The organism is Streptomyces sp. DH37 (assembly GCF_029813835.1).
Lineage (GTDB): Bacteria > Actinomycetota > Actinomycetes > Streptomycetales > Streptomycetaceae > Streptomyces.
Genome location: NZ_JARVKV010000012.1, coordinates 57,147 through 114,493, shown reverse-complemented (window position 1 = coordinate 114,493; position 57,347 = coordinate 57,147). Strand labels below are relative to the sequence as shown.

49 protein-coding genes, 1 tRNA gene and 1 pseudogene (2 of these 51 cut by a window edge) are annotated in these 57,347 nt (G+C 72.7%); 34 read left to right on the top strand and 17 right to left on the bottom strand.

Translation table 11 applies throughout. The annotated features are described in order from the left end of the window. Positions 1-200 carry the 5' portion of a diaminobutyrate--2-oxoglutarate transaminase family protein gene (locus QC029_RS09625; protein ID WP_279555089.1) on the bottom strand. It extends 1,222 nt beyond the left edge of the window, so the window shows 200 of its 1,422 coding nt (coding positions 1-200); its start codon is at positions 198-200; its stop codon lies off the left edge, out of view. Beyond that, positions 197-1,576 (bottom strand): type III PLP-dependent enzyme, encoded by a 1,380-nt coding sequence (locus QC029_RS09620; RefSeq protein WP_279555088.1) that lies wholly within the window; start codon positions 1,574-1,576, stop codon positions 197-199. Before QC029_RS09620 ends, QC029_RS09625 begins: the two co-directional genes overlap by 4 nt. 656 nt (positions 1,577-2,232) lie before the next feature. Here QC029_RS09620 and QC029_RS09615 point away from each other — a divergent pair. The 3 genes from QC029_RS09615 (at position 2,233) to QC029_RS09605 (ending at position 7,193) form a co-directional block, all read left to right on the top strand. Next, positions 2,233-3,144, top strand: a complete 912-nt coding sequence (locus tag QC029_RS09615; RefSeq protein ID WP_279555087.1) for a DMT family transporter — start codon at positions 2,233-2,235, stop codon at positions 3,142-3,144. 358 nt (positions 3,145-3,502) lie between these two features. Next, complete coding sequence (gene gdhA, locus QC029_RS09610) at positions 3,503-4,828, top strand: NADP-specific glutamate dehydrogenase (RefSeq protein ID WP_279555086.1); 1,326 nt, start codon at positions 3,503-3,505, stop codon at positions 4,826-4,828. Positions 4,829-5,039: 211 nt separating this feature from the next. Beyond that, positions 5,040-7,193, top strand: a complete 2,154-nt coding sequence (locus QC029_RS09605) for a TerD family protein (protein WP_279555085.1) — start codon at positions 5,040-5,042, stop codon at positions 7,191-7,193. A gap of 32 nt (positions 7,194-7,225) precedes the next feature. Here QC029_RS09605 and QC029_RS09600 read toward each other — a convergent pair whose 3' ends face one another. Further along, positions 7,226-7,978 carry a sulfite exporter TauE/SafE family protein gene (locus QC029_RS09600; RefSeq protein ID WP_279555084.1) on the bottom strand — a complete coding sequence of 251 codons (753 nt, stop codon included), beginning with the start codon at positions 7,976-7,978 and terminating at the stop codon, positions 7,226-7,228. After that, positions 7,975-8,475 carry an FBP domain-containing protein gene (locus QC029_RS09595; protein ID WP_279555083.1) on the bottom strand — a complete coding sequence of 167 codons (501 nt, stop codon included), beginning with the start codon at positions 8,473-8,475 and terminating at the stop codon, positions 7,975-7,977. Before QC029_RS09595 ends, QC029_RS09600 begins: the two co-directional genes overlap by 4 nt. 77 nt (positions 8,476-8,552) lie before the next feature. On the opposite strand from QC029_RS09595, the gene QC029_RS09590 reads away from it, so the two are divergent. Together QC029_RS09590 and QC029_RS09585 are read left to right on the top strand one after the other, a co-directional pair. Then, entirely contained in the window at positions 8,553-9,197 is a 645-nt protein-coding gene (locus QC029_RS09590; protein WP_279555082.1) for a TetR/AcrR family transcriptional regulator, read from the top strand. 165 nt (positions 9,198-9,362) lie between these two features. Then, positions 9,363-10,688 carry a hypothetical protein gene (locus QC029_RS09585; RefSeq protein ID WP_279555081.1) on the top strand — a complete coding sequence of 442 codons (1,326 nt, stop codon included), beginning with the start codon at positions 9,363-9,365 and terminating at the stop codon, positions 10,686-10,688. 11 nt (positions 10,689-10,699) lie between these two features. Here the strand turns inward: QC029_RS09585 and QC029_RS09580 are convergent, their stop codons facing one another. After that, entirely contained in the window at positions 10,700-12,799 is a 2,100-nt protein-coding gene (locus QC029_RS09580; RefSeq protein ID WP_279555080.1) for a SpoIIE family protein phosphatase, read from the bottom strand. A 13-nt stretch (positions 12,800-12,812) separates the two neighbouring features. Further along, positions 12,813-13,970, bottom strand: coding sequence for an acyl-CoA dehydrogenase family protein (locus QC029_RS09575; RefSeq protein ID WP_279555079.1), 1,158 nt, complete (start codon positions 13,968-13,970; stop codon positions 12,813-12,815). A gap of 528 nt (positions 13,971-14,498) precedes the next feature. On the opposite strand from QC029_RS09575, the gene QC029_RS09570 reads away from it, so the two are divergent. Further along, positions 14,499-16,022, top strand: coding sequence for a hypothetical protein (locus tag QC029_RS09570; protein WP_279555078.1), 1,524 nt, complete (start codon positions 14,499-14,501; stop codon positions 16,020-16,022). A gap of 13 nt (positions 16,023-16,035) precedes the next feature. Here QC029_RS09570 and QC029_RS09565 read toward each other — a convergent pair whose 3' ends face one another. Next, on the bottom strand, positions 16,036-16,977 hold the full coding sequence (locus QC029_RS09565; protein WP_279555077.1) for a CBS domain-containing protein: 942 nt from the start codon (positions 16,975-16,977) through the stop codon (positions 16,036-16,038). Between the two features lie 201 nt (positions 16,978-17,178). On the opposite strand from QC029_RS09565, the gene QC029_RS09560 reads away from it, so the two are divergent. From QC029_RS09560 to QC029_RS09540, 5 genes are all read left to right on the top strand, one after another. After that, positions 17,179-17,784, top strand: coding sequence for a potassium channel family protein (locus QC029_RS09560; RefSeq protein ID WP_279555076.1), 606 nt, complete (start codon positions 17,179-17,181; stop codon positions 17,782-17,784). Positions 17,785-17,919: 135 nt separating this feature from the next. Beyond that, positions 17,920-19,002 carry a hypothetical protein gene (locus QC029_RS09555; RefSeq protein WP_279555075.1) on the top strand — a complete coding sequence of 361 codons (1,083 nt, stop codon included), beginning with the start codon at positions 17,920-17,922 and terminating at the stop codon, positions 19,000-19,002. Between the two features lie 81 nt (positions 19,003-19,083). Then, a complete protein-coding gene (locus tag QC029_RS09550) occupies positions 19,084-19,623 on the top strand; it encodes a GNAT family N-acetyltransferase (protein WP_279555074.1) in 540 nt (179 codons plus the stop codon). 144 nt (positions 19,624-19,767) lie between these two features. Then, the gene (locus QC029_RS09545; RefSeq protein WP_279555073.1) at positions 19,768-20,793 is read left to right on the top strand and encodes a right-handed parallel beta-helix repeat-containing protein; all 1,026 of its coding nucleotides are present in this window, start codon (positions 19,768-19,770) and stop codon (positions 20,791-20,793) included. A 124-nt stretch (positions 20,794-20,917) separates the two neighbouring features. Further along, complete coding sequence (locus tag QC029_RS09540) at positions 20,918-21,298, top strand: VOC family protein (RefSeq protein ID WP_279555072.1); 381 nt, start codon at positions 20,918-20,920, stop codon at positions 21,296-21,298. Positions 21,299-21,590: 292 nt separating this feature from the next. On the opposite strand, the gene QC029_RS09535 is transcribed toward QC029_RS09540, so the two are convergent. Further along, positions 21,591-21,977: a hypothetical protein gene (locus QC029_RS09535; protein ID WP_279555071.1), complete on the bottom strand. Its 387-nt coding sequence runs from the start codon at positions 21,975-21,977 to the stop codon at positions 21,591-21,593. A 229-nt stretch (positions 21,978-22,206) separates the two neighbouring features. Then, the gene (locus tag QC029_RS09530) at positions 22,207-24,825 is read right to left on the bottom strand and encodes a ParA family protein (protein WP_279555070.1); all 2,619 of its coding nucleotides are present in this window, start codon (positions 24,823-24,825) and stop codon (positions 22,207-22,209) included. Positions 24,826-25,656: 831 nt separating this feature from the next. Between QC029_RS09530 and QC029_RS09525 the strand changes: the two genes are divergently transcribed. Continuing rightward, positions 25,657-26,394 (top strand): GntR family transcriptional regulator, encoded by a 738-nt coding sequence (locus QC029_RS09525; RefSeq protein WP_279555069.1) that lies wholly within the window; start codon positions 25,657-25,659, stop codon positions 26,392-26,394. 354 nt (positions 26,395-26,748) lie between these two features. On the opposite strand, the gene QC029_RS09520 is transcribed toward QC029_RS09525, so the two are convergent. Next, positions 26,749-27,189 carry a hypothetical protein gene (locus tag QC029_RS09520; protein WP_279555068.1) on the bottom strand — a complete coding sequence of 147 codons (441 nt, stop codon included), beginning with the start codon at positions 27,187-27,189 and terminating at the stop codon, positions 26,749-26,751. Here QC029_RS09520 and QC029_RS09515 point away from each other — a divergent pair. Further along, positions 27,163-27,330 carry a hypothetical protein gene (locus tag QC029_RS09515; protein WP_279555067.1) on the top strand — a complete coding sequence of 56 codons (168 nt, stop codon included), beginning with the start codon at positions 27,163-27,165 and terminating at the stop codon, positions 27,328-27,330. The two genes, QC029_RS09520 and QC029_RS09515, sit on opposite strands and share 27 nt — an antisense overlap. A 304-nt stretch (positions 27,331-27,634) precedes the next feature. Continuing rightward, positions 27,635-28,401, top strand: a pseudogene (locus tag QC029_RS09510) (IS5 family transposase). Positions 28,402-28,443: 42 nt separating this feature from the next. On the opposite strand, the gene QC029_RS09505 reads toward QC029_RS09510, so the two are convergent. Continuing rightward, positions 28,444-29,430 carry an alpha/beta fold hydrolase gene (locus QC029_RS09505; protein ID WP_279555066.1) on the bottom strand — a complete coding sequence of 329 codons (987 nt, stop codon included), beginning with the start codon at positions 29,428-29,430 and terminating at the stop codon, positions 28,444-28,446. A 143-nt stretch (positions 29,431-29,573) separates the two neighbouring features. On the opposite strand from QC029_RS09505, the gene QC029_RS09500 reads away from it, so the two are divergent. Then, positions 29,574-30,269 carry a helix-turn-helix domain-containing protein gene (locus tag QC029_RS09500; RefSeq protein WP_279555065.1) on the top strand — a complete coding sequence of 232 codons (696 nt, stop codon included), beginning with the start codon at positions 29,574-29,576 and terminating at the stop codon, positions 30,267-30,269. 44 nt (positions 30,270-30,313) lie between these two features. Then, complete coding sequence (locus QC029_RS09495; protein WP_279555064.1) at positions 30,314-31,078, top strand: transposase family protein; 765 nt, start codon at positions 30,314-30,316, stop codon at positions 31,076-31,078. A 186-nt stretch (positions 31,079-31,264) separates the two neighbouring features. Here the strand turns inward: QC029_RS09495 and QC029_RS09490 are convergent. Then, a tRNA-Gly gene (locus QC029_RS09490) sits at positions 31,265-31,338 on the bottom strand. 231 nt (positions 31,339-31,569) lie between these two features. On the opposite strand from QC029_RS09490, the gene QC029_RS09485 reads away from it, so the two are divergent. From QC029_RS09485 to QC029_RS09475, 3 genes are all read left to right on the top strand, one after another. Next, positions 31,570-31,755, top strand: a complete 186-nt coding sequence (locus QC029_RS09485; protein WP_279555063.1) for a hypothetical protein — start codon at positions 31,570-31,572, stop codon at positions 31,753-31,755. 79 nt (positions 31,756-31,834) lie between these two features. Then, positions 31,835-32,410, top strand: a complete 576-nt coding sequence (dcd, locus tag QC029_RS09480) for a dCTP deaminase (RefSeq protein WP_279555062.1) — start codon at positions 31,835-31,837, stop codon at positions 32,408-32,410. A 21-nt stretch (positions 32,411-32,431) separates the two neighbouring features. Then, positions 32,432-32,929, top strand: coding sequence for a phosphoribosyltransferase (locus tag QC029_RS09475; protein ID WP_279555061.1), 498 nt, complete (start codon positions 32,432-32,434; stop codon positions 32,927-32,929). Positions 32,930-33,019: 90 nt separating this feature from the next. Here QC029_RS09475 and QC029_RS09470 read toward each other — a convergent pair whose 3' ends face one another. Both QC029_RS09470 and QC029_RS09465 read right to left on the bottom strand, forming a co-directional pair. Beyond that, positions 33,020-33,994, bottom strand: a complete 975-nt coding sequence (locus QC029_RS09470) for a Yip1 family protein (RefSeq protein WP_279555108.1) — start codon at positions 33,992-33,994, stop codon at positions 33,020-33,022. 238 nt (positions 33,995-34,232) lie between these two features. Beyond that, positions 34,233-35,708, bottom strand: coding sequence for an FG-GAP-like repeat-containing protein (locus QC029_RS09465; protein WP_279555060.1), 1,476 nt, complete (start codon positions 35,706-35,708; stop codon positions 34,233-34,235). Between the two features lie 222 nt (positions 35,709-35,930). On the opposite strand from QC029_RS09465, the gene QC029_RS09460 reads away from it, so the two are divergent. After that, the gene (locus QC029_RS09460) at positions 35,931-36,467 is read left to right on the top strand and encodes a hypothetical protein (protein ID WP_279555059.1); all 537 of its coding nucleotides are present in this window, start codon (positions 35,931-35,933) and stop codon (positions 36,465-36,467) included. A gap of 130 nt (positions 36,468-36,597) precedes the next feature. On the opposite strand, the gene QC029_RS09455 is transcribed toward QC029_RS09460, so the two are convergent. Continuing rightward, the gene (locus QC029_RS09455) at positions 36,598-38,862 is read right to left on the bottom strand and encodes a (Fe-S)-binding protein (RefSeq protein ID WP_279555058.1); all 2,265 of its coding nucleotides are present in this window, start codon (positions 38,860-38,862) and stop codon (positions 36,598-36,600) included. A 314-nt stretch (positions 38,863-39,176) separates the two neighbouring features. On the opposite strand from QC029_RS09455, the gene QC029_RS09450 reads away from it, so the two are divergent. The 6 genes from QC029_RS09450 to QC029_RS09425 all read left to right on the top strand — a co-directional run bounded on the left by QC029_RS09450 (position 39,177) and on the right by QC029_RS09425 (position 46,116). Beyond that, positions 39,177-40,556: a PP2C family protein-serine/threonine phosphatase gene (locus tag QC029_RS09450; RefSeq protein ID WP_279555057.1), complete on the top strand. Its 1,380-nt coding sequence runs from the start codon at positions 39,177-39,179 to the stop codon at positions 40,554-40,556. 215 nt (positions 40,557-40,771) lie between these two features. Beyond that, complete coding sequence (gene dnaK / locus QC029_RS09445) at positions 40,772-42,625, top strand: molecular chaperone DnaK (RefSeq protein ID WP_279555056.1); 1,854 nt, start codon at positions 40,772-40,774, stop codon at positions 42,623-42,625. Beyond that, positions 42,622-43,311, top strand: a complete 690-nt coding sequence (gene grpE, locus QC029_RS09440) for a nucleotide exchange factor GrpE (protein ID WP_279555055.1) — start codon at positions 42,622-42,624, stop codon at positions 43,309-43,311. Before dnaK ends, grpE begins: the two co-directional genes overlap by 4 nt. Before the next feature lie 33 nt (positions 43,312-43,344). Further along, complete coding sequence (gene dnaJ, locus QC029_RS09435; RefSeq protein WP_279555054.1) at positions 43,345-44,529, top strand: molecular chaperone DnaJ; 1,185 nt, start codon at positions 43,345-43,347, stop codon at positions 44,527-44,529. A 5-nt stretch (positions 44,530-44,534) separates the two neighbouring features. Further along, positions 44,535-45,011, top strand: a complete 477-nt coding sequence (locus tag QC029_RS09430; protein ID WP_279555053.1) for a heat shock protein transcriptional repressor HspR — start codon at positions 44,535-44,537, stop codon at positions 45,009-45,011. A gap of 247 nt (positions 45,012-45,258) precedes the next feature. Then, on the top strand, positions 45,259-46,116 hold the full coding sequence (locus QC029_RS09425) for a serine protease (RefSeq protein WP_279555052.1): 858 nt from the start codon (positions 45,259-45,261) through the stop codon (positions 46,114-46,116). Between the two features lie 164 nt (positions 46,117-46,280). On the opposite strand, the gene QC029_RS09420 is transcribed toward QC029_RS09425, so the two are convergent. Beyond that, entirely contained in the window at positions 46,281-46,703 is a 423-nt protein-coding gene (locus QC029_RS09420) for a pyridoxamine 5'-phosphate oxidase family protein (RefSeq protein WP_279555051.1), read from the bottom strand. A 111-nt stretch (positions 46,704-46,814) separates the two neighbouring features. On the opposite strand from QC029_RS09420, the gene clpB reads away from it, so the two are divergent. Continuing rightward, positions 46,815-49,421: an ATP-dependent chaperone ClpB gene (clpB, locus tag QC029_RS09415; RefSeq protein ID WP_279555107.1), complete on the top strand. Its 2,607-nt coding sequence runs from the start codon at positions 46,815-46,817 to the stop codon at positions 49,419-49,421. Positions 49,422-49,725: 304 nt separating this feature from the next. After that, the gene (locus QC029_RS09410; protein ID WP_279555050.1) at positions 49,726-50,250 is read left to right on the top strand and encodes a YbjN domain-containing protein; all 525 of its coding nucleotides are present in this window, start codon (positions 49,726-49,728) and stop codon (positions 50,248-50,250) included. A 469-nt stretch (positions 50,251-50,719) separates the two neighbouring features. On the opposite strand, the gene QC029_RS09405 is transcribed toward QC029_RS09410, so the two are convergent. Then, complete coding sequence (locus QC029_RS09405) at positions 50,720-51,910, bottom strand: pyridoxal phosphate-dependent aminotransferase (RefSeq protein ID WP_279555049.1); 1,191 nt, start codon at positions 51,908-51,910, stop codon at positions 50,720-50,722. Positions 51,911-52,027: 117 nt separating this feature from the next. Here QC029_RS09405 and QC029_RS09400 point away from each other — a divergent pair, with 117 nt between their 5' ends. The 6 genes from QC029_RS09400 to pyrE all read left to right on the top strand — a co-directional run. Continuing rightward, positions 52,028-52,270: a hypothetical protein gene (locus QC029_RS09400; protein ID WP_279555048.1), complete on the top strand. Its 243-nt coding sequence runs from the start codon at positions 52,028-52,030 to the stop codon at positions 52,268-52,270. A 249-nt stretch (positions 52,271-52,519) separates the two neighbouring features. Then, complete coding sequence (locus QC029_RS09395; protein WP_279555047.1) at positions 52,520-53,050, top strand: DUF2617 family protein; 531 nt, start codon at positions 52,520-52,522, stop codon at positions 53,048-53,050. A 178-nt stretch (positions 53,051-53,228) separates the two neighbouring features. Further along, entirely contained in the window at positions 53,229-54,896 is a 1,668-nt protein-coding gene (locus QC029_RS09390) for a polyamine aminopropyltransferase (RefSeq protein WP_279555046.1), read from the top strand. Between the two features lie 110 nt (positions 54,897-55,006). Then, positions 55,007-56,218 (top strand): SRPBCC domain-containing protein, encoded by a 1,212-nt coding sequence (locus QC029_RS09385; protein WP_279555045.1) that lies wholly within the window; start codon positions 55,007-55,009, stop codon positions 56,216-56,218. A 36-nt stretch (positions 56,219-56,254) separates the two neighbouring features. Beyond that, the gene (locus QC029_RS09380; RefSeq protein WP_279555044.1) at positions 56,255-57,085 is read left to right on the top strand and encodes an aldose 1-epimerase; all 831 of its coding nucleotides are present in this window, start codon (positions 56,255-56,257) and stop codon (positions 57,083-57,085) included. A gap of 21 nt (positions 57,086-57,106) precedes the next feature. Further along, a protein-coding gene (gene pyrE, locus QC029_RS09375; RefSeq protein WP_279555043.1) for an orotate phosphoribosyltransferase crosses the window boundary here: on the top strand, positions 57,107-57,347 show its 5' portion. Its footprint extends 299 nt past the window's final position; the window shows 241 of its 540 coding nt (coding positions 1-241); it begins with the start codon at positions 57,107-57,109; the stop codon falls past the right edge of the window.

The following is a 57,347-nucleotide window of genomic DNA, read 5'->3' as shown; positions in this document are numbered from 1 at the left end:
TAGCGGCGGCCGTCGGCGCCCTCGACCGTCATGCCGTACGCGCGGACCGGGACGACGGGGAAGGAGCGGGCGTAGGTGCGGGCCGAGGACTCCCGCGCGCGCTGGCGCCGCAGGATGGCGTCCGCGGCGGTGGCGTCCGTGGCGGTGACGTCTGCGTCCGCGGCGGTGGCCGGTGTCGGGGGCGAGGTGGACACGGTCATGGCGTCGTTGCTCCGTCAGGAGGAAGGGGTGGCGGGACGGCCCGCTGGCCGTCCCCCGGGGTGGTCGGCCGGAGGAGGTGGCGTTCCGCGACGGGATGGCCGAGGAAGCCGTGCATCGCGAACTCCCAGCCGTAGGAGCCCGCGTAGGGGAAAACGACCAGATCGCCCGCTCGGACGCGGTCCACCCGCACATCGCGCAGCAGGGTGTCCTCGGGGGTGCACAGTTCGCCGACGACCGTGACGCGCGCGCCGGCCGCCTCGGGACGCGGCAGGCCCTCCGGCCAGCGCTCGACGGGCAGGACGGCGATGTTGTGCACCAGGTCCCAGGAGGTGGGGAGCTGGAAGTGGTTGATGCCGCCGCGCAGCACGGCGAAGGCGGTGCCGTAGCTGTGCTTGACGTCGGTGACCTCGGCCGCGTACCAGCCGCAGTCGGCGACCAGGAAGCGGCCCGGCTCCAGGACGACCTTCACCCCGTCCGGCGGTTCGATCCGTCCGGCCAGCTCGCCGAAGCGGGCCACGTCGAAGGGCCGCTCGCCCGCGAGTTCCTCGAAGGCCACGCCTATGCCGCCGCCGACGTCGACCAGGCGCAGGTCGACGCCGTGCTTCCGGGCGGTCGCCGCGCTCCACTCCACGCACCAGCGCAGATAGGCGGCCTGGGCGTCGGCGTCGAGGTTGTTGGAGGCGGCGTGGATGTGGAAGCCGGTGACGTCCAGGCCCGGCAGCCGCAGCGCCTGCTCCAGCACCCCGGGCACGTCGGGCTCGGGCACCCCGAACTGCGATGCGGCTCCGCCCATGTGCAGCGAACCGGTGACGGGGATGGCGGCCGGGTTGACGCGCAGCGCCACGCGGGCGGTGGTGCCCTCGGCGACGGCGATGCGGCTGACGCGGTGGAGCTCCAGCAGGCTCTCGGCGTTGATCGCCTCGACCCCGGCGCGCACCAGGGCGGTCAGCACGGGCACGGACTTGGCGGGCCCGGCGGCGACGACGGGCACGGAGGCGGCGGGGGGCGCGGCGGAGGCGGCGGGGGCGGCGGGGGCGGAGGCGCCGGCGGGCCCGCCCCGCTCGCGGAGGGCCGCGAGCGACAGCTCCAGCTCGGTCCGCGACGCGACCTCGAAGCCGTCCACGTACGGGGCCAGCGCCCGTACCACGCCGGGGAAGGAGTTGGCCTTCACCGCGTAGTGGACGGCCGCCCACCCGGGCAGTGCCGCGCGCAGCTCGCGCGCGCGCCGGGCGGCGACCTCCCCGTCGTAGAGGTAGGCGGAGACGGGCGCCTCGCCCTCCGCCAGCTCCAGCAGACATCGGCGGACGGCCTCGGGCAGCACGTCGGCGGGGTAGGCGGAGCGCGGGGCGGCGGAGGGCGGGAGAACGATGGACACGGTTCTACCTCGGTGGGGTGCGGCACGGGTGGGCGGCGGAGGCGGTGCGGTCGTCCGGTGCGGTCGTCCAGTGCGGTCGTCCGGTGTGCTGCGTCAGGCACCTGCGGAAGCGCTCACGTCCCCTCCCTCCGGGTGCGCGTCACCCGGGCCGCCTGAGCGGCCGTCAAATTAGGTGAGCCTAACCTAATGACTTCTCGTGCTCTTTCCAAGTACGCCACGCGGCGTACGGACGCTCGTACCCCGTTCCCTCCCGGTACGCGGCTGACGCCGGGAAAAGCGGCGGGAAACGCGGAGAACGCCGAGAACGCCGAGAACGCCGAGAACACGGCAAGCGCCGTGCCGACGCCCCCGCGGCCCCTCGCCCCCGGCTCGCGCGGAGCCCGCGGACCGCCGTGCGCAGGTGGTGGAGACCCCAGATCCCTTACCAGCCGTGGAGGTTGTAGTCACCGGATCCGTCCCTCACACGGGATCCCGCGGCGGACGGCGTCCGTCGGCGCGGTGCGCGGGGCCGCGCGTACGAGGGCGGGACGACCGGGCCGGCCGTCCGCGGTCCGGTGGCCCCCGGGCCGGCCGTCTCCCGCCCCACCGGTGTCCCGCCGTCCCGGGGAGCCGGAAAACCACGTGACGCGCGGCGCCCGATCGCCGAGAATCCACGCGTGGCCACCACGGACGCCGACAGGACCGAACGCGGCCCGTCCCCCCGGTCCCCCCTGACCGCGCTGGCCGGACGCACCTTCGATGCGGTCCCGCCGCCGGCACTGGTGCTGCTCGGCATCGTCAGCGTTCAGGTGGGCGCGGCACTGGCCAAGCACCTGTTCGGCGCGGTGGGCAGCTTCGGGACGGTCGCGCTGCGACTGTTCTTCGCGGCGGCGGTGCTGATGCTGCTGTGGCGGCCGTCGCTGCGCATGAGCCGCCGCGCGTGGACGGTGGTGCTCGGCTACGGCGTGGTCCTCGGCCTGATGAACCTGTGCTTCTACCTGGCGCTGGCCCGGATCCCGCTGGGGATCGCGGTGACCATCGAGTTCCTCGGGCCCCTGGCGGTGGCCCTGGCCGGGTCGAGGCGGTGGTCGGACGCCCTCTGGGCCGTGCTCGCGGCGGGCGGTGTGGTCCTGCTGATGGAGGGGCGCGGCGACCTCGACCTCGTCGGTTCCCTGTTCGCCCTCGCCGCGGGCGTGTGCTGGGGCCTGTACATCCTGGTCGGCGCCGCGCTGGGCCGCCACACCACGGAGGGCGACGGCCTGGCGCTGGGCATGGCCGTCGCGGCACTGGTGGCCGTGCCGTTCGGCGTGGCCGACAGCGGAACGGCGCTGATCCAGCCGTGGGTCCTGGTCGCGGGGCTCGGCGTGGCACTGCTGTCGTCGGTGATCCCGTACTCGCTGGACCTGGAGGCGCTGCGCAGGATGCCACCGCGGGTGTTCGGCGTCCTGATGAGCCTCGAACCGGCGGTGGCGGCCCTCATCGGCCTCATCGTGCTCCAGGAGTCGCTGCACTGGTCGCAGTGGATCGCGGTGCTGTGCGTGGTGGCCGCGTCGGCGGGCGCCACGCGCGGCGCCCGCCCGGACGCCTAGCGCCGGGCCCGCCCGCCCCCTGGTCGTCCACCTGGTCGTCCACCGTGTGTCACGGTGTGCCGCCGTGCGCCACGGTGCGTCGGGGGCCCTCGCGGAGCGCGACCGCCGGCGGGGGCGCGGCCGGCCGGAGCGCTGCCCGTACGACCGCGTCAGCCCGCGCGCCCGGTGGCGGGATGCCGGGGGTGGGGGCCACCCCGGGGAGAATTCGCGGCCGGAGCGTGTCACGCTGGAGGTCCGCACGTCGACGCCGACGCCGAGCACCCGCCCACGGGGGTGCTCGGCGTCATGCGTTTCACGGGTTCCGCAGGGGTCAGCGGAACAGGCGGGACAACAGGAGCCGCACCTTCTAGGAGAACGCGTGATCGAGAAGATCTACGATCGGATACTGCACCGCAATCCCGGCGAGAAGGAGTTCCACCAGGCCGTATGGGAGGTCCTGGAGTCGCTCGAGCCGGTCTTCGTCCGGCGCCCCGAGCTGCTGGACGAGTCCCTGATCGAGCGGCTGTGCGAGCCTGAGCGGCAGATCATCTTCCGTGTCCCCTGGAGCGACGACTCCGGGAAGATCCACGTCAACCGCGGCTTCCGGGTGGAGTTCAACAGCGCCCTCGGCCCGTACAAGGGCGGCCTGCGCTTCCACCCGTCGGTCAACCTGGGGATCATCAAGTTCCTGGGCTTCGAGCAGACCTTCAAGAACGCCCTGACCGGCATGCCGATCGGCGGCGGCAAGGGCGGCAGCGACTTCGACCCCAAGGGGAGGTCGGACGCCGAGGTCATGCGCTTCTGCCAGTCCTTCATGACCGAGCTGTACCGCCACCTGGGCGAGTACACCGACATCCCCGCGGGCGACATCGGCGTGGGCGAGCGCGAGATCGGCTACCTCTTCGGCCAGTACCGCCGGATCACCAACCGCTGGGAGGCCGGCGTCCTGACCGGCAAGGGCGTCCTGTGGGGCGGCTCGCAGGCCCGCGCCGAGGCCACCGGTTACGGCCTGGTCGTCTTCACCGGGGAGATGCTCAGGACGCGCGGCGAGGACCTGGAGGGCAAGAGGGTGGTGGTCTCCGGCTCCGGCAACGTGGCGATCCACGCCATGGAGAAGGCGCGGCAGCTCGGCGCCGTGCCGATCGCCTGCTCCGACTCCGGCGGTTACGTGGTGGATGAGAAGGGCATCGACCTGGAACTCCTCAAGGAGGTCAAGCTCGCCGAGCGCGGGCGGCTCTCGGAGTACGCCGAGCGGAGCGGGGCGCGCTTCGTGTCCGGCGGCCGGGTCTGGGAGGTGCCGTGCGAGGTGGCCCTGCCGTCGGCCACCCAGAACGAGCTGGACCACGGCGACGCGGCGACGCTGGTCCGCAACGGCGTGCTGGCCGTCGGCGAGGGCGCGAACATGCCGACCACGCCGGAGGGCGTGCGCGTGCTGCGCGAGGCCGGCGTCCTGTTCGGTCCGGGCAAGGCCGCCAACGCCGGCGGCGTGGCCACCAGCGCGCTGGAGATGCAGCAGAACGCCTCGCGCGACTCCTGGTCCTTCGAGCACACCGAGGCCCGGCTGACCGAGATCATGAAGCACATCCACGACCTGTGCCACACCACCGCCGAGCGCTACGGCCGCCCCGGCGACTACGTGGCCGGCGCCAACATCGCCGGCTTCGAGCTGGTGGAGGAGGGCATGGCGGCGCAGGGCCTGATCTGAGGCCGTACCGCCGGCGGGCGACCGGACGGCCCGGGACGGGATTCGGGTCCCGTCCCGGGCCGTCGTCCGTACCACTTGCCCGTTCCACCCGCGCGACGTGACGTCCGGGGTTAGGGTTCACCCTGCGCACAGGGGGAGTGTGCGCCACGTCACAGAAGAGCGAGCGGTCGGTCGCCGGTGCCCCGGCGCGGCCGTGTACCTGGGGGGGCACATGCACGAGATGGTCAAGGGCGCCAACGTCGATCTGGCGGCTCTGAGCGGGGACACGGGATCCGTGGTGCTGAGCCTGAGCTGGAGCAGCGCCACGGGGGACGGGGACGCGGACGTCTCCGTCCTGCTCGTGGGCGCCGACGGCAGGGTGCGCGGGGACGCGGACTTCTTCTTCTACAACAATCCGGCCGCCGCCGACGGCAGCGTGCAGCTCCTGGGGAAGACCCCCACGGCGAACGGCAGCGAGGACCGCATCAGCCTCGATCTGACCGCGATGCCCCCGGACGTCGAACGCGTCGTCGTCGGGGCGAGCCGCTACGGCGGCGCCCGGTTCGGCGATCTCGAGGGCCTCGGGGTGACGCTCGCCGACAGCGCGGGTGAGGTCCTGCTCGGGTTCTCGATCGACGACGCCGGTGTGGAGAGCGCGTTCATCTTCGGTGAGCTCTACCGGCGGGGGGAGGGCTGGAAGTTCCGGGCCGTCGGACAGGGCTACGAGACCGGTCTGGCGGGCCTGGCGACCGACTTCGGGATCGACGTCGAGGACGACGCGGCCGAGGAGCGGGCGGCGGAGGCGGCGCCGGAGCCGCGGTCGCGGCCGGAGGAGCCGCAACCGCAGCCGCAGTCGGAGGGGTCGCAGCCGGAGGGGTCGCAGCCGCAGGCGGACGCCGAGGCGGGCGCGGGGGCCTCCACCGGGCCGCTGCCGGGCGTCCCCCGGCAACCGGTTCGCCGCGAGCCGGCGCCGGACCCGGGCGAGGCGCCGGACCCGGGGAAGACGGCGGACCCGGGCGGGGCGCCGACCCAGGGGAGGGCGCCGGCTCCGGCCCGGCGCCCCCGCACGGCCCGGAAGAAGGTCACCCTGCCCAGGACCGCCGGGAAGTCCCTGGCCGAGAACGAGTCCTGGCGGCAGGCCCGCCTCTTCCCCGTCTCCTCGCTGAAGAGCGACCGGGAGCGTGAGACGCGGGCGACCTCGATCCTGCTGTCGGTGATGGCCCAGGTGCCGGAGTTCGGCCGGCGCATCACCGCCGCCTTCGGCGCTCCGGCGGGCCGGATGGAGACGTTCACGGAGGTCTCGCTGCCGCACGGGGACTCCCCGAAGCGCCCGGACGGCGTGATCCGGGTCGAGCGCGCGGGCAAGCTCTGGACGGCCCTGGTGGAGACGAAGACCAACGGCAACCCGCTCAGGGCCGAGCAGGTCCAGGACTACATGGACATCGCCGCGCGGCGCGGCTACGAGGCCGTGATCACGCTGTCCAACGACGTGGCCCTGGAGGGCAGTCCCCTGGTCGACGTCAGGATCGACCGGCGCCGCAGGCACAAGGTCGCCCTGCGGCACCTGTCCTGGGCCGAGGTGGCGCACCAGGCCCAGATGCTGATCCGCCACGAGGGCGTCGGAAACGCCGCCCACGCATGGCTCCTCCAGGAACTCCTGCACTACCTCCAGCACGAGAACTCCGGCTGCCACGGCTTCCAGAACATGGGCCCGGCCTGGGTGCCGGTGCGCAACGCCATCGACACCGAGACCCTCTGCCAGGGCGACCGGCGCGCCCTGGAGGTCATCGAGAGCTGGGAGCGGCTCGTCCGCCAGGTCTGCCTGCGGCTCGGCGGCGAACTCGGCCAGAAGGTCCTGCCCGTTCAGCGCGCCCGGCGCGGCACCGAACCGCACTCCCGCCGCGCCGCCCTCGCCGACCGGTTCTGCGAGGACGGCCGTCTGCACGCGGAACTGCGCGTCGAGGGGACGCCGGGCATCCTCGCGATCACCGCCGACCTGCGCACCGGCAAACTGCGTACGTCCGTCGAGATCCCCGCCCCCGAACAGGGCTACCCCCTCAGCTGGGCCAAGCGGCTGGTGCGGCAGCTGGCCGGGGCCCCGGCCGACCTCCATGTGGAGACCCTCGTCGAGGGCCAGGGCCGGGGCCCGCGCGGCACCCTGGAACGGCTTCGTCCGGAGCCGGGCGACATGCTCCCGAAGGACGGTGCGCGGATCACCGGCTTCCGGCTGTCCCTCTTCAAGGGCATGGGCGTCACACGGGGCAACGCCGAGACGGGGTTCATCCGCAGCGTCGACGACGCCGTGCACCGGTTCCACTCCGGTGTCGTCGCCCGCCTGGAACAGCGCCCGTCCCGCCGGCAGGGGTCCGAGGCCCCCGCGGGATGACCCCGGCGCCCGCCCGGCCGTGAAGGAGGCGGCTACAGCACGGCGTTGAGGGCGGCGAGCAGGACGGAGGCGGCGACGACCGCGCTGTTGACCGCCGCCAGGCGGGCCGGGGAGGTGCGGCGGGAGAGCCGGGCGCCCGCCAGGAGCCCGGCCAGCTGCGGCGGCAGGCACACCAGCGCCAGCAGCAGCGCGTCCGAGACCTGTCCGTCGTCCCCGACGGCGAGGAACGTGGCGACCCGCACCACGGCCGACACCAGCAGGGCGCGCGTCACGACGGTCCTGAGGTCGTGCGGGGTCAGGACGCGCTGGAGGTGGACGACGAGCGGCGGGCCGCCGATCCCGGTGAGCCCGCCGACGAACCCGGCCAGCAGGCCGACGCCTCCGTCGCGGGCGCCGAGCGGACGGGAGACCTCGACCGGGCCCCGCCGCCCGGCGTCGACCACCGACGCCAGGCCGGCGAGGACCGCCAGCACCAAGGCGGCGGCGGCGACCGCGTCGGGGACGCGGGTCAGGGCCACGACCCCGGCGGCCGTCCCCGCCGCCATGAAGGCGCCGGTCGACAGGCCCTCCCGGCCCCGGCGGACGCGCGGGTCCGCGGCGGTGAGCGCCGCGCCGGAGGTCGCGTCCAGGACCCCGGAGGCGGCGACGGCGGTCGGCTGGCCGAACAGCAGCGACGCCACCGGTACGAACAGGGTCGCGGGCCCGAAGCCGGTCAGCCCCTTGAGGCCGTGGGCGAGGAGGGCCAGGAGGCAGACCGCGGCCACCTGCTCCGGGCCGAGGCTCACGCGTGGAGCCTGTCGAGGAAGGCGAGCAGGTTGTCCCTGGTCCGCCGCGCCTGCTCCGCCACCGTCAGCGACTCCTCGAAGCGCCCGCCGCCGTCGGGGACCTTCCTGCCGCGCACGTAGAGGGAGCAGGCGAGGTCGCCGCACATGTAGAGCCCGACCGAGTCGCCCTCGCGCCCGGCCCGGCCCGCCTTGGGCGCGGTCATCAGGGCGACGCCGTCGGCCGGGTGCGTGGTCAGGCACAGGGAGCACATGCCGCCGCCGCGGCGGACGCGGCCCGGCTGCCGGGCGGGGGAGCGGAGCGCCACGCCGGTGAGCCCGCCGCCGCGCTCGGCGACGAGGTAGCCGCGGTCGGGGGCCGCGGGGTCGCGCCAGCCGAGGAAGTCCAGGTCCTCCCACGGTCGTTCGGCCAGGTCGCGCGGCAGCGCCATGCGGTTGGCCTCCCCCTTCGAGCAGTTGACGAACGACGCGCGGATGTCCTTCTCGGTCAGTGGCCTCATGGCGGGCAGCCAACCATTCCTAGGTACATTAGGCAAAACATTAATACCCCTAGGAATGCTGCGCGGAGGTGGCGCTCATGGCCCGTGCGGGGCTGACGGCGGACCGGGTGACGGAGGCGGCCGCCGACCTGGCCGACGAGGTGGGCTTCGAGAACGTCACGCTGTCGGCGCTGGCGCGGCGCTTCGGGGTCCGGGACGCGAGCCTGTACGCGCACGTGAAGAGCCTGCGGGACCTGCGGGAGCGGGTGGCGGTGCTGGCCACGGGCGAGTTCGCCGACCGGCTCGGGGCGGCGGTGGCGGGCCGCTCGGGCCGGGACGCCCTGGTCGCCTTCGCCGGCGCCTACCGCGAGTTCGCGCTGGAGCGCCCCGGTCGCTACGCGGCGACCCAGGTGCGGCTGGACCCGGCCGTCACCGCCGCCTCGCCCGCGTACGCCCGTGCCGTCGGGGTCGTCTACGCGATGCTGCGCGCGTACGGGCTGGAGGAGCCGGATCTGACCGACGCGGTACGGCTGTTGCGCAGCGCCTTCCACGGCTACGCCGCCCTGGAGGCGATCGGCGGCTTCGGGCACCCGCGCGAGGTGCGGGCGTCGTGGGAGCGGGGTCTGGACGCCCTCCACACGCTGCTGGAGAACTGGCCGTCCCAGTCCCAGTCCCAGTCCCCGTCCCCCTCTCCTTCCCCGCCCCCTTCCTCACTTCCGTCCGCCGGCGCCGGGCGGGGGTGAACGGGGGCGGGCGGCGCCGGTGTTGTGTGACGAGCCGTCATACCGGTCGGCGGGGCGGGGCGATGGCCGGTGCGCGTGTCTGAACGGCTGGGAGTCCGAAATGCCTCAGAATGGTAGAAACTGCTCCATGATGACCCTGGTTGTCCCGTTGCCGAGGAGCGTGTCATGCATGTTCGCGAAGGGCTCCCCGACCAGCCCACCCGCGTCGGCCGCATCGACTGGCCGAAGGAGGGCGACAACGGTACGCACCTGCGCCTGAGGAGCGGACACGTCGTCGTCTTCGACCGGCAGCCCTGGCGGATCCTGGAGATCGACGAGTACCGCGACCACCCCTGGCCCCTCTCCTACGAGCAGGCCTGGCGCGAACACGTCGAGCTGTGGCGGCACTCGGAGGACCTGCGCCGGATGAACGGGCGGCTGGACACCCAACCTCCCGAGCGGGCCGACTTCTACAAGCGCCCCGTGGTCCTGGTCCTGCGCAACGAGAACTTCCCGCGCTCCGCGCCCAAGCACTGGTGCGCGCCCATCAGCCACGGCTGGCAGGTGCTGCCGGAGCACTACGCGGTCTGCCGCACCTGCGGCGAACTGCCGCCCTGCAGCAACGGGGAGTACCGCGGGGAGATCGGCCCCCGCGCCGCCGCGCAGAAGGAGGGCGCGGGCCTGTGCGTGCCGGCCGGCTGCTGCATCGGCTGCGCGGAGCCCATCAAGCCCCGGATGCGGACGGTGCGTTTCCCCGGCCCGAACCTCTGGTACCCCGAGCTCGGCGAGGGCAGCGCGGTCTTCCACGCCCGCGCCGCCTGCGCCGACCAGGTCGAGTGCTACCGGTTGCAGTGGAAGGCCGAGCACGTGCCCACCGCGCCGCAGCCGTCGGCGCCGCTGTGGTCCCCGGGCACGTCCGAGAACGTCCTGCTGCCGCAGACCAGGCTCTCGCCGGACGCGGTGGAGCCCGGCAGGGGATGGAACGTTCCGGCGGTGAACGGCGCGGGGGAGGCGGCGGCCCGTCCGGCCCCCGCCGCTCCGGCCGGCCCGGGCGCCCCGGCCGGCGGGCCGCCCCGGCCGTCCGGCCCCGGTGCGGCCGGTCACGCGCCCGGTCACGCGCCGGAACAGCCGGCCGAGGCCGAACCCCCGGCCGCTCCGGCGCCCGCCCCCGTTCCCGCACCCGCACCCGCGGTGAGCGCGGCGGCCCCGCCCGCCCCGGCCCCGCCCGCCCCGGTGGAGAACGCCGAACCCGCGCCCGCCCCGGACCCGGTACCCCTCGTCCCCGCCACCCCGGCGGTTCCCGCGGCCCCCGTCCCGGCCGCGCCGCCCGCCGAGGACATCGACGCGGTGCGCCGGCTCACGGAGGACCTCAACACCTCCCTGTCCGCGTCCGCCGACCGTCCCGCCTTCCACGACGCCGAGCAGGCCGCCCGCGTGATCGAGGAGCTCACCGCCGCGGTCCGCAACATCGCGCTCTGCCTGAACGGCACCAACCTCCGCGCCCGCCCCTGAGGGGGCCGCGCTCAGCGGGCGGCGGCCGCCCCGTCGAGGACGGTGAGGGCGAGGACGGCCAGGTCGTCGCGGAGCCGCTCCCCCCACCAGGCGTGGGCGTCCTCCAGCAGGGCCGCCACGACGCCGTCGGCGGGACGTTCGGCGCCGGCCGGCACCGGATGCCCGGCGACGAGGGCGGCGAGGTCCTCGGGCTCGCGGCGGTCCGCCGCCCCGGCGCCCTCGGTGAAGCCGTCGGTGTAGAGCACCAGGGTCTCGCCGGGCCGCATGTCGACCTCGGTCACCGGGTGGTGCATCTCCTCCAGGACCCCCAGCAGCGGGCCGCGCACGTCCAGCGGCACGGCGGTGCCGTCGGCGCGGCGCAGCAGGGGGGCGGGGTGCCCGGCGGAGGCCAGCCGGACGCGGGCGGTGCCCTCCGAGGAGCCGCCGGGAGGGTCGATGACGGCGTAGACGAGGGTGCAGAAGGGGGTGTTCTGGCGCCGTAGGGCGTTGTTGACCAGGCCCAGGACGTGTTCGGGGTCGGTGGTGTGCTGGGCCGCGGCCCACAGGGTGTGGCGCACCAGGCCGGTGATGGCGGCGGCGCCGGGTCCCTTGCCGCAGACGTCGCCCAGGGCCAGGACGTGCCGGCCGTCGGGGGTGGTGAAGGCGTCGTAGAAGTCCCCGCCGATGTGCAGGCCGCTGCCGAAGGGGTGGTAGCGGGCGGCGAGGTCGAAGCCGGGCAGCTCGGGCAGGCGGGGCGGGAGCAGCGGGTGCTCCAGGGCCTGGGTGGTGGCGCGCAGCCGGCGCAGCAGGCGGTCCTGCCGGATGCCGACGGCCACCTGGTCGGCGACGCTCTCCAGGATGGAGAGCGTGGAGCCGGGCAGGGCCAGACGGGTGTTCAGGGTCAGCACGCCGATCAGCTCCCCGCCGGAGACCAGCGGATAGCCGGCGAAGGACCCCCGGGACCGCACGGCCCCGGCTCCGGCCCCGGCCCCGGCCCGCGGGGAGCCGGGAGGGGTGATGTCCAGGTGCGGGCGCCGCTCGGCGGCGATCCGCTCGACCAGGGACGTGTCGACGTGCTCGGGGTGGAGGTCCCCGGCGCCGGTCGTGCGGTCGGCGTCGGCGCAGGCGGCGGGCTCCGGCTCGCCGGAGGGCTTCAGGGTCCAGATGCAGGCGCGGTCGGCGCCCAGCCGGTCCGCGGTGGCCCGCACACAGCGGTGCAGGCGCTCGGCCAGCGGCCCCGGGGCCGTCATCGCGGCGGCGACCTCCGCGCTGAGCAGGGCGTGGCCGGTGCGCTCGGCGAGCTTGCGCTGCGCGTACAGGCGGTCGGTGACGTCCTCGGCGAGCACCAGCACGCGCTCGCGGCCCTCGGAGTCCGTCACCTTCTGGGGGGCTATGCGCAGGGCCTGCCCGGTGCCGTCGGGCCTGGTGCGCTCGAAGACCACGTCGGGCCCGGGGGAGGACTCCCCCCGGGCCGCGGCCAGGTGCTGCCGCAGCGCGGCACGGGTGTCCGGCGGGAAGAGCCCGGCCAGCGGACGGCGGAGCGAGTTGTGGTCGTCCAGCTCCAGGATCTCCGCGGCCCGGTGGTTCCAGGCGAGCACCGCGCCGTCGTCGTCCAGCATGAGCGCGCCTATCGGGGCCTGGGTGAGGAACTCGCCCAGCAGGCGCTCCCCCAGCTGCCGGCTCATCACCGTGCCGGCGACGAGCTGCCGCTGGGCGGCGGCCCGCACCACGGCCTCGGCGCGCCGCCGGGAGATGCCGTCCATCAGCTCGCGGGCCGTCTCCGGCAGCCGGTCGGCCCGCACGTCCTGGACCCGGCGGACGAGGTCGGCGGAGAAGAGTATCGGCAGCGTGGTGAGCCGGGAGTCGGTGACGGAGGTGGCGACCACCACCGCCGCCAGGTCCGCCGGGTGGGGGCGCAGGGCGTGGACGAGGCCGACCGGCGCCGTCACCCGGCGGCCGACCACCACCACCGCGGGCGGGCGCTCGCCCGGCGTGCCGCCGGTGTGCTCCAGGACGCTCGTGGCCGTGACGGGCACCAGCTCGGCCTCCTTCGTGTCGAAGGCGACCTCGAAGTCCTCCGCGGTCTCGGGGAGGACGTCCACCAGCAGGATGCGGGTTCTCTCACCGGACATCGTCACTGCGCCGTCAGCCTTCCAGCAGCGGTTCGTCCAGCAGGGCCTTGCCGGTCCACACCCGCAGCACGTCGGTGACCGGTGACATCACGTGGGCGGCGCGGGCGTCGCGCAGCAGCCGGTGCAGCGGGGAGTCTGCCCCGTAGCCGATCCCGCCGACCAGGGTCAGGGCGTCGTTGACGGTCGCCTCGGCCGCGTCGGCGACCTCGGCCTTGGCCGAGGCCAGCGCCGGCAGGGCCTCGGGGCCGCCCAGCTCCGCCTCGGAGGCGGCGTGGTAGATCAGCCGCCGGGTGCGCTCCACCCGGGCCCACATCGTGCCCAGCCGGTGCTGCACGACCGGGTTGCCGGACAGCGGGCGTCCGGCGCGCGCCCGCCGCCGCAGCAGGTGGGAGCGGGCCTCCTCCAGGGCGGCGGCCGCGACGCCCAGGTAGGTGCCGGCCATGGCCGTCAGGAAGTAGGGGGCGACGACGTTGAAGACGTACCAGATCTCGTCGCCCTCCTCCCCCAGCAGGCACCAGTCGGGGATCTCCACACCGGGCAGCTCCAGGCCGCGCGAGGCGTTGCCGCGCATCCCGAACCCCTGCCACTCGGGGCCCCACTCCAGGCCCGGCGTGGCGGCGTCCAGGACCGTGCAGGAGAACTGCCCGGGCGGCGTCCCCGGGCCGGTGGCGACGGTGGAGACGACGTAGGAGTCCGCGTGGCCGGCGTTGGTGACGAAGCTCTTGGCGCCGGTCAGCCGCAGCCGGTCCGCGCCGGAACGCTCCATGCGGGTCTGCGGCAGCCAGAACTCGCCGCCCGTCCCCGGCTCCGACAGGGCCAGGGTCGTCAGGTGCTCACCGGCCGCGATCGGCTCCAGGTACCGCTCCCGCTGCCGCGCGCCGGCCTTCGCGGAGATCACGGCCGAAGCGACCAGGTGCATCCCGAAGCAGATCGACGTCGACGCGCACGCCCGGCCCGTCGCCTCGCCCACCTGCGCCACGGCCAGCAGCCCGTGCCCCATGCCGCCGGAGTGCTCGGGCACGACCAGCCCGCCCAGCCGGGACCGCAGGGCCGTCACGCCCTTCTCGGGCCACCGCTGCTCCGCGTCGACCGCGGCCGCCTCGGGGGCCAGGACGTCCTCGGCGATCTCCCGGGCCATGGAGACCGCGGTCCCCGGTTCGATCCGCACCACCGTTGTACTCCGCTCCTCACGTGCTGACCCGGTCGAGAGCATCGGCGGGCGTCACGGTCTCCGGCACCATTGCCGGACGGCAACGGTGCCGTAGCCTACTTCAGACCGCGCGTATCGGGCAGTCCGGACGTCACCGGCCTCCGGGACGGCCCGGGACCCGCCGCCCGGTCCGGGCGCCCGCGGGCGGAGCCCCCGTGCGCCGTCCCGCGCCGTACCCATGATCCTCACGGAGAGGGTACGGGGCCGCCTCCGCCTCCGTGCGCGGGGCCGCCGCCCGGCCGCCCCGCCGCGCCCGGCTGCATCCGATGGCATCCGGTGGCGCCCGGCGGCATCCGTTGGCATCCGTTGGCATCCGTTGGCACAGCCGGGGAACCGGCGGGAGCGCGGCCGTAGGCCGGCTGCCGTACGACGATCGTCCGATCGGTGCGCCCCGCGGTGCGGGCGCGCGCCCACCCGGCCGGCGCGCTGGTACAACGGCGGGCGGGGGAGCAGACCGCAGGCCGCGCACGAGGACCGGCTGGAGGACGCGTGGACGCCGCGACGGGCAGGGCGCTGACGTTCGGCCGCACGGTACTGGTCCCCGGCGGCCTCGCCGGCCGGGACGGGCCCGGCGGCATCGGCGGTACGGCCGCGGCGCCGGGCTCGCCGAGCGCCCTGCGCCGCGAGGCCCGCAGGCTGGCGGCCGTCTGCGTGCTCCTGTCCCTGGCGGCCGCGGCCCTGGTGCCGCTCACCCTGCCGCTCGGCTGGGACGAGACCGTCTACGCCAGCCGCTTCTCCCCCCACGGACCCCCGACCCCGTTCAGCGCCCCGCGCACCCGCGGCGTCCCCCTGCTGCTGCTCCCGGTCGCCTCCTGGAGCGGCTCGGAGGTGCTGCTGAGGGTCTGGCTGCTGGCGCTGTCGGGCGCCGCGCTGTACCTGGGCTTCCGCCCCTGGCTGCGGGTGGTGTCCCGGCCGTCGGCGGTGTGGGTGGCGGCGGCACTGTACGGCTCCCTGTGGACGGCCCTGTTCTACGCGAACGCCGCCATGCCCAACCACTACACGGCGATGGGCGCGCTCGCGGCGGTGGGCTGCTTCGCGGGACGGGGGCGGCCCGGCCCCGCCCGGTGCGCCGGGCTGGCCGCGGGACTGGCCGTGGCGACCCTGATGCGGCCCAACGAGGGCGTGGCCGCCGCCGTCCCCCTGCTCCTCGCCGCCGTCGCGGTGCCCGCCTGGCGCGGCCGGGCCCGGCTCCTGGCCGTGGCGGGGGGCGTCGCGGCGGGCGCGCTGCCGTGGGTGGTGGAGGCGCGGCTGCGGTTCGGCGGGGTGGCGGAGCGGCTGGCCGAGGCGAGCGAGGTCCAGGGCGGCATGCGGCCGGTGCTGTCCGTGGCCGCCCACCTCACCTCGCTGGACGGCCCGCTGCTGTGCCGCCCCTGCACGGACGACGGCGTGTGGTGGGCCGCGGTGGAGTGGTGGCCGCTGCTCGGGCTGCTCGCCGCGCTGGGGCTGCGGGCGGCGCACCGCGCCCGTACGCCGTGGGTCATGGCGGGCACGGGGGAGGCGGCGCCGCTGTGGCTGGCCGTGGTCACGGCCGCGTCGCTCCTGGGGCAGTACTTCTTCCTGCTGCCCTACGCCGCGCCGCGCTTCCTGGCCCCCGGCTACGCCCTGCTCGCCGTGCCCGCCGCCCTCGGGCTGCTCCGCGTCGCGGACCGGGCCCGCCGCTCGGTGCCGGTGGCGGTCGTCCTCGTCGCGGTGCTGGCGGGCCACCTGGCCGTCCAGACCGTCCTGGTGCGCACGCACGCGGGCATCCAGGAGCGGGCGCGCGGCGACTGGGAGCGCGTCGCGGCGGTGCTGCACGCGCACGGCGTACGCGCCCCGTGCGCGGTCACGGGCAACAACTCGGCCATCCCCATCGCCCACGCCGCGGGCTGCCTCAGGACGGACCCGCGGGCCCCGGAGCGGTCCGACGCCGTGGTCATGCGCCGGGCGGACCCGCCGTCCTGGGCGCGCGACTGGCCGCGCCACCCCGTGCCCGGCACCTACCACCACGGCTGGACGGTCGCGGTCCGCCCGTGACGGGCGGACGCCCTCACCACCGCTCCTGCGCACCCCCTCCGGCGCCTCCGCCGGGGCGGGCCCCGCCCGCGGGCCGTACGCCGTCGAGCCGGTCGACGGCGTCCACCACGCCCTCCACGTCCCGCACCGAGGCGAGCACCTCGGGGACGTACTCCGCCAGCGGCCAGTGCGTCACCGCCACGACGCCGCCCTCGACCGCCAGCCGGTAGGCGCCGGGGTCGAGGCCGAACTCCCGCCGGATCAGCACCTCGACCTCCTCGCGGACCTCCTCGTCGTCGCGGACCAGCGCCCGCAGCAGATCGCAGCGGCTGACGACCCCGACGAGCCTGTCGTGGTGGTCGGTCACCGGCAGCCGCTTGACGCGCGAGCGCGCCGCCGTCCACGCCGCGTCGCCCACCGGCTGCCAGGGACGGGCGGTGACGGGCGGGAAGGTCATCAGGGTGGCGGCGGTCTCGCCGCGGCCCCTCCCGTACAGCCGGTGCTCCCGCGTCCTCCCGGCCGAGCCGTGCCGGTGCGGTTCGGTCATGACGGCGGCCTTGGCCAGCAGGTCCGACTCCGACACCACGCCGATCACGTGGTCCTCGGCGTCGACCACGGGCACGGCGCTCAGGTGCTCCCGCGAGAGGGTCCGGGCGACGTCCGGGAACGGCATGTCGCCGGGTACGGCCACGGCCGGGGCGCTCATGACGTCACGGACCCGCGGTCGCGCCGGCGTTCGGCGCCGCTCCCCGGCCGAGCGGGGGGCGGCGGCCTCCTCCGGGCTCGGCGTCCGCTCGCTCGCCCTGGCCGCCGCGGCCGCGACGGCCCCGAGGTGGCGCTGGAGGACGTCCAGGCGCTGCCGCTCCCCGGGCGGCCGGGAACGGGCCGGCAGGGTGCGGCGGACCCCTCTCCCGGCGGGTTTCCCGACCGGCTCTCCGGCGGGTTTCCCGGCGGAACGGCGTTCGAAGTCGCTCACGGCAACCTCCCGGAGGCGCGACCGGCCACCTGCGCAGTCAGTCTCGCACCGTTCCCCCGGACGCGCCTCCGGGCCGGTCGCACCGCGCCGATCGGGTGACCGTCCGCGCCGCCTCGCGCGGGAGGCCCCCGCCGCGAACCTATGCTGCCGCCTGTCCGCCGAAGCCCTCGCGGGCCGCGACCGAGACACCGGGAGACGCACGTGCCGCCACCGGGCCCGCCTCGCCGGCAGCCGCCCCCGGACAGCCGGGAGGGCATCCGTGCCGCCCGCGCCGCCCGTGACGCCCGCGGCACCCGCGGCGTCCCCGCGGTGGTCGCGGCGGCGCGGCCGGCCGTCATCACGGCGGCGTTCCTCGCCGCGTACTACCTGCTGCCCGTGGACGAGGAGTTCACCGGCGGCACGGCCGTCATCCTCGTCCTGGGACTGCTCGCCGTCCTCGCCCTGTTCCTCTGGGAGATCCGCGAGATCGAGCGGTCCACCCGCCCGATCCTGCGGGCCGTCGAGGCGCTGGTGAGCGTCCTGATGCTGTTCCTGCTGCTCTTCGCGACCGCCTACCACCTCCTGGAGAGGGCCGAGCCGAACAGCTTCACCGAGCCCCTCTCCCGCACCGACTCCCTGTACTTCACGCTCACGACGTTCGCCACCGTCGGCTACGGCGACATCACGGCCCTCTCCCAGGCGGCCCGGATCATCGTGATGGTGCAGATGGCCGGCGGGCTCCTCCTCGTGGGCGTCGCGGCCCGGCTCGTGGTCGACACGGTCAAGTCGGCGCTCCGCCGCCAGGCGTCCCCCGGACCGGAGGCCTGAGCCGGCGTGCGAACGCCCCCGCGCGCATCCGGACCACCGCTTACCCGCCGCCTCGCGCGGGAAGCCTCGATGCCGCGCCGCGGGCGGCACGGCGGACGGCGCGGTGGACGGCGCGGCGGACGGGAGGGGGAGGCCATGGCCCGACGGATGACCGAGGACGAGGCCCTGAGAGCGGTCGAGCGGGAGATCGCGGAACGCGGCGGCTCGGTGGACCTGCGCGCCGAGGGCACCTACCGGCTCACCTGGCACTCGCTCCTCCACTGCCTCGTCGTCCGCTCCGTCGAGACGCGCAGGGAGGTGGAGCGGGAGGAGAAGGGCGGGAAGGACCTCTCGGACCGGCCCCGCTACGAGGAGCTGTACGACCACCCGGTCCCCCCGCCCGCCGACCCGAGGCGGTCGCAGCGCCTGGAACTGGTGCGGGAGGGCTCGGTCCGGGAGGAGGAGTGCGCCTGCGACGGCGGCAGGGAGCCCTGCCGCCGGTGCGACGGGCGCGAGCGGATCCCCTGCGAGGAGTCGGTGGCGTGCCCGGACTGCCGCCACACCCTCTGCTGCCTGGTGTGCGAGGGCACCGGGAGGCGGCGGCGCGCGAGGGTCCCGGAGGACCGGGAGGCCGACGGGGACAGACCCGTGAAGCGGGTCGCGTGCGAGAAGTGCCGCGCCCCGCGGGCCGCCTGCCCCCACTGCCGGGGCGGCGGCCGTACGACGTGCGCCCTGTGCGGGGGGAAGGGCTCCGTCCCCTGCCCGAAGTGCGGCGGGGAGGGAACGGCCGAGCACGGCGACTGCGGCGGCGCGGGGGTGCGGACGTTCTGGACCGAGGGCATCGTCGAGCGACGCCCCCACAGGGACCCGGTGAGACTGCCCGAGAGGCGCCCGCCGCTCCCCGTACGGCGGCGGGCGGCGGCCCGGGGAGACTGGCTGGACGCCGTCCTCGGCCCCGGCGACCGCCTGCCCGGCGGACTCGACCCCGTACACCGCGCGGCCGTCGAGCCGCGTCTGGCCGTGCGGAAGGGCGAGGTGGCGCGGAGGGTGGAGATCCGGTCGCTGCCCCTGGCGCGGATCGCCGTCGACAACGTCCCCGACCGGGTCTTCTACGCCTTCCCCGGCCGCTCCGGAACCGAGGCCGTGGCCGTCCCCTCGCGGCGGCGGATGGCGGGGATCGCCGCCGCGGCCGTCTGCGCCACGACCCTGTGCGCGGTCCTCCTGGTGCTGCTGCGCTGACACCCGCGGGCACTGACACCCGCGGGCGCCGGCGCGTCGGCGCGGCGGCGCCGGGACGGCCGCGGTCCTACAGTGGTACCGGTGATCCTGGAACTCGCTCCCGTCGCCGGCCCCCTCACGCCGGGGCTGCTCGCCGAGCTGACGGAGGTCTACGCCTCCAACGCCGCCTACCACCGGATCAGCGGCGACTTCCCCGATCCGGAGCGCATCGCCCCGAAGCAGGTGGCGTCGGCGCTCGGCCCGGAGCTGGAGCACTCCGCCGCCGAGGTCCTGCTCCTGCGCGAGGTGCCGGAGCCGCCGGGCCGGCCGGAGCGGCTGGTGGGGGTGGCCTGCGTGCTCCACGAGCACCCCGATCCGCTCGACCCCTACCCGTGGATCGGCCTGCTGCTGATCCGCGGCGACGCGCAGGGCCGCGGCTACGGGCGCGCGGCCGCCGGTCTGCTGGAGGACCGCTTCCGGGCCATGGGGCGCGACGGCGCGCGCCTGGCCGTCCTGGACGGCAACCCGGCGGCCCTGCGGTTCTGGACCGGGCTCGGCTACCGGGTGGTCGACCAGCGGGGGGACCTCCACCAGGGCCGGCCCTGCTCGGTGCTGCAGAAGGACTTCGAGGCGGCGGACTGACCGGGGAACCGGCCGCGCTGGTCTATACCTCGCCGCGCTCATGCGGCACGCTGGTCCCCGCGCGCACCGGCCGAGCACCGAGCGCCGCGCGCCGCACCGGAGTTCCTCCGGGCCGTCACCCCCCACACCCGACGGAAGGCCCCCATGCGCACCCGCAGCACGCTCCTCGCCACCGCGTTCACCACGGTGTTCACCACCGCGTTCACCGCTGTGTTCACCACCGCGCTCGCCTGCGCACCGGCCGCCGCCGCCCCCACTGCCACCGCCGGTCCCGCCGGTCCCGCCGCGCGGACCGTCCCCGTCTCGACGGCGTCCCAGCTCAAGGCCGCCCTGGCCGCGGCGGCCCCCGGCGACACCATCCGGCTCGCCGACGGCACCTACACCGGCAACTTCAAGGCCACCACGGCCGCGCGCCCCGACGCCCGGATCACCCTCACCGGCTCCCCGGCGGCGGTCCTGCGCACGGGTACCGGCGGCGGCAACGCGCTCCACCTCGACGGCGCCGCCCACTGGACGGTCCACGGCATCACCCTCACCCACGCCCAGAAGGGCATCATGATCGACGCGGCGCCGGGCGTGGTCGTGGACTCCGTCACCGTCCACGGCCTCACGATGGAGGGCGTCCACTTCCGCCGGTCCAGCAGCGACGGCCTGATCCGCGGCTCCCGCATCTACGACACCGGCCGGGACGGCCGCGGCATGGGCGAGGGCGTGTACGTCGGCACGGCCAACACGCTCACCGACCGCAGCGACCGGGTGCGGATCCTGGACAACACCATCGGCCCCTGGGTGCGCGGCGAGGCCGTGGACCTCAAGGAGGGCACCACGGGCGGCCGGGTGGCGGGCAACACCTTCGACGGCACGGGCCTGACCGGCGCGAACTACGACGACTCGTGGATCGACGTGAAGGGCAACGGCTACGTCATCGAGGGCAACCGGGGCGTGAACACCACCAACAACGGCTTCGAGGTGCACACCCAGGACCCCGGCTGGGGCTGCGGCAACGTCTTCCGCGCCAACCACGCCGACCTCACCGGCGCCACCGGCCCGAACCGCTACGCCATCCACGCCCCCCACCACAGCGCCGCCTGCCCGACGACCGTCACCGCCGACAACACCCGCACCGGCGGCGCCGCACTGGTCACCCCGGGCGTACCCGTGGTCGGCTGACGGCTCCTCCCCCGGACGGGGGACCAACGGCCGATCCCACCCGCGCCCGCGACGGGTAGCGTCACGACCGGCTCGAGCCCCTTTTCAACCCCGTCCCTCCCCAACCCCCGCCGAGGAGAACGCCGTGCGCGTCATCGCCTTCGACCACCTGGTACTGAATGTCGAGGACGTCGAACGGTCCCTCGACTTCTACTGCGGCCCGCTGGGCCTGGAGCCGGTCCGCGTGGAGGAGTGGCGCGCGGGGAAGGCGCCGTTCCCGTCGGTGCGGGTGAGCGACACGACCATCATCGACCTGGTCGCCGGCCCCCGCAGCGGCTCCAACGTGGACCACATCTGCCTGGTCGTCGAACCGCTGGACTGGCAGGAGGTGGTGGACTCCGGCCTCCTCACCGTCGTGGACGGCCCGGGCCCGCGCTTCGGCGCCCGCGGCACGGCCCAGTCCGTCTACGTCCTCGACCCGGACGGCAACACCGTCGAACTGCGCTGGTACCCCCAGGACGCCTGACGCGTCCGTACGCCCTCACGCCCCACAACGCACAAGGCTCAGGTCTGCGACCTGGGCCTTCGCCACGGAGCGGCTGACGGGAACCGAACCCGCGCCCCGAGCTTGGGAATCACCGCGCGATCACCCTCGCATCGCACCCCTGACCCGCACGGACGCTCCCACAGTCCCCATCATGATGGGGACTGAAGTGACCGCTGCTGACCGCTCCTCCCCGCCCGCTCTGGCACGACCACGATGGGGCTACCCTTCGCCCACGTTCCGGGCTGAGCGTGGAGCTCGTCGCCTTGCTGCTTCAGTCCTCTCCGGGAGGAATCAGGCGGTCGGCGTCCTCGGCGTCGTCCACGTGGCCGGTGGCGTCGACGGTGATGGGGGTGGCCCGTCCCTTCGCTGTGATCAGCCACGCGAGTACCTGCTCGGTCAGCGGTGTCTTGTCGGGCCCCTCGTCCTTCCAGTAGGCGCGCCACCCGCCACCGGGTACGGCGGCTACGACTTGATCGGCTCGCTCCAGGTGGGAGAAGTCCGGGTAGTCCGTGACCAGGCGCAGCGCACCGCGCTGGGGGTCGACGACCAGGGCCGTGCCGGTGGCCTCGTCCCACGCCTCCACAGCCACGGTGCGTCCGATCACCGACTCCGTACCGTTGAAGATGGCAAGCCAACCCGTCTGGTTGAAGTAGCGCATGGGTTCATCGTCTCCAACTCCCGGTGCTGTCTCCCCATGTAGGGCGACTTGTGTCAGAGTTCCTGAGGCATCCGATTTGCAAGTTTAATTACCGAGTTGTGGGGCCCGTCTAACTCTTGCGGAGCAAGTGGCTCATTTTTCTTCCATGGTGGCCTCAATCCGTATTCCGAGGTTGATGTCATCTGGCGGTTTCACCATGTCTCACCAACTGGCACATGGAAACAAGGAGCTATGCCTGTCCTCGCCGCGTCAACCCGAGCGCAAGCCTGTATAGGTCGGGTACTCTGTACCGGCGTACATCGTCTTGTGTGCCTTCATAGATTTCCAACAGACCTACCTCGAGAGCAAGGTCAACACGCTCGGCAGCAGTTGGATCAACTGCTTCAATTTCCCCTGGCTCGATCGGAGTTCTCCGCAAATTTCTTAGAGCCTCCACAACTCCATCAAGCTCTGGGAACTCTTCTTGCAGAGCGCCAAGCGCTTCGACGCTAACCTTATCAAGGCTGGGAACAAGAGCTCGCGGCCTCATGATGCTGCGGTCGTAACTGCTCCGTGCTTCTTCACGCTTCTCCCATTGAACGGCCGCATGGAATAGTTGGGAGAGGGAACGTGGTCCGTGATCCCCTTGGCCGTCGGCTAGGCGGTTCCACACCCAGTTGCGCGTGAAGGTTGTTTTGCCTCCCTTCATTCGCTCCCCGACGAGGAGATTCCAAGCGCGGCGCACTTCATCGTCACGCCAGTCATCGACAGCGGGGCCGACTCTCAGTTCTGCGAGCATCTCTCGGTAGGCTTCGCTGCGAATAGCTTGCTTCAGCACAGTCTTGAAATAGTCGTTCTGATCCCGCCACATAAGCTGAACAGAGCGCCCGTAGAGATGGCTCTTATTCTCAAAGCGAAGCTGTTGCCAGATGTCCACCCGGAGCATCACTTTGAAAGACAATGAAGAAAGATGAGCTTCTGATTCTGTCAGAAAGGTCATCAAGCCCGTGACGGCGCGAGTCCTTCTCTTTCGGCTCTCGGCGTTGTTTCCAAACCCAGTGTCGAGGCCATCGAATAGCAGAATATGCCGGTTTTTTGCACTGCTGTTGATGTCTCTCAGCCAGCGGGAACCAAGAAGCCCGGCCATAGGGCGGCTCATCATATGCCTGACTACGTCGAGCGTGGATAGCTCATCGTAGACGGAATTAAGAGTCTCTGCGCTGAGTTCGAATCTGGCGGGCGGTCCTGCGCGCTCCTCCTGCGGCAGAGTGAAGTATGCCGCTAGTGCCGTGTAACAAGGCCAGAAGGTCGTCCAGACTGACTCCCCCGGGAATTCCAGTTCAATAATTTCTAGGGCCTGGGAGCCGAGGGTCCATCTGTAGGAATGCCTGAATGCATGAGGGGAAAAAACGATAACTGGATTCTCGTTGTCTGGATACCTCTCCATGAGCCAGCGGAAGACGGCTGTTTTCCCTGTGCCCTTACGCCCGATCACCAGCGGGGATCGGGGATCAAGTGCTTGTTGTGCTACACGAGTGTGCACGAAGTCGTCAAGAAGGCTGGCTTGCTGCTCTGCTGTGCCAGTAGAGAAGTCAAGCTGCTCCAGTACATCAGACTTTCGATTTCTGCTTGAAGCTGAAAGCGCGTACGTCTGAGGTAGCAACTGCTCCAGCCAATCTGCCACCGCTCCATAGGCTTCGCGAGTTGCGACACCATTGCTGACCTTGTCTCGAAAGGCGGTATCTGGCGAGTAACTTACGGCGTGGGTGATTTCGTCTGCTCGAAGCTGGCCGTATTCTTCACTACGGCGGCTCTGGGCATCCCCGATCCACTGGTCGATCCACGTGACTGCGCGCGTGAGAACACTCTCCGCAGACGGTCCTGGTGGCAGTGGGGAAACGATGAACCGTGGTTCGGGTGTGAGCGGAATGCCGGATGTGGTCCTACGGCTTTTGGCGGACATGAGAGCCTTGACGAGAAGCTCAGTGCCCCGTTCTGCTTGAGGATGGGGATAGAAGCAAATGACGGCTAGGTCTGATACGTCAAACAGGAGTGGTGCGGCAACTGGAGAAATTCCAGTGCGGGAGTCGAGGAGCACCAGGTCCGGTTCAAGTGCTGAATCTTTTGCCAACCGTAGAAGTTTGTGAAGCGGATTATCGGCCTCTCTGTACCAGACTTCAGGGTCCAGCAAGCGAAGGCGATCAGCGTAGTCGCTGCTGAGTTGCCCTGCCGGCAGGCAATAGAGTTCCTCGCCCTCAATGACTCGCAGTACGTGATCTCTGATGTCTACTTCATCGCCTCGCTCTAGAGCCAAAAGAAGCGGAAGTACTCCTTGGTTTTCCCTAGGTTCGGGGCAACCCAAGACGGTAGCGAGCCCCGGTGCTTCGAGATCCATGTCAATACAAAGCAGTCGACGGCCGCGCTCAGACAAAATGCGCGCAGCCGCTGCAAGAGCAGTTGTGCGCCCCACTCCGCCCCGCAGGGAGTAGAAAGTGACGATAGCTGGGAGCTCAATGTCCTGGTCTAGATCAGTGGCGAATGTCAGCTCATCATCTGAGACTGGGCGGCTTAGGACTTCATGCCATAGAGGCATCTGACCGGTGGCTTCGCTGAACGGCGGGCCGTACCACTCTTCTTCGCTGGGAGTGATTAGCTCGGCAGTTGATACAAAATTAGTCACTCCCTTGAGGAGCATTTTACGCCGCTCTGAGTCGCTTACCTCATCTAGCAATTCGTGGACCACTCGGACCAAAAAGGACCCAAAGCCGTCTTCGGCAACATAGATTTGAGCATCGGCCAAACCGGCGGAACGGGCGTTACTCTCGATCTGCTGCCGGATAGATCGGCTAGTCGTGACCTCGCCGGTCATTGACTTCCTCCTCTATTGTATGGGCGGGCGTAACGAATTCGAGAGGTTACATACGAGGATAGTTCTTGTGCTCCGCGGAGGAGTTCTTCCGCCGAAGTCCCTTCGGGTAATTTGGCGCTATATCTGAGACTCGTAGTCCACGTATCCATAAAGGCCTTTTTGTGGCCGCTTAGATCTTGACTTCTGAGGCCAGCCGCATCCCAGAGCCCTCGCAGGTCATGTCCAGCAGATCCTGACCGAGGGAAACGCTTGCCCATCTTATGCAGGAGGGTTTTAAGCTTGCATTCGATGACGTACCCAACCAGGTAGACAGCGCCACACATCTGGCCGTGCTCTTGTAGCAGCTTGGATTCCCGCTGGCGCGCTCGTGCTGCATCCTCTAGCAAGATACCGTCCCCCTGCCATGATCCCCGGCAGTCTAGCGGCGATCGCCGATCGTGGTGTTCGGTGGCTGCTGGAGTCGGTCGATGTGAAGATCGAAAGAGGACGTGCAGAGGTCTACCTCGGGGATCGGCGTAACAGCTTCGGTGCGAGGCTCGCCCCAAGGTGGCTGTGTAAGTCGCGACGCCGACCGTCCCAGCCACCGACCCGCTCGACAGCAACCCAGGTGCTTGCTGCTAGCGCGCGGTCGGCGGGTGCCGGGGCGGAGACAGGAACGGCGGCCCGGTAGTGAGCCGCCTTGAACCTGTGGAGAAGGTTGTTACTCACTCCAACTGTGGCGAGCCGGGGCCGGTCGCACGGTCGACGGGTGGCGGATGCACTCGCGGAATCGGTTCTGGAACTTCTGTGCCAAGGTGGAAGGGAAGCACCCTAGGGAAGTGAGGGCCATCGATGGCGGAGAGTGCCAGGCAGATCGCCGACGCGCTGCGGGAGCGTATCCAGTCGGGCGAGCTGGCTCGCGGAGCCCGGCTTCCTGGTGAGCCGGCCCTGGTGCGCGAGTACGGCGTGGCCAAGGAGACCGCCCGCCGGGCGCTGACGCTGCTGGTCACGGAAGGACTGGCGGTCCGCAGGCGAGGCAGCGGGACCTATGTGCGGGAGTTCCGGCCGATCCGGCGGGTGGCCAACCGCCGCTTGGCCCAGGAGGGCTGGGGCGCGGGTCGGTCCATCTGGGCCGCGGACCTGGGTGAGCGTCCGTTGTCGGTCACCGATCTGAAGGTCTACGAGACGGCCGCACCCGACCATGTGGCGTACGTGCTGGACCTGGCCGAAGGGGCCCCGGTCGTGGTCCGCGACCGCGTGTTCGTGGTGGAGGGCGAGCCGGTCCAGGCGGCCACCTCCTACCTGCCGGCCGAGTTGGTGCGCGACACCGCGATCGCCCAGCCCGACACCGGGCCTGGCGGTACCTACGCGCGCCTGGCGGAGCTGGGGCTGGAGCCCGTCCGCTTCACCGAGGAGCTGCGGGCGCGCATGCCCAGTCAGGACGAGGCCGGGCGGCTGCACCTCGCGGAGGGAACGCCGGTGGTGGAGATCTGGCGCACCGCGTTCACCGAGGACGGCCGCGCCGTCGAGATGAACCGGATGCTGCTGGACGCGGGCGTCTACGTCATGGAGTACCACCTGAACAGCTAGAACCGTCCGCAACCGACTCCAGGGAGCCCACCTCAGGCGGGCTCCCTTTTCGGTGTTCTGGGCTCGGACCGATTGACCTCCCTAGGGAAGCTGTCTATAAATATCCCTAGGGAGGTTGGCGAGTCCCTGGCGGCCTTCTTCGGGCTGCCCGAACGCGCCTACGCCTCCTCAGGGCTTCTGGTCGGACGGACTTGAGGGGACTGGATCCGTCGTCCCCACGATGCCGCGTCGTCCCCGAGTCGGCTCTGGCCGACGTCCTGCATGCAATCTGAGTGGAGGCTTCATGAACACGTACCTGACCGAGGAGGGACCGGGCGCGCCGTCCCGCGAGGGTGCGGTGCCGGGGCCGGTTCCCTACATCGCCTCGTGGAGCCGGGAGCGGGCGCGCCGTCCGCCGGTGGTGCGGCGGGTGGGAGCGGACGGTGAGGGGGTCGGGTATCCGGGGGAGCCCGCGTACGACCGGGACGGGCGCGGGGTGCTGTGGGTGCGGCAGGCGTGTGCGCCGGGCCGGGGCAGGCCGCAGTACCAGTTGGTGCACGCGCTGCGGCAGCGGCGGGCGGTGCGGCGCATGCTCTGCCAGGTGTGCGGCGGGCCGACGACGGGGAGCGGGCCGTGGCTGTTCGTGCTGCGGGACGTGGGCCGGCCGGTGGAGGAGGGGGAGCGGACGACGGCGCCGCCGGTGTGCGTGCCCTGCGCCCGCCTCTCGGTGCGGGCCTGTCCGCAACTGCGGGAGGGGCACGTGGCGGCGCTGGTGGGCCGGGCCGCGGTGTGGGGGGGGCCGGGATCGTCCACCACCCGGCCACGCTGGAGCCGGTCACCGACGGCTTGGAGGAGGTCGCCCACGACCATCCGGCGATCCGGTGGACGGTGGCCCACCGGCAGGTCCTGGAACTGCGCGACTGCACTCCCGTGGACCTCCGCGACCTCCCCGCCTGACCGGACGCCGGGCCTTCGCCCGGCCGCGCCGCGACGACGCGGCCGGGCGAAGGGCCGGCGCGGTGCGCCACCGCTGCGGCCAAGGGGCCGTGGGGCGTCCCTACTTCGCCGGAAGCACGCGTTCCCGTCTCGTGGCCGATGCCGGCGCGGGGATGGCGCGGGGGCGCTCGATGAGCCCCGAAGGGACCGGGTAATGAGCGTTTTCCAACCTGCTGCGGGAGCGGGGGAGTTGGCGTGACAGACGGACGAAGCTCCTGGTAGATGGGTTTTCGACCAAGAAATCCGTCTCCACCAGAGGCTTCGTGTGCTTGTCTACCCGTCGGGCGTCGACGTGTCCAGTTCTGCCCTGCGCTTCCTGTCCGCCAAGCTCCGTCAGCGCCGTCGGGAGCTCGGCACCCGCTGGCGGCGCCTGAGTGCCGGCCGGCAGGCCCTGCTCACCCTCGCCCATCTCCGCAACGGCCACCCGTATGCCCAGCTCGCAGCCGGATTCGGCATCGGGACCACGACCGCGTACCGGTACATCACCGAGGCCGTCGAGGTCCTGGCCGCCCTCGCCCCCACCCTCGCGGACGCGGCCCGGGCGGCATCGTCGAAGGCGTTCGTGCTGCTGGATGGCACCCTGCTGCCGATCGACCGGATCGCAGCCGACCGGCCGTTCTACTCGGGGAAGCACAAGAGGCACGGGATGAACGTGCAGGTTCTCGCCGATCCCTTCGGACGGCTGCTGTGGGTCTCACCGGCTCTGCCCGGCGCCGTCCACGACGTCCGCGCGGCCCGCGAGCACGGCATCATTGACGCCCTCGCCGAGGTCGGCATCACCTGTTGGGCCGACAAGGGCTACCGGGGCGTCGGCCGCACGGTCCGCACCCCGTGCTGGGGGCGGTGGGAGACTCTTTCCACCGGTCAACAGGCGGTCAACCGGTCCCACGCGAAGATCCGCGCCCTCGTCGAGCAGGCCATGGCCACCCTCAAGTCCTGCGCCTCCTGCGCAGGCTCCGGTGCTCGACCACCCGCATCACCGGCCTCGTTCAGGCCGTCCTCACCCTGCATCTGGCCAGCTCAGAACGATGATGGAAAAGCCTCACTGCCAACTGTCCTGCTGGCCCGCCCGGTTCAGCCGTGGATGGTGGCGAGCCAGTCGGTCAGCACTCTGTTGACCTCGTCGGGGCGTTCCTGCTGGATCCAGTGGCCGCAGCCGTCCAGGATGTGGGAGGCGGACAGGGCGGGGAGGGTGGTGGGGTAGGCGTCGATGGCGTCGGCCATCCAGGTGGTGGAGGCGTCCAGTGCGCCGCCGATGAACAAGGCGGGCTGCGTGATCGGGGCTCCGCGGTGGGAGGCGAGGTCTTCCCAGTCGCGGTCCATATTGCGATAGCGGTTCAGGGCGCCGGTCAGGCCGGTGCGCTCGAACTCTCCGGCGTAGACGTCGAGGTCTTCCTCGCTCAGCCAGGCCGGGAGCGGGCCGGCAGGGAAACGGTCGCGCAGCCGGCCGCCGTGGGCGACGAAGTGCGGGTCGGGCTCGCCCTTGGGGGGCATGGTGTCGGCGGACAGGGCCGCGTAGAAGCCTGCGAGCCAGCCCCGGACGTCGGGCTCGATCTCCGTCTCGGCGCGGCCGGGCTTCTGGAAGTAGGAGACATAGAACTCCTGCTCGGGGCCGCCGATCTGGCCGAAGACGTCGGTGGGCCGGGGGCCACCGGGTGGCACGTAGGGGACGCTCAGCAGGCCGACGGCCCGGAAGACCTCGGGGCGGAGCAGGGCGGAGGTGGCGGCGATGTTGGAGCCCCAGTCGTGGCCGATGACGACCGCGTTCTCCTCGCCGAGGGCACGGACGACGGCGACGTTGTCCTCCACCAGGTCGAGCATCCGGTAGGCATCGGTCACGGCGGGCTTGGAGGAGCGGCCGTAGCCGCGTACGTCGATCGCCACCGCCCGGTATCCGGCTTCGGCGAGGGCCGGGAGTTGGTGGCGCCAGGAGTACCAGGACTCGGGGAAGCCGTGCACGAGCAGGACCAGCGGACCGGTGCCCTGCTCGACCAGGTGCAGGCGCCCTGCAGGGGCCTCGACGGTGCGGTGGTGGAGTACGGGGGCTGGCTCGGATCTCATGGGAACTTCTCCTCAGTTCGCGGACGGTCGGCGGTTACCTGTCGATCATGCGGCGCGGCGGCCACTCGGCGCGATCAGCGTTGCCATTCTGGCAAACTTGCAGGCAGGGTGATGCAACGGCACGGCGGAGAGGAACAGCGACAGTGGCAGAGGACGACGTGGCCCAGATGCTGGCGGCAATGGGGTCCCGGCTGCGGGCCGTGCGCGAGCGCCGTGGCGTCACACTCGCCGATGTCAGCCGCGCGACCGGCATCTCGTCCAGCACCCTGTCGCGGACCGAGACGGGTCGGCGCAAGCCCACCCTGGAGGTGTTGCTGCAGCTGGCGAAGGAATACGAAATCTCCCTCGACGAGCTGGCCGGCACCGCACCCGCTCCTGCCGCCGAGCCCCGCAGTACGGCGCCGCACAGCTTCGGCGACGACAAGGCGGTGTTGCCGCTGACCCGGTACGTCGGCGGCCTGCACGCCCACAAGCATCTCCTGCCTGCCGTCGCGGAGCCGCCAGGGCGGCCCCGACAGGTGTCCCACGAGGGCTACGAGTGGCTGTGCGTCCTGTACGGGCGGCTGTGGCTCGCACTCGGCAGCCAGGACCTCGTCCTGACTGCCGGAGAAGTCGTTGAGTTCGACACCCGCATCCCCCATGGAGTCGCGAACGCTGGAGCCGACGGACCGGCCGAGTATCTGATCATGTTCGGGCCTCAGGGAGAACGTCTACGGCCGCGTACCCCTCCAGCAGCTGGTCGCGGAACTGATGATGGAAAGGCTTCACTGAGCCGTTTTCAACCCGGGGCTGAAGGTGGGGCGGACCCTGGCGGCAGCAACAGACGAAGCTCCTGGTAGATGGGTTGTCGACCAAGATCAACCTGTCAGGCCAGGAGCTTCTTGTGCTTGTCTACCCATCGGCGATCGATCTGTCCAGTTCGGCCCTGCGGTTCCTCAGCCGCCACCTGGCCGAGCGGCGCAGAGCCATCGGCTGCCGCTGGCGCCGCCTCTTCAGCAACCGCCAGGCGCTGCTGGTCCTGGCCCACCTGCGCTGCGGCGACACCTACAGCCGGCTTGCCGCCGCCTTCCGGATCGGGGTTGCCACCGTCTACCGCTACATCCGTGAGGCCGTCGAGCTCCTGGCGGCCCTGGCCCCGCGCCTGACCGACGCCATGAAGACGGCCGCCGCCAAGGCGTATCTGATCCTGGACGGCACCCTGCTGCCGATCGACCGCATCGCCGCCGACCGGCCGTACTACTCGGGCAAGCACAAGCGGCACGGCATGAACATCCAGATCCTGGCCGACCCGTCCGGGAAGCTGCTCTGGGCCTCACCCGTCCTGCCCGGAGCGGTCCACGACCTCCGCGCGGCCCGCACCCACGGCATCATCGACGCCCTGACCGAGGCCGACGCGGCCTGCTGGGCGGACAAGGCCTACCGAGGCGCCGGCGGAACCGTCCGGGTGCCCTACTGGGGCCGCTGGGAGACGCTCTCGGCCGGACAGCGGGCCCACAACCGCTCCCATGCCCGCATCCGCGCCCTGGGCGAACAGGCGGTGGCCGCCCTCAAATCCTGGCGGCTGCTGCGCAAGCTCCGCTGTAGCACCACCCGCATCACCGGCCTGGTCCAGGCCGTCCTCACCCTCCACCTCGCCGCATCAGCATGAGGTTGGAAAACGCTCACTGGAGCGGCAGCGTGAGATCGCCAACGGCCTCGACAGCCGTGTCCGGCGCGAGCTGAAGACCGGAGGAGACGGGCCGGAGGAGGGCCCGAGTGGTGCGGAGTGGTGCGCGATGCCTAGACCGGTCTAGACAACAAGGAAGCCCCGGGCCGCTGGCCTGGGGCTTTCTGCTGGAGCGGGTGACGGGAATCGAACCCGCGCTCTGAGCTTGGGAAGCTCATGTTCTACCATTAAACTACACCCGCGAGGAGCGAACGATCACGTTGCTCATCGACGCACACTGTACCGCATTCCAGACCCCCGGCGCACAGCCGCGGGGTCTTTCTCGTGTGTCCGCGCGTTGTGTGACGGGTGCGTTTCGGGGAAGCGGGGGAGGGGAGTTGGGGCGTACGGTGGGAGCGGAGTGCCGGGTGAAGACCGGACCGACTGATCCCCTAATGTGGCTTTTGTCGTTCACGTAGTGGGGAGAGGCAGCGATGGAGTCCACCGTCGTTCAGTGTGCCGAAGGGCATGTGTTCAGCACCTCGACGTTCCCGATGCAGAACCTCGGCAGCGGCCGCATCGGCCCCGGCCGGCTGCTGCGGTGCCCGCGGTGCGCGCGGCTGAGGCAGGCCGTGCCGGTCGCCCGGGCGGTCGCCGGCCTGGGGGGCGCGAGGCGCTGAGACGGCGCGGTGCGTGGTGAGTGAGGGCGCGCGGGCCCGGTGCGCAGGCGCCGGGCCCGCGGTCTGTACGCTCGACCTCGTGCTTCTCTCAGACAAGGACATCCGGGCCGAGGTCGACTCCGGGCGGGTGAGGATCGATCCGTACGACGCGACGATGGTGCAGCCGTCGAGCATCGACGTACGGCTGGACCGCTTCTTCCGGGTGTTCGAGAACCACCGCTACCCCCACATCGACCCCGCGATCGAGCAGTCCGACCTGACGCGGCTGGTCGAGCCGGAGGGGGACGAGCCGTTCATCCTCCACCCGGGCGAGTTCGTGCTGGCGTCGACGTACGAGGTCGTCACGCTGCCCGACGACATCGCCTCCCGGCTGGAGGGCAAGAGCTCGCTGGGGCGGCTGGGCCTGCTGACGCATTCCACGGCCGGGTTCATCGACCCCGGCTTCTCCGGGCACGTGACGCTGGAGCTGTCGAACGTGGCGACGCTGCCGATCAAGCTCTGGCCCGGGATGAAGATCGGGCAGCTGTGCATGTTCCGGCTCACCTCGCCCGCCGAGCACCCGTACGGATCCGCCCGCTACGGCTCCCGCTACCAGGGGCAGCGCGGCCCGACGCCCTCGCGCTCCTATCTGAACTTCCACCGCACGCAGGTCTGAGCGAGGAGCGAGGAGAGGCGCATGAGCGAGGAGCGGGAGAACCTGACGTACGAGCTGTTCGGGCAGGCGGTCCGGGAGCTGGCGCAGGCCGTCGCGGACGACGGCTACGAGCCGGACATGATCCTGTCCATCGCGCGCGGCGGGCTGTTCGTCGCCGGGGGGCTCGGCTACGCGCTGGACGTGAAGAACCTGCACGTGATGAACGTGGAGTTCTACACCGGCGTCGGCACGACGCTGGAGATGCCCGTCATGCTCCCGCCCGTCCCCAACGTCGTCGACCTGAGCGAGAAGAAGGTCCTGGTCGCCGACGACGTCGCCGACTCCGGCAGGACGCTCAAGCTGGTCCACGACTTCTGCGCCGAGCACGTGGCCGAGGTGCGGTCCGCGGTGATCTACGAGAAGCCGCGGTCGGTGGTGAAGTGCGCGTACGTGTGGAGGCGCACGGACCGCTGGATCAACTTCCCGTGGAGCTCGGAGCCGCCGGTCGTGCGGCGGGAGGGGCAGATCCTCGACGCCTGACGCCTGACGCCTGCGCGGGAGCGCGGGGGCGTACGCGAAGGGGGCCCGCGCGGCGCGCGGGCCCCCTTTGTGCGTCCCGGCCGCCGCCGGTTACAGCGTGCCGAGCTTGAACAGCGCCAGCAGCGCGATCAGTTGGATCGCGGAGGCGCCCAGCGCCTTGGGCCAGGGCAGGTCGTGCGAGCGGCTGACCATCGAGGTCAGCAGCGCGCCCGCCGCGAGCAGGGTGATCCAGCCGACGACCTGGACCACCGTGGCGCTGCCGCCCAGGAACATCGCCAGCACCAGCCGCGGGGCGTCCGTGATCGACATGATCAGCATCGACAGTCCGACCGTCGGCGCCCACAGCCCGTCGCCGCCGAGCTGGCGGGCCAGGGTGTGGGTGACCACGCCCATCAGCAGGGCGGAGACGACGACGGCCACGCCGGTGATCAGCACGAACGGGATCGCGCTGGAGAGCGTGGAGTTGATCGCGTCCTCGCGGGCCTGGTCGAAGCCGAAGACGGCGAGCAGGCCGTAGACGAAGGTGACGATGAGCGCCGGGCCCCAGACCGTGTGGTCGCGCATCTGCCAGAAGGTGGCGTTGGGGCGCAGCACGATGCCGCTCAGCAGCTGCTTCCAGTGCAGCCGCGGCCCGGAGGGCGGCGCGGGGGGCCGGCCGGCGGCGTAGGTGCCGCCGTCGGTGTAGCCGTCGCCCGGGTATCCGGGCTGCGGGGCCCGGCCGTGGTCGGGCGCCTCGCCGAAGTTGAACATCTGGGTGTGCCCGGGGTTGTTGGCGGGGTCGTGCCCGGCCGGCCGGACGTGGCCGCCGTGACCGGCGTGACCGGCGTGACCGGCGTGGCCGCCGCCGTGGCCCGGGTGGCCGCCGTGGCCCGGGTCGCCGAAGTACTCCGGCTCGCCGTGCCGCCCGCCGCCCTGGCGCCACAGGGTCTGCCCGGGCTGCTGCCCCGGCTGCGCGGGGGGCCCGTACGGCGGCTGCCCGTACGTGCCGGGGGCCTGCTGCGGGGCCTGCTGCGGGGAGTGGTGCCCATGCTGTCGTGCGTTCCGGGGGTCCCGGCCGTTTCCCATCCTGAATCCAGCCACGCCTTCGAACGTACCGTGTCCCGCCGGCCGCGGCGCCGCGGGCCGGGCGGCGGACCGCGCATTGCCGCCGAGCTGTGACATCCCCTAGGGGGACCCGGTGAGGCTCTCCCCAGGCCGGGGGTGGGGATGCCCGGAAGGGGGCCCCGGAGACGGCCCCGAGACGGCCGTGGGGCCCGGCCCGGACGGCCGGGCCCCACGGGGGCGTGTGGTGCGTACGGGGAGGTCAGCCGGCGAAGTTGACGCCGAACAGCGGGGTACCGGCGCGGGAGACGCCCACCGTGCCGGCGGAGAGGAAGAAGCCGCCGCTGGTGGAGATCCTCGTGCCGTCGGAGCGGAGGGTGGTGACGGCTCCGTCGCCGTTGTCCTCGCCCATGGAGCCGATCGTCAGGTCGGCCCTGCCGTCGTTGTTCATGTCGGCGAGGTGGACTTCGCTGCCGAAGTTGTCGTTGGTCTCGTTGCCGCCGGGGACGCCGGGGGTGTTCTGCTCGAAGAACTGGGCGCCGGTGCCGGTGAGGCCGGAACCGTCCGCCGCGCCGTACAGGACGACGACCGCACCGGTGTACTTGGCGTCGCCCAGGGACTCGCCGGGGGCGCCGACGGCGAGGTCGAGGTGGCCGTCGCCGTTGACGTCGCCCAGGTGCAGCTCGGCGCCGAAGCCGTCGTACTTCTCCGAGCCGCCGGGGACGCCGGGAGTGTCCTGGGTGAAGGACCGGCGGTCGCCGCCCGGGCCGTAGGCGGAACCGTGGATGACGTTGACCTTGCCGCCGGTGCGGCTGCCGGGGAGCCCCGAGTCCGCGTCGGCGTCCATGCCGATGACGATGTCGCCGAAGCCGTCGCTGTTGAGGTCGCCGATGTCGGTGATGAAGCCGGCGGGGAGCTTCTGCTGGCCGTTGGCGGTCAGGCCGGAGGCGGAGCCGGGCACGTAGTAGTTGGCGTTCCAGTGGTACTCGCCGTCGCTGGACGAGTCCTCGTAACCGTCCACGACGAGGTCGGCGATGTCGTCGCCGTTGACGTCGCCGGAGTGGAGGTTCTTCGGGCCGGTGTCGTCGCCGCCGAGGATGGCGGGGCGCACCCCGTAGGCGCCGCCGTGCTGGCCCTGGGTCTTGCCGAAGCCGCCGCGGAAGACGCGGACGTAGGAGGAGCTGGTGCCGATCGCCAGGTCGGCCTTGTCGTCGCCGTCGAAGTCCGCGGCCTCCAGCACGTAGCCGAAGCGGTCGTGGTAGGTGGGCTGCGGGTCGGGGATCGTGGTGCCGCCGGACAGGCCGGCGGGGGAGCCCCAGATGATCTGGACGAAGCCGCCCGCCGTGTCGTCGCCGACCCTCTCGAAGGGGGTGCCGACGGCGAGGTCGGTGTAGCCGTCGTCGTTGAAGTCGGCCGCGGCGGTGTCGTGGCCGAAGATGTCGCCGATCTCGGCGGTGCCGGGGACGCCGGGGGAGTCCTGGCTGATGACGGTGCGCTTGGAGCCGGTGGTGATGCCGCTCGCGGAGCCGTAGAGCACCACGACCTGGCCCGCGCGCTCACGGCCGTTGACGGCGGCGAAGGGGGCGGAGACGGCGAGGTCGCGGAAGCCGTCGCCGTTGAAGTCGGCGGTGGGGCGGGCGCCTTCGGCGGCGGCCGACCCGGTGGTGGCGGCCGTCAGGCCGCCGGTCAGGGCCGCCACGGTCGCGGCCGCGAGGGCCGCGCGGAAACGATTGTGCACTCGGAACTCTCCTGCTGCACGGAGCGGATGCCGCCTGGCATCCGGGGCTGGTGGGCGCCGGGACCGCGGACGTCGCCGGGCGTTGGCCCGGGGTTCACGCGGAAGTGGCGAACAGGAGACCTGCGGGCGGGCGTTGGGGTTGTACGGGACGGCGGTTTTCTTCACCGGTTGAGCACGGCACCGTCTGTTGCCGGTGCGGGGTCGTCGGCGATACTGCCCGCCGTGGAGCAGCTCAAAGGTCCGGTCATCCCGCCCGTACACGCCGCCGGTACCGATCCGGCCTACATCCCCGGCCTCACTCCGCCGGGCCCGGACAGGGCCGCGGAGGATCCCGGGGAGCCCGAGGAGGTGGTGGAGGAGCCGACCGGGGACGCCTCCGGGGACGACTCCGGAGACGCCGGCCCGGGTGCCGAGGACACCGCCGCCGCGGAGGGGCCCGGTGACCCGGAGGAGGAAGAGGAGCAGGAGGAGGACGGGGACGGCCCCGTCTTCGAGGTCTCCGACCACCGCGGCTCGATAGCCGCCGGCCGGTCCGGCGTGGTGTTCCGGCTGGACGGCGAGGAGGCCCGGTTCTCCTGGGACGAGATCGGCGCGGTCGAGGTCGACGTCCCGCGGTTCGGGCGCCGGTTCGCCGTCTCGGTCTGCACGACCGCCCGCCGCTGGTACGAGGCCGACGTCGACGCGCCGTCCCGGAAGGTCCTCAAGGGCTGGGCGGAGGAGTTCGACGCCGTCCTGGACGCCTGGTTCGAGGAGGACTGAGGAGCCCGGCCGGCGACGGAAACGGCGGCGGCAACGGCGACGGCCGGTCCCGCGGGAAGCGGGACCGGCCGCCGTGGTGTGCCGTGCTGTGCCGTGATCTGCCGCGGCGCGCCGTCGCCGGGCGCGGCCGTCAGGAGGCGGGCGCGGGCTCGGGGGCCGGCTCCGTACCGGTCGCGTCCTCCGGCTCCGCCGGGGTCCTGACCGACTCCAGCAGGAGCTGGGCCACGTCCACGACCTGGATGTCCTCCTTGGCCTTGCCCTCGTTCTTCTTGCCGTTGACCGAGTCGGTCAGCATCACCAGGCAGAACGGGCAGGCGGTGGAGACGATGTCCGGGTTGAGGGACAGCGCCTCGTCCACGCGCTCGGTGTTGATGCGCTTGCCGATCCGCTCCTCCATCCACATCCGCGCGCCGCCGGCGCCGCAGCAGAAGCCCCGCTCCTTGTGGCGGTGCATCTCCTCGTTGCGCAGGCCCGGCACACGGCCGATGATCTCGCGCGGCGGGGTGTAGACCTTGTTGTGGCGGCCCAGGTAGCACGGGTCGTGGTACGTGATCAGACCCTCGACCGGGGTGACCGGCACCAGGCGGCCCTCGTCGATGAGGTGCTGGAGCAGCTGGGTGTGGTGGATGACCTCGTAGTGCCCGCCGAGCTGCGGGTACTCGTTGGCGATCGTGTTGAAGCAGTGCGGGCAGGTCGCGACGATCTTCTTCTTGGACCGCTCGACGGTGACGCCCTCCTCCTCATCCTCGCCGAAGGCCATGTTCAGCATCCCGACGTTCTCGGCGCCGAGCTGCTGGAAGAGGAACTCGTTGCCCAGGCGGCGGGCGGAGTCACCGGTGCACTTCTCGTCGCCGCCCATGATCGCGAACTTCACGCCCGCGATGTGCAGCAGCTCGGCGAAGGCCTTGGTGGTCTTCTTGGCCCGGTCCTCCAGGGCGCCCGCGCAGCCGACCCAGTACAGGTAGTCGACCTCGGTGAGGTCCTCGATGTCCTTGCCGACGACCGGGACCTCGAAGTCGACCTCCTGGGTCCACGCCAGGCGCTGCTTCTTGGCCAGGCCCCAGGGGTTGCCCTTCTTCTCCAGGTTCTTGAGCATCGTGCCCGCCTCGGACGGGAACGCGGACTCGATCATCACCTGGTAGCGGCGCATGTCGACGATGTGGTCGACGTGCTCGATGTCCACCGGGCACTGCTCGACGCAGGCGCCGCAGGTGGTGCAGGACCACAGGACGTCCGGGTCGATGACGCCGTTCTCCTCCAGCGTCCCGACCAGCGGGCGCTCGGCCTCGGCGAGGGCGGCGGCGGGGACGTCCTTGAGCTGCTCCTCGGTGGCCCTCTCCTCGCCCTCCATGGTCTTGCCGCCGCCGGCGAGCAGGTAGGGGGCCTTGGCGTGCGCGTGGTCGCGCAGCGACATGATCAGCAGCTTGGGCGACAGCGGCTTGCCGGTGTTCCAGGCGGGGCACTGCGACTGGCAGCGGCCGCACTCGGTGCAGGTCGAGAAGTCGAGGATGCCCTTCCAGGAGAACTGCTCGACCTGGGAGACGCCGAAGACGTCGTCCTCGCCCGGGTCCTCGAAGTCGATCGGCTTGCCGCCGGAGGTCATCGGCTGGAGCGGGCCGAGGGCCACCTCGCCGTTGGACCGGCGCTTGAACCAGATGTTGGGGAACGCCAGGAAGCGGTGCCAGGCGATGCCCATGGCGGTGTTGAGCGACACCGTGATCATCCAGATCATCGAGGTGCCGATCTTGACCATCGCGGTGAAGTAGATCAGGTTCTGCAGGGTGCCGGTGCTCAGCCCGTCGAACGCCGCGACCAGGGGGTAGGAGACGAAGTACGCCGCCTCGTAGCCCTCGACGTGGTGGATCGCGCCCTCCAGGCCGCGCAGCACCAGGATCGCCAGGCCGATGGTGAGGATGACGTACTCGACGAAGTAGGCCTGCCAGGCGGTCGAACCGGCGAAGCGGGACTTGCGGCCGGGCCGGGTGGGCAGGTTGAGCAGCCGGATCGCCATCAGCACGAGGATGCCGAGGACCGTGGCCAGGCCGATGAACTCGATGTACATCTCGAACGGCAGGAAGCCGCCGAGGACCGGGAGGGTCCAGTCGGCCCGGAAGAGCTGCCCGTACGCCTGGGCGAGGGTCGGCGGGAGGGTCAGGAAGCCGATCGCCACGAACCAGTGCGCGAAGCCGACGATCCCCCACCGGTTCATCCGGGTGTGGCCGAGGAACTCCTTGACCAGGGTGATCGTCCGCTGCTTGGGCTCGTTCGTGCGCGTGCCCGCCGGGACCGGCTGGCCGAGCTTGACGAAGCGGTAGATCTGCGCGACGGCGCGTGCCAAGAGCGCAACGCCGACCGCGGTGAGTACCAGCGAGACGACGATCGCGGCGAGTTGCATGGCGGCTCCTCGAACCTGCGGGGGCGGTGCCTGCTGCTGCAAGCTTACTAAGCGGTAACTTATCCGATCTGTTCGAGACTACCCACTCGCGGCGGCCGCCTGTAGCCACTCGCACGGTGATCTGTGTCGCTGAGGCGACCCTTGCCCGGGAGGGCGGTCGCGGGACTCGGCCGGGCCGGGAGCGGGGCCGGGAGTGGAGCCGGGAACGGAAGGGTGGATCCATCCTATAGATCCGGTAGATCCCATCCGATGGATTGGTGGGAAATGCTGTAGAAAGGGATACGTTCGATTCCCGCGGTCGGGAGGAAGTCCCTATGCGCCCTCCGCGCGCGGGGCCCGTGCGGGCCGCCGCGAGGCTGTGGGGGCGGCTGTGGGGACGGTTGTGGGTCTGGCTGCTCCTGCCCTGGCTGCTCGTCCTCGCGGTCGCCGTCGTCGAGGTCACCGGAGGGCTCCAGGGCCGGGTCGTCCACGCCGGGCCCCTGCTCTCCCCGGTGCCCGCGCTCGCCGCGATCCGCGGGCGCCCCCGCGACGTGCTCGCCGTCTCCGCCGCCGCCCTGGCCGTCGGGCTGGCCGCGGCCCCCGGCCCGGACATGGTGGGCGCGGACAACTCCCCGACCGCGCTGGCCTCGCTGGCCGTGGTGAGCGTCGCCAGCCTGGTGGCGGCGGTGGCCCGGCAGCGGCGCGAGGGGCAGCTCGTCCGGATCCGCCGGGTGGCCGAGGCCGCCCAGCTCGCCCTGCTCTCCCCGGTGCCGCGCCGCGCGGGCGGGCTCCGCCTGGCGGCCAGGTACAGCGCCGCCGAGTCCGACACCCTGATCGGCGGCGATCTGTACGAGGTCGTGGTCCGCCCGGACCGTACGCGGCTGATCATCGGCGACGTGCGCGGCAAGGGGCTGCCCGCGGTCCGCACGGCGGCCGCGGTGCTGGGCGCGTTCCGGGAGGCGGCCCACTACGAGTCCGCGCTGACGACCGTGGCCGGCCGCTGCTCGCGCGCGGTGGCGCGGTGCGCGCGGGAGATGGGGAGCGGCGACGGGGACGGCGCGGAGGGGGACGAGCTGTTCGTCACCGCCGCGCTGGTGGAGGTCCAGGGCAGGGAGCTGCGCGTCGTCGACCTGGGGCATCCGCCGCCCCTGCTGCTCACCCCCGACGACTGCGTGCCGCTGGCGGTCGAGCCGCTGCCGCCGCTGGGGCTGGTGCACGGGTTCACGGTCGGCTGGGACGACGACTGCGGTCTGACGGTCCACACCCGCTGGCGGCCCGGTGACCGGCTGCTGCTCTACACCGACGGCATCGACGAGGCGCGTGACGAGAACGGCCGCTTCTTCCCGCTCACCGGTGCGCTGGAGGAACTGCGCGAGGTGCCCACCGAGCGGCTGCCGGACGAACTGCTGGAGGCGGTGGCCCGGCACACCGGCCGGAGCCTGCGGGACGACGCGGCGGTCGTCGCCGTCGAGTTCGTGGAGGCCGAGGTGGAGGTCGGGGAGGAAACCGGGGAGGAGGTCGGGGAAGGGGCAGGGGGGATCGGGGTGGAGGCCGGGGAGGAAACCGGGGAGGAAGGGGAGCCGGGAGGTGCAGGGGAGACGGGGGAGGCGCCGCGGCGGGAGACGGGCCGGCGGAGGCCGGATGGAATCGGCGAACCGGGGAAGGCGGCCCCGTCCGGGAGTCATACCGGCCCCGGCGAGCGTCCTACTCCCTGAGCCGCCCCTTCGGCTCCCCGGCTCACCGGTTCCCCGGGCTGCCCGGCTCCCCAGCGACCGCCGCTCCGCGGGCAGTTGGAAAGGGAGCCCCGGGATGTGAGCCCGGCCGCGAGAGGAGACTTGAGTCGCCACGACTCAGCTCTCTTGACGATGTGTGCCCTCCTGCTGCACTCTTGAGCCAGACTTACTCAAGGCATGAGCTGGAGGAACCCGAAATGGCACGTGCGGTCGGCATCGACCTGGGTACGACGAACTCCGTCGTCAGTGTTCTCGAGGGCGGTGAGCCCACCGTCATCACCAATGCCGAGGGCGCCAGGACCACGCCGTCCGTCGTCGCCTTCGCCAAGAACGGCGAGGTCCTCGTCGGTGAGGTCGCCAAGCGGCAGGCCGTCACCAACGTCGACAGGACGATCCGGTCGGTCAAGCGCCACATGGGCACCGACTGGAAGATCAACCTGGACGGCAAGGACTTCAACCCCCAGCAGATCAGCGCCTTCGTGCTGCAGAAGCTGAAGCGGGACGCCGAGGCGTACCTGGGCGAGAAGGTCACCGACGCGGTGATCACCGTGCCCGCCTACTTCAACGACCACGAGCGCCAGGCCACCAAGGAGGCCGGCGAGATCGCGGGCCTCAACGTCCTGCGCATCGTGAACGAGCCGACGGCCGCCGCGCTGGCCTACGGCCTGGAGAAGGACGACCAGACGATCCTGGTCTTCGACCTCGGCGGCGGCACCTTCGACGTCTCGCTGCTGGAGATCGGCGACGGCGTCGTGGAGGTGAAGGCCACCAACGGCGACAACCAGCTCGGTGGCGACGACTGGGACCAGCGGATCGTCGACTACCTGGTCAAGCAGTTCCAGTCCGGCCACGGCGTGGACCTGTCCAAGGACAAGATGGCCCTCCAGCGGCTGCGCGAGGCGGCGGAGAAGGCGAAGATCGAGCTCTCCAGCTCGACCGAGACCACCATCAACCTGCCCTACATCACGGCGTCGGCCGAGGGCCCGCTGCACCTGGACGAGAAGCTCACCCGGGCCCAGTTCCAGCAGCTGACCGCCGACCTGCTGGAGCGCTGCAAGATCCCGTTCCACAACGTGATCAAGGACGCGGGCATCCAGCTCTCCGAGATCGACCACGTCGTTCTGGTGGGTGGTTCGACGCGTATGCCGGCGGTCGCCGAGCTGGTCAAGGAGCTGACCGGCGGCAAGGAGGCGAACAAGGGCGTCAACCCCGACGAGGTCGTCGCCATCGGCGCCTCCCTGCAGGCCGGTGTCCTCAAGGGCGAGGTCAAGGACGTCCTGCTGCTGGACGTCACCCCGCTGTCCCTGGGCATCGAGACCAAGGGCGGCATCATGACCAAGCTGATCGAGCGCAACACCACGATCCCGACCAAGCGCTCGGAGATCTTCACCACCGCCGAGGACAACCAGCCCAGCGTGCAGATCCAGGTCTACCAGGGCGAGCGCGAGATCGCGGCGTACAACAAGAAGCTGGGCATGTTCGAGCTGACCGGGCTGCCGCCGGCGCCGCGCGGGGTGCCGCAGATCGAGGTCACCTTCGACATCGACGCCAACGGCATCATGCACGTCTCCGCCAAGGACCTGGGTACCGGCAAGGAGCAGCGGATGACCGTCACCGGTGGTTCGGCGCTGCCCAAGGACGACATCGAGCGGATGATGCGCGAGGCCGAGCAGTACGCGGAGGAGGACCACCGCCGCCGCGAGGCCGCCGAGACCCGCAACCAGGCCGAGCAGCTGGTGTACACCACCGAGAAGTTCCTCAAGGACAACGAGGACAAGGTGCCCGGTGAGGTGAAGGGCGAGGTCGAGACCGCGGTGGCCGACCTGAAGGAGAAGCTCAAGGGCGAGGACACCGCGGCGATCCGGGAGGCCTCGGAGAAGGTCGCCTCCACCAGCCAGAAGCTGGGCCAGGCGCTCTACGCCGACGCCCAGGGCCAGCAGGCCGCGGGCGGCGCCGCCGGCGCCGGCGCCGGAGCCGGCGGCTCGGACGACGACGTGGTGGACGCCGAGATCGTCGACGACGACAAGTCGAACAAGGGTGATGCAGCGTGACGGAGGAGACCCCGGGTTTCGAGCAGGAGCCCGACGTCCCCACCGACTCCGCCGAGCGCGCCGGGCAGCCCGAGCAGCCCGGCGACGCGGCGCAGACCTCCGGACCCGCCGAGGAGGCGGGCCCGGAGGCTGCCCCCGGGGCGTCCGGGGACGCCGAGCGGGTGGCGCTGACCGCCCAGCTCGACCAGGCCCGTACCGCGCTGAACGAGCGCACTCAGGACCTGCAGCGGCTCCAGGCGGAGTTCTCCAACTACCGCCGCCGGGTCGAGCGGGACCGGGTGGCGGTCAAGGAGGTCGCGATCGCCAACGTGCTCACCGAGCTGCTGCCGGTGCTCGACGACATCGGCCGCGCCCGGGACCACGGTGAGCTGGTCGGCGGCTTCAAGTCGGTGGCCGAGTCGCTGGAGACGGTCGTGGCGAAGATGGGCCTGCAGCAGTTCGGCAAGGAGGGCGAGCCCTTCGACCCGACGGTGCACGAGGCCCTGATGCACTCGTACTCGCCCGACGTCACCGAGACGACGTGCGTGCAGATCCTCCAGCCGGGGTATCGCATCGGCGAGCGCACGATCCGCCCCGCGCGGGTCGGCGTCGCCGAGCCCCAGCCGGGCGCCCAGCCCGGCAAGGGCGAGGACCAGCAGGCGGAGACGGCAGCCGATGAGGAGAGCGGTGGCCCCGAGCAGGGCTGACGCGAGGGAAGACCGGAAGGAGGGACGCCGGGGATGAGCACCAAGGACTTCGTGGAGAAGGACTACTACAAGGTCCTCGGCGTCCCGAAGGACGCCACCGAGGCGGAGATCAAGAAGGCGTACCGGAAGCTCGCCCGCGAGTACCACCCGGACGCCAACAAGGGCGACGCCAAGGCCGAGGAGCGCTTCAAGGAGATCTCCGAGGCGCACGACGTCCTGGGCGACCCCAAGCGCCGCAAGGAGTACGACGAGGCCCGCGCGCTCTTCGGCGCCGGTGGTTTCCGCACCGGCCCGGGGGCGGGCGGCCCCGGCGGCTTCAACTTCGACCTGGGCGACCTCTTCGGGGGCGGCGCCCCCCAGGGCGGCCCCGGGGCGGGCGGCTTCGGGGGCGGCCTCGGGGACGTCTTCGGCGGGCTGTTCGGCCGGGGCGGCGGAACGGGCACGCGTACGCAGCCGCGCCGCGGCCAGGACGTCGAGTCCGAGGTGACGCTCAGCTTCACCGAGGCGGTGGACGGGGCCACGGTCCCGCTGCGGATGTCCAGCTCGGCGGCGTGCAAGGCCTGCTCGGGCACCGGCGACAAGAACGGCACCCCGCGGGTCTGCCCGACCTGCGTGGGCACCGGCCAGGTCAGCCGCGGCGGCGGGGGCGGCTTCTCGCTCACCGACCCGTGCGTGGACTGCCGGGGCCGGGGCCTGATCGCCCAGGACCCGTGCGAGGTCTGCAAGGGCAGCGGCCGGGCCACCAGCTCGCGCACCATGCAGGTCCGCATCCCCGCCGGGGTCTCCGACGGCCAGCGCATCCGGCTGCGCGGCAAGGGCGCGCCGGGCGAGCGCGGCGGGCCCAACGGCGACCTGTACGTCGTGGTGCACGTCGAGCCGCACCCGGTGTTCGGCCGCAAGGGCGACAACCTGACCGTCACCGTGCCCGTCACCTTCCCGGAGGCGGCGCTCGGCGGCGAGATCAAGGTGCCCACCCTGGGCGGCCCGCCGGTCACCCTGAGGCTTCCGGCCGGTACGCCGAGCGGCCGGACGATGCGCGCCCGCGGGAAGGGCGCGGTGCGCAAGGACGGCACCAGGGGCGATCTGCTGGTCACCATAGAGGTGACGGTTCCGAGGGAGCTGAGCGACAAGGCGCGGGACCTGCTGGAGTCCTACCGTGACGCGACCGCGGGCGAGGACCCGCGGGCGGCGCTGTTCAAGGCCGCGAAGGGAGACTGACCGATATGGACGGCTACGGCCGCGGACGACAGGGCCAGGGACGGGGGCGCGGCAACCCCTACGAGCTGACGGACGACTCGCCGGTCTACGTCATCTCCGTCGCGGCCCAGCTCTCCGGACTCCATCCGCAGACGCTGCGGCAGTACGACCGGCTCGGTCTCGTCTCACCCGACCGCACGGCGGGGCGGGGCCGCCGCTACTCGGCGCGGGACATCCAGCTCCTGCGCCAGGTCCAGCGGCTGTCGCAGGACGAGGGCATCAACCTGGCGGGCATCAAGCGCATCATCGAGCTGGAGAACCAGGTCGCGGCCCTCCAGTCGAGGGTGGCCGAGCTCCAGCAGGCGCTGGAGGGCGCGGCGGTGGCCATGCGCCAGCGCGAGGCGCAGGTGCACGCCTCCTACCGCCGCGACCTGGTGCCCTACCAGGACGTGCAGCAGTCCAGCGCGCTGGTGGTCTGGCGGCCCCAGCGCTCCGCCGACTGACGCCTCCGGGGCGGCCCGCCCGTACGGCCGCCCACCCCGCACGGACCCCGTCCCGTACGACCCGCGGGCCCGGCCGGTACTCCGGCCGGGCCCGGCCGTTTCCGGGCCCTCCCCGGCCTCCCGGGGCGCGCGGGGCCGTCCGGCGTACACACGGGGCCGTCCGGGTCCGCCCGAACGGACGCCCCGCGCCACCCGGTCGGCGGTGTGCGGATGGCCGCCGGACGTGGGCGGGGCGCAGCGTGAGGGCATGGACAAGATACGTGCTGTCATAGCCGCGCTCGTCACCGTCGCGACCTCCGCAGCGCTCCTGGGGGCCGCTCCCCTGGGTGTCCCCGCGGCCGATCCGGCGCCCGGTGCCGCGGCCGGTCGCACAACGGCCGCCGGCACCGTCCGGGCGCCCTGGCCCGGCGGTACGGTGCGGACCGTCGGGAAGCTCGTCGGCACCTACGCGGACGGGCAGCTGCTCACCTGCTCCGGCGCCGTCGTGGACGCCCCCAACGGGAGCGTCGTCGTCACCGCCGCGCACTGCGTCCACAACCCCGGCGAGCCCCGCTGGAAGCAGGCCTGGTTCGTCCCCGGCTACCACCGCCACGGCACCGCGAACGCCGCCCGGGTCGGCTGGCGGGTGACGGCCGCCCATCTGGAGTCCGCCTGGAAGCAGGGGAGGCTGCCGCAGGCCCTGCCGTACGACTACGCCTTCCTGGAGGTGGAGCGGAAGGACGGGCGGACGATCCAGGAGACGGTGGGGGCCAACCGCCTCGACTTCGCCCCCGTCGACCCCGGCAGGCGCACCGTGGCCCTCGGCTACCCGGCCGCCGAGCCGTACGACGGCGAGACGCTCGGCCACTGCGAGGGCACGCCCGCCCTGCTGACCGAGCGGGACACCCAGCAGCCGAACGTGGGCGGGCTGCTGCTGGAGTCGTGCGACCTGACCCAGGGGTCCAGCGGCGGGCCGTGGCTCCAGGACTACGACGCGGCGAGCCAGTCCGGCACGGTGGTGGCCGTGATGTCGGTCGGCGACGACCGGGGCCGGGTGCTGGGCCGCCCCTTCCCGGCCGAGGCGCGCCGGCTGCTCCAGGCGGCGGGCGGCACGCCCGCCCGCTGAGCCGGCCCGGCCCGTACGAGCCGGCGCCGTCCCGCCCGATGTGCGACCGGGCGGGGCGGCGCCATGCCGTGCCCGGACGATACGGGGACGCGCCCGGACGATACGGGGACGCGTGGAGCCCTGCGGGAGCCCGCGGGGGACGGCGGGGGACGGTGGCGAGCGGCTCAGACCGTGCCCATCGCCCGGTCCAGGGCGATCTCGATCAGCACCCGCTCCGGGTTGGGCGCCGGGGTGCGCCGGTAGCGCTCGGCGTACCGGGCGACCGCGTCCGCGACGGCGTCGGCGTCCGTGCGCACCCTCGCGACGCCCTCCAGGGTGGCCCAGCGGCCCCGGTCCACCTGGCAGACGGCGGCCCGGGCGCCCCCGGGGCGTTCCGAGGCGGCCAGGACGTTGGCCACCTTGGCGCTGGTGCGGCGGGTGATGATCCGCGCCAGGCCGGCCCCGGGGTCGTAGGTGACCCCGACGGGCACGACATGGGGGGTGCCGTCGGGGCGGAGCGTGGTCAGGGTGCACAGGTGCCGTTCGCGCCAGAAGGCGAGGTAGGCGTCGTCCGGGTGCCGGGGGTCCCGCCGGGATTCACTGGCCATGCCCGGGAAACTATCCCGGCGGCGCTCCCGTTCGCGCCTTGAGTGGAATAGACTCAAGTTACTGCATGTTGTTACGTGCAGAGTTGGCGACAGGAGGAGGAGCACGTACCCGTGGACGCCGAGCTGACCAACAGGAGCCGGGACGCGATCAGCGCGGCCAACAACCGCGCCCTCACCGGGGGCCACCCCGACATCACCCCGGCGCACCTGCTGCTGGCCCTGCTGGAGGGCCAGGACAACGAGAACATCCAGGACCTGCTCGCGGCGGTGAACGCCGACCAGGCCGCCCTGCGCTCCGGGGCCGAGCGGCTGCTGGGCGCGCTGCCCCGCGTGCAGGGCTCCACCGTCGCCAAGCCGCAGCCCGACCGCGAACTGCTGTCCGTCATCGCCGACGCCGCGGGGCGCGCCAAGGAGCTGGGCGACGCCTACGTCTCCACCGAGCACCTGCTCATCGGTCTGGCGGCCAAGGGCGGCCAGGCGGGCACGCTGCTGTCGCAGCAGGGCGCCACCGACCGGAAGCTGCTCGCCGCCTTCGAGACCAGCCGCGGCGGCCAGCGCGTCACCACCGCCGACCCCGAGGGAACGTACAAGGCCCTGGAGAAGTTCGGCACCGACCTGACCGCCGCCGCGCGCGAGGGCCGGCTCGACCCCGTCATCGGCCGCGACCAGGAGATCCGCCGCGTGGTGCAGGTGCTGTCGCGGCGCACCAAGAACAACCCGGTCCTCATCGGCGAGCCGGGCGTCGGCAAGACCGCCGTGGTGGAGGGCCTGGCGCAGCGGATCGTCAAGGGCGACGTCCCCGAGTCGCTGAAGAACAAGCGCCTGGTCGCCCTCGACCTGGGCGCGATGGTGGCCGGGGCCAAGTACCGCGGCGAGTTCGAGGAGCGGCTCAAGGCCGTCCTGGCGGAGATCAAGTCCAGCGAGGGGCGGATCGTCACCTTCATCGACGAGCTGCACACCGTCGTCGGCGCGGGCGCCGGCGGCGACTCGGCGATGGACGCGGGCAACATGCTCAAGCCGATGCTGGCCCGCGGCGAGCTGCGGATGGTCGGCGCCACGACGCTGGACGAGTACCGCGAGCGGATCGAGAAGGACCCGGCCCTGGAGCGCCGCTTCCAGCAGGTGCTGGTCGCCGAGCCCACCGTCGAGGACACCATCGCGATCCTGCGCGGGCTCAAGGGCCGCTACGAGGCGCACCACAAGGTGCAGATCGCCGACGGCGCGCTGGTGGCCGCCGCCGCCCTGTCCGACCGCTACATCACCTCCCGCTTCCTGCCGGACAAGGCCATCGACCTGGTCGACGAGGCCGCCTCCCGGCTGCGCATGGAGATCGACTCCTCGCCCGTGGAGATCGACGAGCTCCAGCGCGCCGTGGACCGGCTGAAGATGGAGGAGCTGGCGCTCGCGGGCGAGAACGACGCGAGTTCCCGGGAGCGGCTGGAGCGGCTGCGCCGCGAGCTGGCCGACCGCGAGGAGGAGCTGCGCGGTCTGACCGCCCGCTGGGAGAAGGAGAAGCAGGGCCTCAACCGCGTCGGCGAGCTGAAGGAGAAGCTCGACGAGCTGCGCGGCCAGGCCGAGCGCGCCCAGCGCGACGGCGACTTCGAGGCCGCCTCCAAGCTGCTGTACGGCGAGATCCCCGACCTGGAGCGCGAGCTGGAGGAGGCGTCCGCCGCCGAGCAGGAGGCAGCCGGCCAGGAGGCCAGGGACACGATGGTCAAGGAGGAGGTCGGCTCGGACGACATCGCCGACGTCGTCGCCTCCTGGACCGGCATCCCCGCCGGACGGCTGCTGGAGGGCGAGACGAAGAAGCTGCTGCGCATGGAGGAGGAGCTGGGCCGGCGGCTGATCGGCCAGTCCGAGGCCGTGCGCGCCGTCTCCGACGCCGTGCGCCGCTCCCGCGCCGGGATCGCCGACCCCGACCGGCCCACCGGCTCGTTCATGTTCCTGGGGCCCACCGGCGTCGGGAAGACCGAGCTGGCCAAGGCGCTCGCCGACTTCCTCTTCGACGACGAGCGGGCCATGGTCCGCATCGACATGAGCGAGTACAGCGAGAAGCACTCGGTCGCCCGGCTGGTCGGCGCGCCCCCCGGCTACGTCGGCTACGAGGAGGGCGGTCAGCTCACCGAGGCCGTCCGGCGGCGTCCGTACAGCGTGGTGCTGCTGGACGAGGTGGAGAAGGCCCACCACGAGGTCTTCGACATCCTGCTCCAGGTGCTCGACGACGGGCGGCTGACCGACGGGCAGGGCCGGACGGTGGACTTCCGCAACACCATCCTGATCATGACCTCCAACCTCGGCAGCCAGTTCCTGATGGACCCGCTGGCCAAGGAGGAGGAGAAGCGGGAGAAGGTCATGGCGACCGTCCGCTCCGCCTTCCGGCCCGAGTTCCTCAACCGGCTGGACGACCTGGTGATCTTCTCCGCGCTCAGCGGCGTGGAGCTGCGCCGCATCGCCGGCCTCCAGATCGACGCCCTCGCCCGGCGCCTGGCCGACCGCCGCCTCGTCCTCGACGTCACCGACGCCGCGCTGGACTGGCTGGCGGTGGAGGGCAACGACCCGGCGTACGGCGCCCGGCCGCTGCGCCGCCTGGTCCAGACGGCCATCGGCGACCAGCTCGCCCGCGAGATCCTCTCGGGCGAGGTCCGCGACGGCGACACCGTCCGGGTGGACGTCGGGCTGGAGGAGGAGGGCCTGGTCATCACGCCGGTGCGCGGCTGACGCGGGTCCGCCGGGGTCCGTCGGGGTCCGCCGGGATCCGCTGGGGTCCGTCGGGCGGCGGGACCGGCCGGTGAGCGCCCCCGGAGCACGAGGACGAGGGCGCCGCCCCCGGTCCTCGTGCTCCGCGCAGCCGCGCGCCCGGCGGGCCCCGCCGCCCGGCGCGGTTCCTCACCGCCGCCGAGGCCCCCTCCTCCCGCGCCCGGACGCTCCCGTCAGCCCGACGGCCGAGCGGGAAAGCCCGGGCTTGCCATGACCGGGCCGGGGTGGGGGAGGATGGCAGGAATCGTATGAAGGGAAATCCACGGTGACTATCGACCCGTCCTCGATTCCGAACTTCGGGGGCCAGCAGCCCGAACAGCAGCCGACAGGGCCTGCCGGGCCTGTCATCCCCGACCAGGACCTGGTCAAGCAGCTCCTCGACCAGATGGAGCTGAAGTACGTCGTCGACGACGAGGGCGACCTCGCCGCGCCGTGGGAGGAATTCCGCACGTACTTCATGTTCCGCGGCGAGAACGAGCAGCAGGTCTTCTCGGTCCGGACGTTCTACGACCGCCCCCACTCCATCGAGGAGAAGAACCGCCTCCTGGAGCTGATCGACGACTGGAACCGCCGCACCCTGTGGCCGAAGGTCTACAGCCACACCCACGACGACGGCACGGTCCGCCTGATCGGCGAGGCCCAGATGTTGGTCGGCGTCGGCGTCTCCCTGGAGCACTTCGTCTCCAGCACGGTGAGCTGGATCCGTGCCTCGGTCGAGTTCGACCGCTGGCTCGTGGAGCAGCTCGGCCTGGCCAAGGACGTCGAGGAGTCCGACGGCGACGAGGGCTGACCCCTGGCCCCCCGGCCCAGCGAGGGGACCCTCGCGGGGCCCGGCACGGGCACGGCCCCGGGCGCGCACCGGCATGTCCGGCGCGCCCGGGGCCGTCGCGCGTCCGGGGCCGCCCGCCGTGGCGTTCCTCCCCTGGATCCGGACGCGCCCCGCGGGTCCGGGAGGGGTGAACCACCGCATTCCGTGCCGCAGCCCGTGCCGTGACCCGTGCCGCGCCCGCTGACGCACCCGCGGCCGGCCGGCCCGCCTGAGCCCCGAACACGGCGTGCCGCGGTGACGGGATCGGCCCACGGCGCGTGGGCGTCCGTCCCGGTGGCGGCGTCGGCGTCGGAGCACCCGGCGCCTGGCTTGCCGGGCCGGTGCGCGGTGTGCGCCGGGTACCCGGCCACCGCCGCGTACCGCGCCTCCCGGTCCGGTGCCCGCCACGTCGCCGCGCGGACCACGGGCGCGGCGGACCCGGCGCACCGGTTCACAGCCGCCGCAGGCGCTCCACCGCCTCCCGCAGGACCTCCTCGCGCTTGCAGAACGCGAAGCGGACGAAGTGCGCGCCCTCCTCCGCGTGGTCGTAGAAGACCGCGTTGGGGACGGCGACGACGCCGCAGCGCCCGGGCAGGGCGCGGCAGAAGGCCATGCCGTCGCTCTCGCCCAGGGGGCGGATGTCGGTGGTGACGAAGTACGTGCCCGAGGGGCGGTGGACGGTGAAGCCCGCGGCGGCCAGGCCGTCGGCCAGCAGGTCCCGCTTGGCGCGCAGGTCCTCGCGCAGCTCGGTGTAGTACGCGTCCGGCAGGGCGAGCGCCTCGGCGACCGCGTACTGGAAGGGGCCGGCCGAGACGTACGTCAGGTACTGCTTGGCCGAGCGCACCGCCGTCACCAGCTCCGGCGTCCCCGTCACCCAGCCGACCTTCCACCCCGTGAAGGAGAACGTCTTGCCGGCCGAGGAGATGGTGACGGTGCGCTCGCGCATCCCCGGCAGGGAGGCGAACGGGATGTGTTCGCCGTCGAAGACCAGGTGCTCGTAGACCTCGTCGGTGACGACGAGCAGGTCGCGCTCGGCGGCGAGGGCGGCGATGGCGGTCAGCTCCTCGCGGGTGAGGACGGTGCCGGTGGGGTTGTGCGGGGTGTTGAGGAGGAGCAGCCGGGTGCGCGGGGTGACGGCGGCGCGCAGCTCGTCCAGGTCCAGGCGGTACGCGGGTCCGGGGCCCGCGGCGGGGCGCAGCGTGACGGGGACGCGGGTGCCGCCGGCCAGGGCGACGCAGGCGGCGTAGGAGTCGTAGTACGGCTCCAGCGCGATCACCTCGTCGCCCGGCTCCACCAGCGCCAGCAGCGCGGCGGCGATCGCCTCGGTGGCCCCGGCGGTGACCAGGACCTCGGTGTCGGGGTCGTACTCCAGGCCGTAGAAGCGCCGCTGGTGGCCGGCGACGGCGGTGCGCAGCTCGGGGACGCCGGGGCCGGGCGGGTACTGGTTGCCGCGGCCGTCGCGCAGCGCGCGGACGGCCGCCTCCCGGACCTCCTCGGGGCCGTCGGTGTCGGGGAAGCCCTGGCCCAGGTTGATCGATCCGGTCCGGGCGGCCAGCGCCGACATCTCGGCGAAGACCGTCGTGCCGAACTCGGCCAGGCGGCGGTTGAGGAGTGGTCGTCCGGTGGCGGTCATGGCGGACATCCTCCGCCCAACCTCTGGACTTCCTCAACTCCGCTTTGGCGCGTACGGCGGCGGGGGATCGTGTCGGCAGGTCCGCACGGGGGATGTGCGGGCACGAGGGGACACAAGGGGGGCGCCATGACGGTCTTCGTCGTCGTCTGCATGGTTCTGGTCCTGGTGCTGGCCGTGGTGGCGGCCGGTGCGGCTGCGGTCACGGGAGGGCGCCGCCGTCGTCGGCGCGGCTCCGGCGGAGACGCCTCGGGGGTGTGGGTCAGCACCGACGGCGGGTCGGACGGGGGCGGCTCGCACGGCGGTTCGTCGTGCGGTGGCGGCGGTTCCTCGTGCGGCGGCGGTGGCGGCGGATGCGGCGGTGGCGCCTGACGCTGTTCACCCGTACGGCGGTTGCGGCTTGACGGTGAGAACATCTGACCTGGTAGGCCCCCGCTGGTATGGAAAACAGACGAAGGCGTGTAAAAAGCCTGTAGGAGCCGCACATTCCGTGATTCGGTGGGGGATGTACCCGGACTTCACGTGGGCGCGAGCCGGCGACAGGTCCCATTCCTGCTCCCTTCCGGGCCCTGTTCCAGGGGGTGGAGTCGGCCCGCCCTCACTGCTTTGCGGAGCCGACTCATGCTCACCACTCTCAAGACCCCGTACACCGACACCCGCGCCGGCGACCTCGCCTGGGCACTCGGGCGCGAGCCCATGCCCGCCCTGGCGAGACTGGACCTCGAACTCCAGGGAGCGAGAGTCCAGTTGAGACTCCTCGGCGCCTCGCACCAGGTGCTGCTCGACGAGGGCGGCACCTTCTGCTCGGAGACCGTGGCGTGCATCCCCGGCAGCAGGACACCGCTGCCGCTGGGGGTGTCCAAGCGGATCGACGACTGGGAGTACGCGTTCGCGGCGCGCGTCGAGACGCTCTCCGGCGGCTCCTTCGCGGGCCGTGCGCAGGAACTGCTCGCGCTCGTCGCGGACCACCCCCACGGACTGGCGGGCACCTTCCCCGGCAGCCCGCACGCCTTCACCGCCCTGCTGGTCCAGCGGTGCGGCGGCCAGGTGCACTGGCGGACCTGGCACGCCTATCCGCAGGAGAGACGGCTCGTCGTGACCCACACGAGAGTGGGAGCGCGCGTACGGGAACCGGAGCGGGTGGGCGTGTGACCCCGGCGGCCCCGGCGCGGGCCGTACGCGTCGTACGGGCGGTGGGCGCCGTGCGCTCCCGGTGTGCCGTGCGCGCCGGACGTGAGTCCGGCCGGGATGTCGAATCGCTCGTCCGTGCGACCTATTGCACCCGTGTGGGGGACGAGACCGGCGTTTGGGGTCCCGTAGCGTTCCCGGCATGATCGAAACGCCCGCTTCCGCACCGGCGGGGCCGCAACCGCCCGCCCACCGGCAGGCGGCCGTGCGGCTGCCCGTGCCGGCCGGGGCCGGACGGTTCCTCGTCCTCACCGCGGTCTTCGTCTGCGCCGCCTGCGGGCTCGTCTACGAACTCGAACTCGTCGCCCTCGGCTCCTACCTGGCCGGCGACTCCGTCACCCAGACCTCCGTCGTGCTGTCGGTGATGGTCTTCGCCATGGGCCTGGGCTCGCTGCTCGCCAAGCGGCTGCGCACCCGCGCGGCGGCCGGGTTCGGGGTCGTCGAGGCGCTGCTGGCGCTGGCCGGCGGAGGCTCGGCGATGGCGCTGTACGCGTACTTCGCCTGGGTCGGCGGCTCCGGGACGGTGCTGATCGGCTTCTCGCTGGTCATCGGGGTGCTCATCGGCGCCGAGATGCCGCTGCTGATGACCCTCATCCAGCGGATCCGGGCGCAGGACGCGGGCGGCGCGGTCGCCGACCTGTTCGCCGCGGACTACGTGGGCGCCCTCGTCGGCGGGCTCGCCTTCCCCTTCCTGCTGCTGCCGCTGATGGGCCAGCTCTCGGGGGCCCTGGCGGTCGGGACGGTGAACGCCGTCGTGGGCGGCGCGCTGGTGCTGTGGCTGTTCCGCAGCGATCTGTCACCGCGTTCGCGCCGCGCCCTGCTGCTCCTCAACGGCCTGGTGGTGGCGCTGCTGATCACCGGTCTCGCCGTCGTCGACCCCTTCGAGAAGGCCGCGCGCCGGGCGGTGTACGGCGGCGAGGTGCGGGTGGTGCGGACCACCGCCGTCCAGGAGATCGTGCTCACCGAGGGCGTCCGGCACCCCGGCGGGAGCGCGCCGGAACGATTCGGGCTGTTCCTCGACGGGCGGCTGCGGGTGTGCAGCGGGGACGAGCGGCGCTACCACGAGGCGCTGGTCCATCCGGCGATGGCGGCGGGCCCGCACGGCCGGGTGCTGGTCCTGGGCGGCGGGGACGGCCTGGCGCTGCGCGAGGTGCTGCGCCACCCGGAGGTGGAGTCGGCGACGGTGGTGGAACTCGACCCCGGCGTCGTGGAGGTGGCCCGCACCGATCCGGCGCTCGGGCGCCTCAACCGCCGGGCGCTGGACGACCCGCGGGTGCGGGTGGAGACCGGCGACGCCTTCGACTGGCTGCGGGCCTGGCCGCGCTCCGGACGGCCGCCGTACGACGTGATCGTCTCCGACCTGCCCGACCCCGGCATCTCGGCCAACACCCGGCTGTACTCGCAGGAGTTCTTCGGGCTGGCCGCGCGGGCGCTGGCCGAGCGGGGCCGGCTGGCGGTGCACGCGGGGCCGGCCGGGGAGCGTCCGCGCGCGTACTGGACGGTGGAGACCACGCTGCGGACCGTGGGCCTGCGCACGGCTCCCTACGTGGTGGACGGGCGGCTGACCGGCTTCACCACCGGGCCCGACCGCTCGCAGCGGCAGGGGGGCGCGGCCCGGAGCCGGTCCGGCGACTGGGGGTTCGTCCTGGCGGCCCGCGGCGCCGCGCCGCCGCTCGCCCTCGCCCCGGACGGCCCCGCCCCGCGCGCCTTCGACCGGGCCGACCTGCGCCGTGCCGCCGACCGGGCGCGGCGCGCCCGCGTCACCGGACTGCCGCCCTCCACCCTGATGCACCCGCACCACCGGGGCTGAGGCGCGGCCGGACGGACGGGACCGGACGGGACCGGACGCCGGGGGCGCGACGTGCCGACGTCCGTGCGGAGCGGGCACTGCCGGGGGAGGTACTGGGTAGGCTCCGCCCCATGGAGCATGAGGTGTACGTTCCGTTCACTGTCGGAGCCGTACGGGCGGCGCTCGCCGAACCGGAGCGCGTCGCGCGCTGCGTGCCGGGGCTCCAGCCCGACGCGTCCGGGGCGGTGCCCGACGGCGCCGGGGACGGCGTGTCCCTCGAGGGGCGGCTGCGGGTGCGGATCGGCGGCTCCAGCATCACGTACCGCGGCAGTCTGCGCCTGACGCACGAGGAGGACGGCGGGGACGGGACCTACACGGTCCACGGCGAGGGCGCCGAGGCCCGGGGCGGCGGCTCGGTGGAGCTGACCCTGACGGTCGTGCCGCGTCCGGCCGACGACGGGGAGGGCACCACGCTCGCCTGCGCCGGGGAACTGAGCGGCGAGGGCCGGATCACGGAGTTCGAGGAGAAGCAGCGGCTCACCGCGGGCCGCCGGCTGCTGGACCGTTTCGGCGGCGAGCTGGCCGCGAGCATGGCGGCCGATCCGGTCTCCCCGGTGGACGCGGCCGGCACGGTCGCCGCGCCCGGCGGGATCGGCGAGCCCGACGACAACGAGCCCGTGATCCCGGGCATCCCCGCGCCCGACACCCCCGGCTCCGCGGAGGCCAGGAACGCCGGCAACGCCGGCAACGCCGGCAACACGGGGAAGACCGGGACCACGGGGAAGGCCGATGAGCCGGAACCGGGCGGGGAGACGCGGGCCCGCGGGGTCTTCGGGGCGGAGATCCCGCCCCCGTCGCTCGACCCGGCGAGCGACGCCGCGTACGACGCCGAATTCGACGCAGAGTTCGACACGGGGCTCGACGCAGAGTTCGACGGCGGCCCCGGCGAGGGGCTCGGCGACAGCCTCGGCGACCTCGCGGACCTCACCGAAGAGGCCGCCGACGACGAGGGGTTCACCGACGAGTTCGGCGAGGAGGCCGCCGGTGACCTCGGTGACGATCTCGGTGACGACCTCGACGGCGGTCTCGGCGAGGACCTCGTCGACGAGCTGGACGAGGAGTCGCGGTCGGCCGGCGCCGAGGCGGCCCACGCCCGCCGGACGATGATCGGCCGCAGCGCCGAGGAGGTCGACCACGCCCCGCCGCGCGGCCGCTACGCCCCCGTGCCCCCGCCCGAGAGCGGCTCACCGGCCGCCGCCGTCCTGCGCTGGGCCGCCCCGGCGGCGGCGCTGGTGGTGGCCTCGGCGGTCGTCGTGGGGCGCGTGCTGAGGCGGCGGCGCTGACGATCGCGGTTGCCGTCGGCTATCGCGGTTAAGGTCATGGGTGTGACTGTCCATGACGCCCAAGACACAGACAGCGGAGTACGTTTGCGGGCCGGCGGCACCGAGGTGACCGTCGATCCGGAACGCGGCTGCCGGATCTCCTCCCTGCGCATCGACGGGACGGAGGTGCTGAGGCAGGGCGAGCGGTACGGCGCGTTCGTGATGGTGCCCTGGTGCGGTCGGACCAGGCAGGGACGGTTCCTCAACGGCGGCGAGCGGTACCAGCTCCCCGTGACCGCCGGGGACCACGCCATCCACGGCACCGTGCGCGGTGTCCCCTGGCGGACCGCCCGCAGCGACGGACGGACCGCGGCCTTCTACCGGGACCTCACCGACCCCTGGCCCTGGCCGGGCCGGGTGACCCAGCTGGTGGAGCTGGCCGAGGACGGTAGCGGACTCACGCTCACCCTGGGCGTGGAGACGATCGGCGACTCCTTCCCGGCGCAGGCCGGCTGGCACCCCTGGTTCCTGCGCAACCTCGGGCAGGGCGGGCGGGACGTGGTGCTGGACTTCACCCCCGCCTGGCAGGAGGAGCGCGGCGAGGACCACCTCCCCACCGGCCGTCGCGTCGAGCCGCGGCCCGGCCCCTGGGACGACTGCTTCGGCATGCCGGACGGGGTGGACGTGACGCTGACCTGGCCCGGCGAGCTGGAGCTGAAGGTCACCAGCCGCGCCGAGTGGGTGGTCGTCTACGACGAGCAGGCCGAGGCCGTCTGCGTCGAGCCGCAGACCGGTCCGCCCGACGGTCTCAACACCCACCCCCGCCTGGTCACGCCCATCGATCCGCTGGAGGTCTCCACGACCTGGTCGTGGCGCAGGCCCGCGTAGGGCTGGCTTAGGCTCGTCGGCATGAGCGACGCGCGCGAGAAGCTGCTGCGGCAGATCAAGGACAAGGCCGTGGTCCACGGCAGGGTGACCCTCTCCTCCGGCAAGGAGGCCGACTACTACGTCGATCTCCGCCGGATCACCCTGGACGCCGAGGCGGCACCGCTGGTCGGGCAGGTCCTGCTCGACCTGACCGCCGACGTCGAGTACGACGCGGTGGGCGGTCTGACCCTCGGCGCGGACCCGGTGGCCGCCGCGATGCTGC

Bases quoted from the DNA above. Each gene is read 5' to 3' on its own strand.
- QC029_RS09605 (WP_279555085.1), top strand. From the start codon at position 5,040: ATGCACGAGATGGTCAAGGGCGCCAACGTCGATCTGGCGGCTCTGAGC.
- QC029_RS09595 (WP_279555083.1), bottom strand. From the start codon at position 8,475: ATGAGGCCACTGACCGAGAAGGACATCCGCGCGTCGTTCGTCAACTGC.
- QC029_RS09590 (WP_279555082.1), top strand. From the start codon at position 8,553: ATGGCCCGTGCGGGGCTGACGGCGGACCGGGTGACGGAGGCGGCCGCC.
- QC029_RS09585 (WP_279555081.1), top strand. From the start codon at position 9,363: ATGCATGTTCGCGAAGGGCTCCCCGACCAGCCCACCCGCGTCGGCCGC.
- QC029_RS09580 (WP_279555080.1), bottom strand. From the start codon at position 12,799: ATGTCCGGTGAGAGAACCCGCATCCTGCTGGTGGACGTCCTCCCCGAG.
- QC029_RS09555 (WP_279555075.1), top strand. From the start codon at position 17,920: ATGGCCCGACGGATGACCGAGGACGAGGCCCTGAGAGCGGTCGAGCGG.
- QC029_RS09545 (WP_279555073.1), top strand. From the start codon at position 19,768: ATGCGCACCCGCAGCACGCTCCTCGCCACCGCGTTCACCACGGTGTTC.
- QC029_RS09535 (WP_279555071.1), bottom strand. From the start codon at position 21,977: ATGCGCTACTTCAACCAGACGGGTTGGCTTGCCATCTTCAACGGTACG.
- QC029_RS09530 (WP_279555070.1), bottom strand. From the start codon at position 24,825: ATGACCGGCGAGGTCACGACTAGCCGATCTATCCGGCAGCAGATCGAG.
- QC029_RS09525 (WP_279555069.1), top strand. From the start codon at position 25,657: ATGGCGGAGAGTGCCAGGCAGATCGCCGACGCGCTGCGGGAGCGTATC.
- QC029_RS09505 (WP_279555066.1), bottom strand. From the start codon at position 29,430: ATGAGATCCGAGCCAGCCCCCGTACTCCACCACCGCACCGTCGAGGCC.
- QC029_RS09485 (WP_279555063.1), top strand. From the start codon at position 31,570: ATGGAGTCCACCGTCGTTCAGTGTGCCGAAGGGCATGTGTTCAGCACC.
- QC029_RS09475 (WP_279555061.1), top strand. From the start codon at position 32,432: ATGAGCGAGGAGCGGGAGAACCTGACGTACGAGCTGTTCGGGCAGGCG.
- QC029_RS09470 (WP_279555108.1), bottom strand. From the start codon at position 33,994: ATGGGAAACGGCCGGGACCCCCGGAACGCACGACAGCATGGGCACCAC.
- QC029_RS09455 (WP_279555058.1), bottom strand. From the start codon at position 38,862: ATGCAACTCGCCGCGATCGTCGTCTCGCTGGTACTCACCGCGGTCGGC.
- QC029_RS09450 (WP_279555057.1), top strand. From the start codon at position 39,177: ATGCGCCCTCCGCGCGCGGGGCCCGTGCGGGCCGCCGCGAGGCTGTGG.
- dnaK (WP_279555056.1), top strand. From the start codon at position 40,772: ATGGCACGTGCGGTCGGCATCGACCTGGGTACGACGAACTCCGTCGTC.
- dnaJ (WP_279555054.1), top strand. From the start codon at position 43,345: ATGAGCACCAAGGACTTCGTGGAGAAGGACTACTACAAGGTCCTCGGC.
- QC029_RS09430 (WP_279555053.1), top strand. From the start codon at position 44,535: ATGGACGGCTACGGCCGCGGACGACAGGGCCAGGGACGGGGGCGCGGC.
- QC029_RS09425 (WP_279555052.1), top strand. From the start codon at position 45,259: ATGGACAAGATACGTGCTGTCATAGCCGCGCTCGTCACCGTCGCGACC.
- QC029_RS09420 (WP_279555051.1), bottom strand. From the start codon at position 46,703: ATGGCCAGTGAATCCCGGCGGGACCCCCGGCACCCGGACGACGCCTAC.
- QC029_RS09405 (WP_279555049.1), bottom strand. From the start codon at position 51,910: ATGTCCGCCATGACCGCCACCGGACGACCACTCCTCAACCGCCGCCTG.
- QC029_RS09400 (WP_279555048.1), top strand. From the start codon at position 52,028: ATGACGGTCTTCGTCGTCGTCTGCATGGTTCTGGTCCTGGTGCTGGCC.
- QC029_RS09395 (WP_279555047.1), top strand. From the start codon at position 52,520: ATGCTCACCACTCTCAAGACCCCGTACACCGACACCCGCGCCGGCGAC.
- QC029_RS09390 (WP_279555046.1), top strand. From the start codon at position 53,229: ATGATCGAAACGCCCGCTTCCGCACCGGCGGGGCCGCAACCGCCCGCC.
- QC029_RS09385 (WP_279555045.1), top strand. From the start codon at position 55,007: ATGGAGCATGAGGTGTACGTTCCGTTCACTGTCGGAGCCGTACGGGCG.
- QC029_RS09380 (WP_279555044.1), top strand. From the start codon at position 56,255: ATGGGTGTGACTGTCCATGACGCCCAAGACACAGACAGCGGAGTACGT.